The organism is Methyloglobulus sp., assembly GCF_040079455.1.
Taxonomy (GTDB): Bacteria; Pseudomonadota; Gammaproteobacteria; order Methylococcales; family Methylomonadaceae; genus Methyloglobulus.
This window is the reverse complement of sequence record NZ_JBEBKJ010000007.1, coordinates 1-57,671: the sequence shown is the minus strand read 5'-3', so window position 1 is coordinate 57,671 and position 57,671 is coordinate 1. Positions and strand designations below refer to the sequence as shown.

54 protein-coding genes (1 of these 54 running past the window's edge) are annotated in these 57,671 nt (G+C 44.9%); 37 read left to right on the top strand and 17 right to left on the bottom strand.

Going from position 1 to position 57,671, the window contains the following annotated elements:
* The 3 genes from lptE to ABL924_RS03140 all read left to right on the top strand — a co-directional run.
* A protein-coding gene (lptE, locus tag ABL924_RS03150; protein WP_349025614.1) for an LPS assembly lipoprotein LptE crosses the window boundary here: on the top strand, positions 1-460 show its 3' portion. 38 nt of this gene lie to the left of the window's left edge; only the last 460 of its 498 coding nucleotides appear in the window; its start codon lies off the left edge, out of view; it ends in the stop codon at positions 458-460.
* Positions 460-1,482 carry a DNA polymerase III subunit delta gene (holA, locus tag ABL924_RS03145; RefSeq protein ID WP_349025613.1) on the top strand — a complete coding sequence of 341 codons (1,023 nt, stop codon included), beginning with the start codon at positions 460-462 and terminating at the stop codon, positions 1,480-1,482. The genes lptE and holA overlap by 1 nt, the downstream gene beginning before the upstream one ends.
* A gap of 95 nt (positions 1,483-1,577) precedes the next feature.
* A complete protein-coding gene (locus tag ABL924_RS03140; RefSeq protein ID WP_349025612.1) occupies positions 1,578-1,904 on the top strand; it encodes a hypothetical protein in 327 nt (108 codons plus the stop codon).
* 65 nt (positions 1,905-1,969) lie between these two features.
* Here the strand turns inward: ABL924_RS03140 and hemH are convergent, their stop codons facing one another.
* Positions 1,970-2,980 (bottom strand): ferrochelatase, encoded by a 1,011-nt coding sequence (hemH, locus tag ABL924_RS03135; RefSeq protein WP_349025611.1) that lies wholly within the window; start codon positions 2,978-2,980, stop codon positions 1,970-1,972.
* A gap of 404 nt (positions 2,981-3,384) precedes the next feature.
* Here hemH and tgt point away from each other — a divergent pair, with 404 nt between their 5' ends.
* The 22 genes from tgt to ABL924_RS03025 all read left to right on the top strand — a co-directional run bounded on the left by tgt (position 3,385) and on the right by ABL924_RS03025 (position 26,016).
* Entirely contained in the window at positions 3,385-4,500 is a 1,116-nt protein-coding gene (gene tgt / locus ABL924_RS03130) for a tRNA guanosine(34) transglycosylase Tgt (RefSeq protein ID WP_349025610.1), read from the top strand.
* Between the two features lie 42 nt (positions 4,501-4,542).
* Positions 4,543-4,887 carry a preprotein translocase subunit YajC gene (yajC, locus tag ABL924_RS03125; protein WP_349025609.1) on the top strand — a complete coding sequence of 115 codons (345 nt, stop codon included), beginning with the start codon at positions 4,543-4,545 and terminating at the stop codon, positions 4,885-4,887.
* Positions 4,888-4,962: 75 nt separating this feature from the next.
* Entirely contained in the window at positions 4,963-6,804 is a 1,842-nt protein-coding gene (gene secD, locus ABL924_RS03120) for a protein translocase subunit SecD (RefSeq protein ID WP_349025608.1), read from the top strand.
* Positions 6,805-6,843: 39 nt separating this feature from the next.
* Positions 6,844-7,770 (top strand): protein translocase subunit SecF, encoded by a 927-nt coding sequence (secF, locus tag ABL924_RS03115; RefSeq protein WP_349025607.1) that lies wholly within the window; start codon positions 6,844-6,846, stop codon positions 7,768-7,770.
* 75 nt (positions 7,771-7,845) lie between these two features.
* Positions 7,846-8,277 (top strand): nucleoside-diphosphate kinase, encoded by a 432-nt coding sequence (gene ndk / locus ABL924_RS03110; protein WP_349025606.1) that lies wholly within the window; start codon positions 7,846-7,848, stop codon positions 8,275-8,277.
* Entirely contained in the window at positions 8,252-9,364 is a 1,113-nt protein-coding gene (rlmN, locus tag ABL924_RS03105; protein ID WP_349025605.1) for a 23S rRNA (adenine(2503)-C(2))-methyltransferase RlmN, read from the top strand. The genes ndk and rlmN overlap by 26 nt, the downstream gene beginning before the upstream one ends.
* Positions 9,365-9,377: 13 nt before the next feature.
* Entirely contained in the window at positions 9,378-10,112 is a 735-nt protein-coding gene (pilW, locus tag ABL924_RS03100; protein WP_349025604.1) for a type IV pilus biogenesis/stability protein PilW, read from the top strand.
* A gap of 16 nt (positions 10,113-10,128) precedes the next feature.
* Positions 10,129-11,412 (top strand): histidine--tRNA ligase, encoded by a 1,284-nt coding sequence (hisS, locus tag ABL924_RS03095; RefSeq protein ID WP_349025630.1) that lies wholly within the window; start codon positions 10,129-10,131, stop codon positions 11,410-11,412.
* A gap of 128 nt (positions 11,413-11,540) precedes the next feature.
* Positions 11,541-12,188, top strand: coding sequence for a tetratricopeptide repeat protein (locus tag ABL924_RS03090; RefSeq protein ID WP_349025603.1), 648 nt, complete (start codon positions 11,541-11,543; stop codon positions 12,186-12,188).
* Positions 12,188-13,408 carry an outer membrane protein assembly factor BamB gene (gene bamB / locus ABL924_RS03085; protein WP_349025602.1) on the top strand — a complete coding sequence of 407 codons (1,221 nt, stop codon included), beginning with the start codon at positions 12,188-12,190 and terminating at the stop codon, positions 13,406-13,408. Before ABL924_RS03090 ends, bamB begins: the two co-directional genes overlap by 1 nt.
* Before the next feature lies 1 nt (position 13,409).
* On the top strand, positions 13,410-14,801 hold the full coding sequence (gene der, locus ABL924_RS03080) for a ribosome biogenesis GTPase Der (RefSeq protein ID WP_349025601.1): 1,392 nt from the start codon (positions 13,410-13,412) through the stop codon (positions 14,799-14,801).
* 41 nt (positions 14,802-14,842) lie between these two features.
* Complete coding sequence (gene tpx / locus ABL924_RS03075; RefSeq protein WP_349025600.1) at positions 14,843-15,337, top strand: thiol peroxidase; 495 nt, start codon at positions 14,843-14,845, stop codon at positions 15,335-15,337.
* Between the two features lie 296 nt (positions 15,338-15,633).
* Positions 15,634-16,863: a nucleoside recognition domain-containing protein gene (locus tag ABL924_RS03070; protein ID WP_349025629.1), complete on the top strand. Its 1,230-nt coding sequence runs from the start codon at positions 15,634-15,636 to the stop codon at positions 16,861-16,863.
* 2 nt (positions 16,864-16,865) lie between these two features.
* A complete protein-coding gene (gene mtaB, locus ABL924_RS03065; RefSeq protein ID WP_349025599.1) occupies positions 16,866-18,155 on the top strand; it encodes a tRNA (N(6)-L-threonylcarbamoyladenosine(37)-C(2))-methylthiotransferase MtaB in 1,290 nt (429 codons plus the stop codon).
* Between the two features lie 228 nt (positions 18,156-18,383).
* Positions 18,384-19,007, top strand: a complete 624-nt coding sequence (locus tag ABL924_RS03060; protein ID WP_349025598.1) for a glutathione S-transferase — start codon at positions 18,384-18,386, stop codon at positions 19,005-19,007.
* A 98-nt stretch (positions 19,008-19,105) separates the two neighbouring features.
* Positions 19,106-20,413: a cobyrinate a,c-diamide synthase gene (locus ABL924_RS03055; RefSeq protein ID WP_349025597.1), complete on the top strand. Its 1,308-nt coding sequence runs from the start codon at positions 19,106-19,108 to the stop codon at positions 20,411-20,413.
* A 24-nt stretch (positions 20,414-20,437) separates the two neighbouring features.
* A complete protein-coding gene (locus ABL924_RS03050; RefSeq protein ID WP_349025596.1) occupies positions 20,438-21,457 on the top strand; it encodes an aminotransferase class I/II-fold pyridoxal phosphate-dependent enzyme in 1,020 nt (339 codons plus the stop codon).
* Complete coding sequence (locus ABL924_RS03045) at positions 21,454-22,854, top strand: cobyric acid synthase (protein WP_349025595.1); 1,401 nt, start codon at positions 21,454-21,456, stop codon at positions 22,852-22,854. Before ABL924_RS03050 ends, ABL924_RS03045 begins: the two co-directional genes overlap by 4 nt.
* A complete protein-coding gene (gene cbiB / locus ABL924_RS03040) occupies positions 22,854-23,750 on the top strand; it encodes an adenosylcobinamide-phosphate synthase CbiB (RefSeq protein WP_349025594.1) in 897 nt (298 codons plus the stop codon). The genes ABL924_RS03045 and cbiB overlap by 1 nt, the downstream gene beginning before the upstream one ends.
* A gap of 48 nt (positions 23,751-23,798) precedes the next feature.
* Positions 23,799-24,731 (top strand): homoserine kinase, encoded by a 933-nt coding sequence (locus tag ABL924_RS03035; protein ID WP_349025593.1) that lies wholly within the window; start codon positions 23,799-23,801, stop codon positions 24,729-24,731.
* Between the two features lie 135 nt (positions 24,732-24,866).
* Positions 24,867-25,802, top strand: coding sequence for an AAA family ATPase (locus ABL924_RS03030; RefSeq protein ID WP_349025592.1), 936 nt, complete (start codon positions 24,867-24,869; stop codon positions 25,800-25,802).
* A gap of 49 nt (positions 25,803-25,851) precedes the next feature.
* On the top strand, positions 25,852-26,016 hold the full coding sequence (locus ABL924_RS03025; protein WP_349025591.1) for a hypothetical protein: 165 nt from the start codon (positions 25,852-25,854) through the stop codon (positions 26,014-26,016).
* Positions 26,017-26,483: 467 nt separating this feature from the next.
* On the opposite strand, the gene ABL924_RS03020 is transcribed toward ABL924_RS03025, so the two are convergent.
* Together ABL924_RS03020 and ABL924_RS03015 are read right to left on the bottom strand one after the other, a co-directional pair.
* Entirely contained in the window at positions 26,484-26,969 is a 486-nt protein-coding gene (locus ABL924_RS03020; RefSeq protein WP_349025590.1) for a hypothetical protein, read from the bottom strand.
* Between the two features lie 121 nt (positions 26,970-27,090).
* Positions 27,091-28,224: a hypothetical protein gene (locus tag ABL924_RS03015; protein ID WP_349025589.1), complete on the bottom strand. Its 1,134-nt coding sequence runs from the start codon at positions 28,222-28,224 to the stop codon at positions 27,091-27,093.
* A gap of 770 nt (positions 28,225-28,994) precedes the next feature.
* On the opposite strand from ABL924_RS03015, the gene ABL924_RS03010 reads away from it, so the two are divergent.
* Positions 28,995-29,519, top strand: coding sequence for a septal ring lytic transglycosylase RlpA family protein (locus tag ABL924_RS03010; protein ID WP_349025588.1), 525 nt, complete (start codon positions 28,995-28,997; stop codon positions 29,517-29,519).
* Positions 29,520-29,926: 407 nt separating this feature from the next.
* Here the strand turns inward: ABL924_RS03010 and guaA are convergent, their stop codons facing one another.
* On the bottom strand, positions 29,927-31,513 hold the full coding sequence (gene guaA, locus ABL924_RS03005; protein ID WP_349025587.1) for a glutamine-hydrolyzing GMP synthase: 1,587 nt from the start codon (positions 31,511-31,513) through the stop codon (positions 29,927-29,929).
* 558 nt (positions 31,514-32,071) lie between these two features.
* On the opposite strand from guaA, the gene ABL924_RS03000 reads away from it, so the two are divergent.
* The 4 genes from ABL924_RS03000 to ABL924_RS02985 are packed head-to-tail and all read left to right on the top strand — an operon-like array spanning position 32,072 to position 37,140.
* Positions 32,072-32,743 (top strand): CerR family C-terminal domain-containing protein, encoded by a 672-nt coding sequence (locus ABL924_RS03000; RefSeq protein ID WP_349025586.1) that lies wholly within the window; start codon positions 32,072-32,074, stop codon positions 32,741-32,743.
* Complete coding sequence (locus ABL924_RS02995; protein ID WP_349025585.1) at positions 32,730-32,936, top strand: hypothetical protein; 207 nt, start codon at positions 32,730-32,732, stop codon at positions 32,934-32,936. Before ABL924_RS03000 ends, ABL924_RS02995 begins: the two co-directional genes overlap by 14 nt.
* Positions 32,933-34,045 carry an efflux RND transporter periplasmic adaptor subunit gene (locus ABL924_RS02990; RefSeq protein WP_349025584.1) on the top strand — a complete coding sequence of 371 codons (1,113 nt, stop codon included), beginning with the start codon at positions 32,933-32,935 and terminating at the stop codon, positions 34,043-34,045. Before ABL924_RS02995 ends, ABL924_RS02990 begins: the two co-directional genes overlap by 4 nt.
* Positions 34,042-37,140 carry an efflux RND transporter permease subunit gene (locus tag ABL924_RS02985; protein ID WP_349025583.1) on the top strand — a complete coding sequence of 1,033 codons (3,099 nt, stop codon included), beginning with the start codon at positions 34,042-34,044 and terminating at the stop codon, positions 37,138-37,140. Before ABL924_RS02990 ends, ABL924_RS02985 begins: the two co-directional genes overlap by 4 nt.
* 52 nt (positions 37,141-37,192) lie before the next feature.
* Here the strand turns inward: ABL924_RS02985 and lpxB are convergent, their stop codons facing one another.
* Positions 37,193-38,389, bottom strand: coding sequence for a lipid-A-disaccharide synthase (gene lpxB, locus ABL924_RS02980; RefSeq protein WP_349025582.1), 1,197 nt, complete (start codon positions 38,387-38,389; stop codon positions 37,193-37,195).
* Between the two features lie 319 nt (positions 38,390-38,708).
* Here lpxB and ABL924_RS02975 point away from each other — a divergent pair, with 319 nt between their 5' ends.
* A complete protein-coding gene (locus ABL924_RS02975) occupies positions 38,709-39,494 on the top strand; it encodes an SUMF1/EgtB/PvdO family nonheme iron enzyme (RefSeq protein ID WP_349025581.1) in 786 nt (261 codons plus the stop codon).
* Between the two features lie 425 nt (positions 39,495-39,919).
* Here ABL924_RS02975 and ABL924_RS02970 read toward each other — a convergent pair whose 3' ends face one another.
* The 6 genes from ABL924_RS02970 to ABL924_RS02945 all read right to left on the bottom strand — a co-directional run bounded on the left by ABL924_RS02970 (position 39,920) and on the right by ABL924_RS02945 (position 47,216).
* Entirely contained in the window at positions 39,920-41,143 is a 1,224-nt protein-coding gene (locus tag ABL924_RS02970) for an aspartate kinase (RefSeq protein ID WP_349025580.1), read from the bottom strand.
* 119 nt (positions 41,144-41,262) lie between these two features.
* On the bottom strand, positions 41,263-41,580 hold the full coding sequence (locus ABL924_RS02965) for a hypothetical protein (protein ID WP_349025579.1): 318 nt from the start codon (positions 41,578-41,580) through the stop codon (positions 41,263-41,265).
* 84 nt (positions 41,581-41,664) lie between these two features.
* On the bottom strand, positions 41,665-44,607 hold the full coding sequence (gene alaS, locus ABL924_RS02960; protein ID WP_349025578.1) for an alanine--tRNA ligase: 2,943 nt from the start codon (positions 44,605-44,607) through the stop codon (positions 41,665-41,667).
* 33 nt (positions 44,608-44,640) lie between these two features.
* The gene (locus ABL924_RS02955) at positions 44,641-45,132 is read right to left on the bottom strand and encodes a regulatory protein RecX (RefSeq protein WP_349025577.1); all 492 of its coding nucleotides are present in this window, start codon (positions 45,130-45,132) and stop codon (positions 44,641-44,643) included.
* Positions 45,122-46,153: a recombinase RecA gene (gene recA, locus ABL924_RS02950; protein WP_349025576.1), complete on the bottom strand. Its 1,032-nt coding sequence runs from the start codon at positions 46,151-46,153 to the stop codon at positions 45,122-45,124. Before recA ends, ABL924_RS02955 begins: the two co-directional genes overlap by 11 nt.
* An 850-nt stretch (positions 46,154-47,003) precedes the next feature.
* On the bottom strand, positions 47,004-47,216 hold the full coding sequence (locus ABL924_RS02945; protein WP_349025575.1) for a hypothetical protein: 213 nt from the start codon (positions 47,214-47,216) through the stop codon (positions 47,004-47,006).
* Positions 47,217-47,338: 122 nt separating this feature from the next.
* On the opposite strand from ABL924_RS02945, the gene ABL924_RS02940 reads away from it, so the two are divergent.
* On the top strand, positions 47,339-47,722 hold the full coding sequence (locus ABL924_RS02940; RefSeq protein WP_349025574.1) for a hypothetical protein: 384 nt from the start codon (positions 47,339-47,341) through the stop codon (positions 47,720-47,722).
* Positions 47,723-48,038: 316 nt separating this feature from the next.
* On the opposite strand, the gene ABL924_RS02935 is transcribed toward ABL924_RS02940, so the two are convergent.
* The 3 genes from ABL924_RS02935 to ABL924_RS02925 form a co-directional block, all read right to left on the bottom strand.
* Positions 48,039-48,242: a hypothetical protein gene (locus ABL924_RS02935; RefSeq protein WP_349025573.1), complete on the bottom strand. Its 204-nt coding sequence runs from the start codon at positions 48,240-48,242 to the stop codon at positions 48,039-48,041.
* A 15-nt stretch (positions 48,243-48,257) separates the two neighbouring features.
* The gene (locus tag ABL924_RS02930; RefSeq protein WP_349025572.1) at positions 48,258-48,416 is read right to left on the bottom strand and encodes a hypothetical protein; all 159 of its coding nucleotides are present in this window, start codon (positions 48,414-48,416) and stop codon (positions 48,258-48,260) included.
* A 341-nt stretch (positions 48,417-48,757) separates the two neighbouring features.
* Complete coding sequence (locus tag ABL924_RS02925; protein ID WP_349025571.1) at positions 48,758-49,528, bottom strand: hypothetical protein; 771 nt, start codon at positions 49,526-49,528, stop codon at positions 48,758-48,760.
* A gap of 315 nt (positions 49,529-49,843) precedes the next feature.
* Here ABL924_RS02925 and ABL924_RS02920 point away from each other — a divergent pair, with 315 nt between their 5' ends.
* Positions 49,844-50,047, top strand: coding sequence for a hypothetical protein (locus ABL924_RS02920; RefSeq protein ID WP_349025570.1), 204 nt, complete (start codon positions 49,844-49,846; stop codon positions 50,045-50,047).
* Here ABL924_RS02920 and ABL924_RS02915 read toward each other — a convergent pair.
* Both ABL924_RS02915 and ABL924_RS02910 read right to left on the bottom strand, forming a co-directional pair.
* Positions 50,037-50,783 carry a VIT family protein gene (locus ABL924_RS02915; RefSeq protein ID WP_349025569.1) on the bottom strand — a complete coding sequence of 249 codons (747 nt, stop codon included), beginning with the start codon at positions 50,781-50,783 and terminating at the stop codon, positions 50,037-50,039. The two genes, ABL924_RS02920 and ABL924_RS02915, sit on opposite strands and share 11 nt — an antisense overlap.
* A 41-nt stretch (positions 50,784-50,824) precedes the next feature.
* Positions 50,825-51,508: a cytochrome b/b6 domain-containing protein gene (locus tag ABL924_RS02910; protein ID WP_349025568.1), complete on the bottom strand. Its 684-nt coding sequence runs from the start codon at positions 51,506-51,508 to the stop codon at positions 50,825-50,827.
* Between the two features lie 102 nt (positions 51,509-51,610).
* Here ABL924_RS02910 and ABL924_RS02905 point away from each other — a divergent pair, with 102 nt between their 5' ends.
* The 3 genes from ABL924_RS02905 (at position 51,611) to tadA (ending at position 54,395) form a co-directional block, all read left to right on the top strand.
* Positions 51,611-52,144, top strand: a complete 534-nt coding sequence (locus ABL924_RS02905) for a helix-turn-helix transcriptional regulator (protein WP_349025567.1) — start codon at positions 51,611-51,613, stop codon at positions 52,142-52,144.
* Positions 52,145-52,738: 594 nt separating this feature from the next.
* The gene (locus tag ABL924_RS02900) at positions 52,739-53,101 is read left to right on the top strand and encodes a glycine zipper domain-containing protein (RefSeq protein WP_349025566.1); all 363 of its coding nucleotides are present in this window, start codon (positions 52,739-52,741) and stop codon (positions 53,099-53,101) included.
* 835 nt (positions 53,102-53,936) lie between these two features.
* Positions 53,937-54,395 (top strand): tRNA adenosine(34) deaminase TadA, encoded by a 459-nt coding sequence (gene tadA, locus ABL924_RS02895; protein ID WP_349025565.1) that lies wholly within the window; start codon positions 53,937-53,939, stop codon positions 54,393-54,395.
* 140 nt (positions 54,396-54,535) lie between these two features.
* On the opposite strand, the gene ABL924_RS02890 is transcribed toward tadA, so the two are convergent.
* Positions 54,536-56,545, bottom strand: a complete 2,010-nt coding sequence (locus ABL924_RS02890) for a hypothetical protein (protein ID WP_349025564.1) — start codon at positions 56,543-56,545, stop codon at positions 54,536-54,538.
* A 475-nt stretch (positions 56,546-57,020) separates the two neighbouring features.
* Between ABL924_RS02890 and ABL924_RS02885 the strand changes: the two genes are divergently transcribed.
* Positions 57,021-57,533, top strand: a complete 513-nt coding sequence (locus ABL924_RS02885) for a hypothetical protein (RefSeq protein ID WP_349025563.1) — start codon at positions 57,021-57,023, stop codon at positions 57,531-57,533.
* Positions 57,534-57,671: the final 138 nt, after the last annotated feature.

The window sequence follows — 57,671 nt, the reverse complement described above, 5'->3', positions numbered from 1 at the left end:
GCTAACAACGGCTTGTGGTTATCATTTGCGCGGCGCGTACGATTTACCCAAAGAAATGAAAACCATTTTTTTGCAAGGTGGTTCGCCCGCACTTAGAGACCAATTAAATAGCGTGTTGAAATCATCTTCAGGACAACTTGTCGACTCGCCCGAGAAGGCCGATATTGTGCTGAGAATATTTAATGATGGCATTGAGCGCCGAGTGCTATCTTTGAGCGAGAGAGGGCGGTCGAATGAGATTGAACTGGCAGGGCATCTGGAGTTTGAACTGCTTAATGCTAAAAATGGTGTAGTAGTGCCGCGAGAGCCAGTTGAGTTCAGGCGGGAATATTTTAATGATCAACAGGACGTCATTGCCAAAGATAATGAAGAAACTGTCATCAGAAATGAGATGTATCAACAGGTTGTCAGGACGATTATTAACCGTGGCCGTGCGGTAGTACAGACGAAAGGTAAATAGTGCAGATTAAACCGCAACAGTTATCGTTGTCATTGCAGAAAGCCCTAGCTCCGGTCTATTTTATAACTGGTGACGAACCGCAACAATTGGGCGAACTGGCGGATGCCATCAGGAAATCGGCAAAAGAGCGAGATTTTACTGTCAGAGAAATATTTTTCGTCGATAAGCTGTTCGACTGGAAGCAACTAAATGTAGCTGCGGACACCTTTTCTATCTTCGCCGACAAAAAAATTATCGACCTGAGATTACCGGCTGGAACGCCGGGCGCAGAAGGTGCAAAAGCATTGGCAGCTTATTGTCAACACCTTCCCGAAGATACCTTATTACTTATTACCGCTGGGAAAATCACTAAGGACGTACAAAAAACTTCCTGGTTTCAAGCATTAGATAAGGTGGCTTGTGTTATTCAAGTTTGGCCGTTGGCTGGACAAGACCTTCTGCGCTGGATACAAGACAGATTGCAACAACGCGGAATAACGACTGAGCCTGGTGCAGTGAAAATACTTGCTGACCGAGTTGAAGGTAATTTATTGGCGGCTGCTCAGGAAATAGAAAAATTGTATGTACTGTATGGATCAGGCAAGCTAAGTACCTTGCAAATTATTGACGTAGTGGCGGACAGTTCCCGCTACGACGTATTTAAGCTGGTTGAGTCAGCCCTTTCTGCACAGCCTGATAAGGTACTTAAAATAGTGTTATCCCTGAACGCGGAAGGAATTGCATCCGCCATCGTGCTATGGGCGCTCATGCGGGAAGTCAGAATTCTGATTAGCTATAAAGCCGCGCAGAATCAGGGTGAAAAAGAGCTTATCCTGAAAAAAAATGGTATTTGGGGTGAACGTAAGCAACTTATTGATTCTGCTGTAAAACGGCTGATGCATGCCGAATTAAATAAGGTATTAGTGTTGGGTGCAAAAGCAGATCGTCAGATTAAAGGCCAGCAGCAAGGTGATGCTTGGGAAGCTTTGCTGGAGGCTAGTTTGGGCTTGGCTTCCATTTCTCTGCTGGCAAAGACGGGTTAGCTTATAATCATACGAATTTTATTTGCCTGTGGATTTCAGTACGAATCACACCAAAGATCATGATTTTATAACAATAATAATATGAGGAGAGAGCAATGAACCTTGACAGTAAATTTTCAGCACTACAACTTGCCATAATCAACGACCAAGGCATTCTTTATGCGTGTGCTTGCCCTGTTCATGTCAGTCTGCAAATTAACAATTTGCGTAAATTATTCGATTATCAAAAAGAATGTATGAGCGTGGATATTTCGCCCGAAGACAGTGTGCAAATGCAAGTACACCGACGAATAGCTGAAGTGACTAAACAAGCCCATCAGCTCATGGAGCAATGTTTGGAGGAAGTTTTAGATTTGGAAGGCTGGAATAAAACCAAACTGGAAATGCCTGCTGGACTTCGTAAGCGCATAGAAGAAAATTGATGTTTTGGGGTGGGGAGGTGGAATAGTCGTAGCGCATTAGGCGGGTCTTGACTCGCCCTATTTTGTTACCGCGCCAACTTTTTAATGGTCTCCACCCAATCATCCCCACTATTCAAGCTTTCTACCAACTGTATTTTTTCGCCCCCGTGTTTATGGAAAATTTCTTGGTATTCAATGCCAATTTCATACAGGGTTTCTAAGCAATCTGCGGTAAACGCGGGCGAAAAAACCAGTATTTTTTTAGCACCTTTAACCCCCAGTTCTTCGATCACTTTGTCGGTGAATGGCATTAACCATTTATTATTCAAACGACTTTGAAAACTCAATGTGAATTTATCTTGCGGTATCGCCAGTTTTTCTACAATAGCTTTCGTTGTTTGATAACAAGCAGCTTTGTAACAGTAATAATTGCTTTCGGTTAAAGTCTCTTCGCAATCATGATGTTTACATAAAACGCCATCTGTATAAACCTTATCTACCTGCCTCTCTGGTAAGCCGTGGTAGCTAAAAATAATATGATCGTATTGTGCCAAATCGTATTTTTTAGCGCGATTAACGATGCAATTGATAAAATCGTCGTTATCAAAATATTGAGAAATGATTTTAATTTCGGGAATAACCCACCATTGGCTCACAATCTCCATAAAACGCTGTAAAGCACTGCCAGTGCTACTCGACGCGTATTGCGGGAATAATGGGAAGACAATAATCTTATGATAGCCCTGCTGGTGCATTCGTTCCAAAACAACGTCCATACTGGGGTTTTTGTAACGCATGGCCATCTCCACCGTGATTTCGTCACCTACGGCTATTTGCAATTTTTTTTGCAACGCCAAGGTATTCATCAGCAACGGTGATCCTGATTCTTTATCCCAAATAGCTTTGTAGAGCTTTGAGGAATTACCGGATCGAAATGGCACAATAATGCAGTTGACCAATATTTTTCTGGCCAACCAAGGAATGTCGATAACTCTTGGATCATTGAGAAATTCGCTTAGATACCGCCCCACATGCCAACGGCTTGGGCTATCTGGGGTACCTAAATTTAAAAGTAGTATGGCGGTTTTTGATTTCATTGATGGTCCGTTCAACACTAAATTACAAAGCGGTTTTCTTGGAATTATACTAGAACAAGCGGGTTGGGGCGGGTAATGTGTATTATTTAATGGGAATCTCTAAAAATCCCCTCTCCCTCTGGGAGAGGGCTAGGGTGAGGGTTGTAAATACTTGATTTTAAACCCCTCATCCCAACCTTCTCCCGAAGGGAGAAGGAGCTTATTGAATTTTTAGAGATTCCCTAATGTCTTGGATAGCTGGAATAACGGCGTTGAGTACAACCCAATTGAGTCGGAAGAGCGAATATCGGAAAGCATGCAAACAAATTTGTCGTCCGTGACCAATTGGATTTGACCGACATCTTGATTATGTTCGCTATAATCGTACCAAATCCATAGCATTTGTTTACAATCTGTTAATTTATATGGAATTCAAACTCACCCATCAGGACGGCCATGCCCGCCGAGGCCAACTAACCTTAGCCCACGGCACAATAGAAACCCCCGTTTTTATGCCTGTCGGCACTTACGGTGCGGTAAAGTCGCTCACGCCAGACGATCTTTTAAGCCTGAACGCTCAGATTATTCTAGGAAATACTTTTCACCTCATGCTCCGCCCAGGTACGGAGGTAATCAAAGCGCATAAGAATTTGCACGGCTTTATGAACTGGCAAAAACCCATCCTCACCGATTCCGGCGGTTTCCAAGTGTTCAGCCTGGGTGCGTTAAGAAAAATCACTGAACAAGGCGTGACGTTCAAATCGCCCATCAATGGCAGCAAGATTTTTATGGGGCCGGAAGAATCTATGCAAGTTCAACGGGATTTAGGGTCTGATATTGTGATGATATTTGATGAATGCACGCCGTATCCGGCAACCGTAGACGAGGCAGCAACATCAATGCGTTTGTCCTTACGTTGGGCGCAACGTAGCAAAATCGCACATGGTGATAACTCGAATGCCTTATTCGGTATTGTGCAAGGTGGAATGTACGAGCATCTTCGTGCAGAATCTATCGCAGGGTTAGTTGATATAGGTTTTGATGGTTACGCCATTGGCGGCTTGTCAGTGGGTGAGCCGAAAGAAGAAATGATGCAAACCCTTGATGCCATTCATCAAAAAATGCCCGTCAATAAGCCCCGTTATTTGATGGGCGTGGGTACGCCAGAGGATTTGGTCGAAGCGGTCAGGCGCGGCATTGATATGTTCGATTGCGTGATGCCCACGCGCAATGCCCGTAATGGTCATCTGTTTACCACGTTTGGGGTCGTCAAGATAAGGAATAGCCAGTACGAATTCGATACCAACCCCATCGACGAAAGTTGTGCCTGCTACACTTGCCGAAATTATTCCAGGGCCTATCTACGGCATCTCGACAAATGTAAGGAAATGCTGGGATCCAGGCTAAATACACTGCATAACCTCCATTACTATCTTAATCTCATGGAAGAACTGCGTGATGCCATCGCAAAAAAAGAGCTGGATATTTTTGTCAAGCGGTTTTACCAACAACGAGGAAAAGTTGTTCCAGTTGTGGCATAATGGGAAATTATCTAACTATACGAATAAAAACTGAGGATAACAATGAGCTTCTTTATCTCTGACGCATTAGCAGCAGCGCCTGCCATACAATCACCTGGCATGGAAGGCTTGTTGTTTCCTGCTGGTATTTTGGTGTTTTTTTATTTTCTGTTCCTGCGCCCACAAGCTCAGCGTTCAAAAGAAAAAAAGCAAATGCTCGCTGCAATGGGCAAAGGCGTTGAAGTAGTCACAACGGGCGGTATTTTAGGAAAAGTTATTGATTTGGATGATAATTTCGTTAAGCTGGAAGTCGGCGATAATATCTTTATCCAGGTGCAACGCCAAAGCATAGAAACCATGATGCCGAAAGGGACTTATAAAGCTGTCACTAAAAAGGCCAGTACCTAATCGGTAGCATTACACCGCTGGGATTACTTAAGAAAAAACGTAAATCCCCGCGCAGATCAATTGATGGAATAACACATGCAAAATCATTACTCTCTTTGGAAAAACCTTTTAATACTGGGTATTTTCCTCATCAGCCTGATTTATTCGTTACCCAACCTGTTTGGTGAAGACCCCTCTGTTCAAGTGTCATCTACCAATGCCTTAACTCAGGAGCAAGCCAGCAAGATCGAGTCCACTATCAAAACGAGTGGCGTAACTTCAAAAGCCTTTGAATTTAAAGACGGCAGGATTCTGGCGCGTTTTAAAAATACCGACGATCAGTTAAAAATCGCTGACTTACTTCGGGATCAAATGGATGATGATGCGACGGTGGCTTTAAATCTTGCGCCTACGACTCCTGCGTGGTTACAGAATATAGGCGCAGATGCTATGTATTTGGGTTTGGATTTACGCGGTGGCGTACATTTCTTGCTCGAAGTCGATATGGATGCGGCGGTAAAACAAGCCGAAGAGCGTTACACAGAAGATTTACGCATAGCCCTGCGTGATAAAAAAATTCGATACTTGTCGGTGTCTAAGGAAGGGGGCTTTATTAAGCTCAAGATGAAATCAACAGATGATAAGGTCGCTGTCTTCGATATGTTAAGTAAAGATTTCAAGGGCTTGAAAGTCACTGAACCGGCTGAACAAGATCAGCTCTGGCTGCAAATGTCAGAAGTGGATGCAAAAGAAGTGAAAAAATTCGCCGTCGCCCAGAATATGACCACCTTACGCAATCGCGTCAATGAATTGGGCGTTGCTGAACCCGTCATCCAGCAACAAGGCGACAACCGGATTGTGGTGCAATTGCCAGGCGTTCAAGATACCACCCGCGCCAAAGAAATTTTGGGTACGACAGCCACCTTAGAATACCGTCTGGTGGATGTCGAACATGACGTACAGCAAGCCGTTTCAGGCCATGTGCCAGTTGGCAGCAAGTTATACTACGACAAAAACAAAAGCCCCGTGCTGCTGGATAAACGCGTGATTGTTACTGGCGACCAGATTGTCGATGCGTCTTCCGGTATGGATCAAGACGGTCGTGCTGCCGTATTTATTTCTTTGAATGGTGTTGGCGCAGCGAAAATGGGTAAGCTGACCCAGGCTAATATCGGCAAACCGATGGCAGTCGTATTTATCGAAAATAAGGTCGAGACCAAAGTTGAAAATGGTCAAAAAGTACGCCACAAAGAAAAAGTCGAAAAAATCATCAGTGTGGCGACTATCCAGAGCGCGTTTAGCAAACGCTTTCAGACTACGGGTTTAGATAGTCCACAAGAAGCGCGTAACCTGTCATTGTTGCTACGCGCTGGTGCGTTGGCAGCACCGATAGACATTGTTGAAGAACGCACGGTAGGCCCTAGTTTGGGGCAAGACAACATCAATAAAGGTGTTTTATCGTTTGTGGTAGGCTTTGTGCTGGTCGTTTTACTGATGGCGGGTTATTACAAAGTCTTCGGCATGATTGCCGATGTTGCGTTGGCCTTTAACGTGGTTATTGTTGTGGCTATATTGTCGATGCTACAGGCGACGCTCACCTTACCTGGTATTGCGGGGATTATATTAACCGTCGGTATGTCCGTTGATGCTAACGTATTGATATTTGAGCGGATACGTGAAGAACTAAGGAATGGCGTGTCACCACAAAGTGCAATCTATATGGGCTATGACAGAGCGTGGGGGACAATCTTGGACTCGCATGTTACCAACTTGGTAGTCGCCGTGGTGTTATTTGCCTTTGGTACGGGTTCGGTCAAAGGTTTTGCAGTGACACTTATTATCGGGATTTTGTCCTCCATGTTCACAGCCATTGCCGGCACACGGATGGTCATCAACTGGGTTTATGGCAACCGCAGGGTTGAGAAATTATCCATCTAAATTAAGTATTTAGCATAATTCCGAAGCGACTAAACAATTATGAAAAAAACACACATAAATTTTATTGGTAACCGAAAAATTGCGATGACCTTTTCCGGCATTCTGATGGTGATAGCGATTGTATCGCTGGCCGCTAAAGGCTTGCAGATGGGTATTGATTTCACGGGTGGGACATTAATAGAAGTCGGTTATGAACAAACTGCTGACTTGACGACACTACGCAAAACCTTGGATGAATCGGGTTTTAAAAATGCAACTGTGCAGAATTTCGGCACCTCCAAAGATGTCCTTATTCGCCTGAAACTTGAAGAAGGCGTTAACAGCGCGGATTTGAGTACAAAAGTACTGGAAGCCATCAACAAAAACGCGGCTACGCCAGCAAAACTACGTCGTGTTGAGTTTGTAGGGCCGCAAGTCGGTGACGACCTTGCAGAGGATGGTTTTTTGGCCTTGCTATACTCGACGTTAGCCATTTTGATTTATATTTCTTTACGTTTTGAATGGAAATTTTCTGTCGGTGCGATTATTGCGACCTTCCATGATGTGATTGTGACCTTGGGCGTATTCTCAGTATTCGCTTTGGAGTTCGATCTGACAGTATTGGCGGCTATTCTTGCCCTTATTGGTTATTCTCTAAACGATACCATTGTCGTTTATGACCGGATTCGGGAGAACTTTAGGAATATGCGTAAGACTTCTACTGAAGAAATGATGAACATTGCGGTGAATGACACACTAAGTCGTACTATCATGATTTCGATGACCGTATTTCTGGTACTTGTTTCCCTGTTTTTCTTAGGGGGAGAAGTCATCCATAATTTTTCTATTGCTCTGTTGTTTGGCGTGGTTTTCGGTACTTACTCATCCATTTTTATCGCCAGTCCTGCTGCTTTGATGCTGGGTGTCGGTCCTGATGACCTGATTGTGCCTGTTAAAGAAGGCGCAGAGCTGGATAGAATGCCTTAATTCAAAGGCTATTCGGATAGTCGGATCGGCTATAATAAAACTATTTTAATTGTTCAATTGGAGTTTCAAAAACACATGGCGATAGAACGCACATTCTCGATAATCAAACCTGATGCAGTAGCAAAAAATGTCATCGGTGAAATTTACAGCCGTTTTGAAAAAAACGACCTGAAAATTGTCGCTGCAAAAATGTTGCACCTGACCCAGGCACAAGCCGAAGGTTTTTACGCAGAACACAAAGAGCGCGGATTTTTTAACGACCTGGTGGCGTTCATGATTTCAGGGCCGGTCATTATGCAGGTTTTGGAAGGTGAAAATGCCGTCCTAAAACATCGTGACATCATGGGTGCAACCAATCCTAAAGAAGCAGCGGCTGGCACCATACGCGCTGATTTCGCCAACAGCATCGACGAAAATGCAGTGCATGGCTCTGATGCAGTTGCAACAGCCCAAAGAGAAATTGCTTACTTTTTCTCAGATAATGAACTCTGCGCTCGCACCCGTTAAACAAAAATCCTTGAATTTGCTGGATCTTGACAGAGTAGGCTTAGCGGCCTTCTTTGTCGGATTAGGCGAAAAGCCATTTCGCGCAACACAGTTATTGAAATGGGTTTATCAAGAGGAGGTCGTTGACTTCGATTTGATGACCAATTTTAGCAAACCGCTACGTTGTTATCTTAGCGAAAACTGTCATATAACAACACCTGAAATCGTGTTGGAAAAAATTGCCAGCGACGGTACACGTAAGTGGGTAGTGCAAACTGGGTGTGGCAATAAGATTGAAACGGTGTTTATACCCGAAGAAAATCGTGGCACCTTATGTGTATCGTCACAAGTCGGTTGTGCGCTTGCCTGTACGTTTTGTTCGACCGCCCAACAAGGTTTTAACCGCAACTTGACCACGGCGGAAATTATCGGTCAGGTTATGGTTGCCCAACAGCGCTTAGGTAAAGAAAAAAAGATTACCAATGTCGTCATGATGGGCATGGGCGAGCCGCTGCTTAATTTTGATAATGTTGTTGCCGCCATGAATTTAATGATGGATGATTTCGCTTACGGTATTTCCAAACGGCGGGTAACAATCAGCACATCGGGAGTAGTGCCTGCCATGTATCGCTTGACGGAGGCGTGCGATGTTAGCCTGGCAGTCTCCTTACATGCAGTCACTGACGAGTTGCGGGATGTGTTAGTTCCTATTAACAAAAAATATCCGCTAAAAGAATTATTAGAAGCTTGTCGGGATAATGCCAAACTTGCACCCAGGCGTACGGTTACGTTTGAATATGTGATGCTCAATGGTGTTAATGACTCAATCGAAGACGCACACGGCCTGATTGAATTGCTTAAAACCGTGCCATCAAAACTGAATTTGATCCCGTTTAATCCGTTTCCTAATTCCAATTACACCTGTTCCAGCAATAACGCGATTCATCGGTTTAAGACTTTGCTGAACGATGCTGGAATTGTAACCACCGTGAGAAAAACTCGTGGTGAAGATATTGATGCCGCCTGTGGACAATTAGTCGGCCAAGTCGCCGATAAAAGCCGTAGACATCTTAAACTAAACCCTGTGAGTGTCGAACATGCTGCTTAAATTAAGTAATAAGATGACACGCTGTGCTGTTGTACTGCTGTCGGCAATAAGTCTATCAGCCTGTTCCTGGTTTTCAGACAGTCCTGCTGAAAAACCTACGGACATTTATCTGCAGCTAGGTGTTCGGTATATGGATCTTAACAAGCTGGAATTGGCGAAGGAAAATTTATTAAAGGCGTTGGACAAAGAACCCAATAATGCGCGAGCGCACAGTGCTTTGGCGTTCCTGTATGAAAAAATCAATCATTTTGACGAGGCTAAACAGCATTATGAAACTGCCTTGGGCTTGTCGTCCGATGATATTGGCATACAAAATAATTATGGCAAATTTCTGTGCGACCGTAGGCAGTTCGATAGAGGATTGGCTTTGCTGGCACAGGCATCATCCAATCTACTGAATGACCGACAGTGGATGGCGTTGACAAATTCTGCACGTTGTCATTTAGGTATGGGGCAACGTCCGCAAGCGGTCGCGTTACTTAAACAGGCTTTAGACATGAACGGTCAATATTCAGCAGCCTTGCTCGAAATGCAAAAAATCAGCTATCAGATGGGCGAATACAAGGCGGCAGAAGATTACTTACAGCGTTATTTGGGTGAAACCAACCATACCGCTGAAACCTTGTGGATCGGCATACAAACCGAACAGGCATTAGGTAACTTGTCACTTGCCAATGAATACCGGAACCTGTTGCTGGATAAGTTCCCAAACTCCAATGAAGCCAAACAAGTGGCTGGCATTCGATAACTACCCAACTCTATTGATGGCAGCTAATATTCAAGCAATTCGTGGGATGCACGACGTACTTCCCGATCAAACACCGCTTTGGCAGTATGCCGAACGCGTTATTAGGGAAGTACTGTCCAGTTATGGTTATAGTGAAATCCGTTTGCCCATCGTAGAGAAAACCGAATTATTTAAACGCTCTATCGGCGAAGTCACCGATATTGTCGAAAAGGAAATGTACACCTTTGATGACCGTAATGGGGATTCCCTAACACTTAGACCTGAAGGCACTGCTGGGTGTTTACGGGCCTGCTTGGAGCACGGCTTGCTACATCACCAAACCCACCGATTATGGTATTACGGCCCCATGTATCGGCACGAAAGACCACAGAAAGGTCGTTATCGGCAATTTATCCAATTAGGTGTAGAAACTTACGGCATGTCCGGACCTGATATTGACGCGGAATTGATCTTGCTGATGCACCGTTTGTGGCAAAAGTTGGGCATACGCGATAAGGTCAGCTTGCAACTGAATTCATTGGGTACAATCGCAGAGCGGTTGGCTTATCGGGAAGTGTTGGTGGCTTATTTTCAGCAACATCGAGAAGGCTTGGATGAGGACAGTCTCCGTAGGTTAAACACAAACCCACTGCGTATTTTAGACAGTAAAAATCCTGAGCTGAAAGACATTATTGCTAATGCGCCTGAATTGATGGCTTACCTAGGTGCTGAAAGTTTGGCGCATTTCAAAGCAATCACCACAACTTTGGAGGATTTAGGTGTGGCTTATCAGACCAATACTCGATTAGTGCGTGGCCTGGATTATTACAGCCTTACGGTTTTTGAATGGGTGACTAACGAGCTGGGTTCGCAAGGCACTGTTTGTGCTGGCGGACGTTATGATGGGCTTATTGAACAATTGGGTGGTAAACCTAATCATGCCGTGGGTTTTGCAATGGGCATGGAGCGTTTATTGGCCTTGCTGGAATTGCGTGATGATCTTCCCATAACAAAGCCAGTTGATGCTTATATGATACGAGTAGGGGACAAAGCAGAACGCGAAGGTATACGTTTTGCGGAAACTATCAGGACTGAAATCCCCGCACTTAAGCTACAAACCGCTGTTGATAACGGCAGTTTTAAAAGTCAGTTCAAAAAAGCGGACAAATCTGGGGCAGAATTCGCCATTATTCTCGGTGATGACGAAGTTGAACGTGGCGAAGTCAGCATCAAATGCTTAAGAAACGAGCTTGAACAGCAAACCATGCCGCAAAATCAAGCGATCCATTTTTTGCAACAGCAACTCCAGAACTCTCAGTGAGAGAAATGTGGGCGTAACTGCCTCGTAAATATGAAAAATAGTGTCAAGTTTTTATCTGGCTGGATAACATCCAGATAAAAATGAATGATAGAATCCATACAATTCAATAAATTAAACAGAGGGCAACAGTGGCAATTTACGATACAGAAGAAGAGCAACTTGAAGCCGTAAAAGGCTGGTGGAAAGAAAATGGTACATCGACAGTTGTGGGCGTAGCCTTGGGAGTTGCCGTTATTGTTGGCTGGAATTTCTGGCAAGAACATAAGAAAGACCAAGCAAGTCAAGCTTCTGCAATCTATGACCAGTTGTTAAAAGCGGCTGAGACCGACCAGAAAGATTCAGTAGATAAACTCGGCAAACGTTTACAAGAGCAATTTGTAAACAGTAATTATGCCGCTTACGGCGGTTTGTTCCAGGCTAAAGTCAAAGTTCAGCAAGGTGATATTGCGGGAGCAAAAGAAATACTGAAAAAAATTGCCGCTGGGAAGGACAAGGAATTAAGCCATATAGCCAAGATTAGATTAGTCAAATTGATGCTGGCAACTGGCGAGTACGAACAAGGCTTGCAGGTGATTAATGATGTCGATCAAGCGGCGGCGGCAAAATTTTCCGATAACTACGATGAGTTAGTCGGCGATTTGTATGTGGCATTGGATCGTTTGGACGAAGCCCGCAGTTCTTACCAAAAAGCCTTAAAGAACGGTTATCAGTCGCCTTTGTTGCAACTTAAAATTGACGACTTGACAGCTCCAGAAAAAATCGAAACTAAAAAATAATGCGTTTTAAAATCCCCTTAACTATTCTGCCCATACTCGCCGTATTGATTCTTTCCGGCTGTTCCGCAATGGATTGGGCTAGTGAATCCCTGTCAGGTGTCAAAGATTATTTCACTGGTGGTGCCGATAATTCTGAACCTCCGAGTCCGTTAGTCGAATATAACCCAGAAATTCAGGCGCAAGTCGTTTGGAAAGAAAACGTAGGTGTAGGTACGGATGAGCAAACCTTAAAACTGGTTCCGGCAATCGGCAATGGTAAGATTTATGCCGCCGATAGAGATGGCCTGGTACAGGCTAGGGACTTGACCACGGGCAATTTGGCTTGGGAAGTTGAAATTGAAGACCAAAACGAGGATGCGGTTCATTTTTCTGGTGGTGCTGGCTTAGGGGCTACTGCTGTTATTTTGGGCAGTAACAATGGCGAGGTTATCGCACTTAGTGCCGAAAATGGTTCTGTGCTCTGGAAAACGCCGGTTTCAAGCGAGGTAATGTCAGTTCCCGTAGTTGCCAGTGGCATCGCGATTATCCGAACAACCGATGGTTCGGTTATTGCCCTGAATGAAAAAACGGGGCAAAAAGTCTGGAGTTACGAACATAACGTGCCAGCCTTAACGGTCCGTGGTACGGGTACCCCGCTAATCATTGAAGACACCCTTATAGAAGGTTACGATAATGGCAAATTAATGGCATTGCGTTTGGAAGACGGCAAATATGTTTGGGAATCCAGCGTCACTATCCCAAAAGGTCGATCAGAGGTTGAGCGTTTGGTCGATATTGATGTTGACCCCATAGAATCACGGGGCGTTATTTATACCGCCAGTTATAACGGCGGTTCTGCTGCTGTTTCGATCTTGGATGGCGATGTATTATGGCGCAATGAAGCTGTTTCCTCGCATACCGGCCTAAGTCAGGATGAGCAGTACTTATATATTTCCAATTCAGACGGACATGTGCTGCAACTGGATAAGCGGACTGGCTCGTCGTTGTGGGAGCAAAAAGATTTGCACGGACGCAGGTTGACCTCCCCCGTCGCTTACCAAGGCAATGTTGTTGTTGGCGATGTTGAAGGCTATGTGCATTGGTTAAGCAGTACCGATGGTCGCCAGCTTGCCCGTGTGCAAGTAGCGGGTGATGCCATTGATGCCAAGCCAGTTGTGGTCGGTGATACGGTTTATATTTATGCCAAAGACGGTACCTTAGCCGCCCTAAAAGCTCAGTAGTATGTTACCAGTCATAGCCTTAGTAGGCCGCCCCAATGTGGGAAAATCCACCTTATTCAACTACTTAACCCGTACCAGAGAAGCGCTAGTCGCCGATTTTCCTGGACTGACGCGGGACAGACAATATGGCCGCTTAAAACACGGCAACAGGCCTTGTCTGATCGTCGATACTGGTGGTATTGCGGATGATGCCGCAGGTATTGAAAGCCTCGCACGTAAGCAAGTGCAAATCGCACTGGAAGAAGCCGACATCGTATTTTTTATGGTCGATGCGCGGGAAGGCTTAAGCGCATCCGATAAAGTCATCGCCGAGACTTTGCGGAAACTCGCCAAGCCCGTAATTTTAGTGACCAATAAGATTGATGGTCTCGATGCCAGCATAGTCATGGCTGATTTTTATTCCTTAGCGTTGGGTGAGCCGATTGCTTGTTCGGCAACACACGGACGGGGTATCCCTGAATTGTTGGAAAGGGCAAATGAGCTATTGCCGCCCGATGTTGAAGCCGTTGATGAAAATCAAGGTGGCATAGGCATAGCGGTGGTTGGCAGGCCTAACGTGGGCAAATCAACCTTAGTCAATCGCTTATTAGGTGAAGAACGGGTTATCGTATTTGATGAGCCTGGCACAACCCGTGACAGTATTTATATTCCTTTTGAACGAAACGGTAAAAAATTTACTTTGGTGGATACCGCAGGTATGCGCCGACGTGCCAGGGTTTCAGAAACCATCGAAAAATTCAGCGTTATAAAATCGTTACAAGCGATTGAAAAGTCGCATGTGGTCATTTTTTTGATTGATGCCAGCGAAGGTATTACCGACCAAGACGCGCATCTGCTGGGTTTGGTGCTAGAAGCTGGCAGGGCGCTGATTATTGGATTGAACAAATGGGACGGGTTAAGTCCCAGCCAAAAAACGACGATACAACGGCAGCTTGACATAAAACTTTCCTTCCTCGAATTTGCTGAAAAACACCCGATCTCGGCATTGCATGGTAGCGGTGTCGGCAAATTATTCGATGTCGTCCATACCTTGTATGAATCAGCGATGGTCAATATGGGGACACCGCTATTGACCCGAATCCTCAAAGAAGCCACCGATGCGCACCAGCCACCCTTAGTTGGCACTCGCCGCATTAAATTAAAGTACGCCCATCAAGGCGGACGCAATCCACCTGTGGTAATCATCCACGGCATTCAGACCGACGCATTGCCACTTTCTTATAAGCGCTATCTAACCAATTATTACCGGACTAAGTTGCACTTATCCGGTACGCCGATACGTCTGGAGTTTAAGTCACCAATCAATCCATTTCACGGACAAAAAAATAAACTCAGTGATAAGCAAGTAGAAAAACGCAAACGCTTAGTTAGGCGAATGAAAACCAAGCAATAGCCTAATTGGCTAAACAGTCTTTAATCTAAGAGGGATACAACATGGCTACTATCAAATTTCAAGGCAATCCGCTTCATACATCAGGTGAGTTACCCGCAGTCGGTAGCAAAGCACCGGACTTCATTCTGGTTAATGGCAAACTGGCAGACGTTACGCTGGCAACCTTTACCGGAAAGAAAAAAGTGTTGAATATCGTCCCTAGCCTGGATACACCGACTTGTGCAATGTCCACCCGCAAATTCAATCAAAAAGCGAGCAAGCTGGGTAACACCGTCGTACTGGTCGTATCTGCCGATTTGCCCTTCGCCCAATGCCGTTTTTGTGAAACCGAAGGCTTAACCGACGTTATTCCCTTGTCCACCTTCCGTTCCAGCTTTTCGGACGATTACGGTGTCACCCTAACCGATACTATTCTCGCGGGATTAACTGCTCGCGCTATAGTTATTATTGGCGAAGACGATAAGGTACTGTACACGCAATTGGTGGAAGAATTAGCCAACGAGCCAGATTACGATAGTGCCTTAGCTGCTTTATGATTTTTTCGCTAATTATTAAGGCAAGACAAAGAGATTGTCACATTCTGATAATGTGAACTCCATCACAGAAACGGTTTCCCCTGGCGTTCCAATTCTCAGAACGTGAGCTGCTTCACATAAATAGATCCCTGATTATGTAAGAATTTACCTGGGGATTTTTATAGGTCCCCGATTTGTTAGTAAGCTTAACTCAAAAGCCGACCCAATGGATGGGAAGGCTTTTTTTGTACAAATCAATACAATCAAAAGCGTTAGGCACTAAAATAGGCAGACAGTTTGCCAATCAATCGTCTACCGTGCTAAATATCATCTGGATTTGCTTTTTCCTCGCCGCTTTTTGCACCGCATTAATCAAACTCCTCGTTTTTGGTGACCAGCAGGTTTTCGGTTTGCTTATGGAAGCTCTATTCAGCCAATCCAAAGCCGCATTTGAAATTTCCTTAGGATTAACGGGTGTTTTGTCCTTGTGGCTAGGCATTATGCAAATCGGGGAGCGCAGTGGCTTTATCCAGCTACTAACACAATTTCTCACGCCTTTGTTCAGTAAATTGATGCCCGATGTGCCAAAAGGTCATCCTGCATTAGGTGCTATCGTCATGAATATTTCCGCCAATATGCTCGGTTTAGATAATGCTGCCACGCCTTTGGGCATTAAAGCGATGAAGGAATTGCAGGCCTTAAATCCAAGCACGGATACCGCCAGCGATGCGCAAATCCTGTTTCTGGTGATTAATACGGCAGGCGTGACCTTATTTCCGGTGACGATTTTGACTTACCGCGCCCAGTTGGGCGCAGCCAACCCTTCCGATGTTTTCATCCCGATCTTGATTGCCACTTATATGTCCACCCTGACAGGTTTGCTGGCCGTGGCTTGGGTGCAAAAAATCAATTTGCTGGATAAGGTCATCATGGCTTATCTGGCTGGTTTTTCGCTTATTGTCGGCGGCTTGCTCGCTTATTTTACCCATTTACCGCAGCAAGAAATGCTGGCGCAATCGGCATTGATGAGCAATGTCATCCTGTTTTCTTTAGTTGTAACTTTTATTTGCGGCGCTATCTACAAAAAAGTGAATGCCTACGATGCCTTTATTGACGGCGCAAAAGAAGGCTTCCAGACCGCCATTACGATTATCCCTTACCTTGTTGCCATGTTGGTGGCTATCGGTGTGTTCCGCGCAAGCGGTGCGCTGGATTTATTGGCGGATGGTGCGCGTGCCATCGTGCATTTCTTCAAGATGGATGATAGATTTGTGGATGCGTTGCCCACTGCACTGATGAAACCCTTTAGCGGCAGCGGCGCTAGGGTGATGATGATAGATACCATGAAAATCCATGGTGCGGATTCGTTTGCCGGACGATTATCGTCGATAGTACAAGGCAGTACCGAAACCACATTTTACGTGTTGGCGATTTACTTTGGTTCGGTTGGTATCAAGCATATTCGCCATGCTGCCACTTGTGGGATAATAGCTGATCTTGGCGGCATTATCGCTGCTATTTTTGTTGCTTATTGGTTCTTTGGTTAATTGTGAAGGTACATTTGAAAACGTTGGGTTGCCGTCTTAACGAGGCAGAACTTGAAACCTGGGCGCAGGCTTTCCAAAAATCCGGTCATCAAATCACGAGGCAAGCCGAAAGTGCCAACCTGATCGTTATTAACTCCTGTGCAGTCACCCAGGATGCCGCCCGTAAGTCCAGGCATCTAATCCGTAAAGTCCACCGAGAAAATCCCGCTGCCAAATTGGTCGTAAGTGGTTGCTATGCCACTTTAAACAAAGAAGAAGCCGAGCAATTGCTGGGCGTTGATCTGGTGGTGAGCAATAAGGATAAAGACCAGTTGGTCGAACTTACCCTGACCGAATTGAACCTGGACACCATGCCCAGCATGTCTACGGAGCCAGGAGCTATCTCGCTATTCACCCGTGGGCGGCAACGTGCCTTCGTCAAGGTGCAGGATGGTTGCCGTTACCGTTGCACTTTTTGCATTGTCACCGTGGCGCGTGGGGAAGAAAAAAGTCGGACTGTGCAGGAAGTGGTAGCTGAAATCAATGCCTTATATCAGCAAAACATCAACGAAATTATCCTGACTGGCGTGCATCTTGGGGGATATGGCAGCGAGTTAGGGCTTAATCTAGTCGATTTAATCAAAGCGATACTTGAACAAACCGACGTGCCGCGTATCAGGCTGGGTTCTCTTGAACCTTGGGAACTGAATGAAGAATTTTATCAGCTCTTTGACAACCCCAGGATCATGCCACACCTGCATTTGCCCTTGCAAAGTGGCTCTGATGCTGTCCTGAGGCGGATGGCGCGGCGATGCAAAACCGAAGAGTTTGCCGATATGGTTGCCCGATTAAGACGAATCAATCCGTTGTTTAATATCACCACCGACATTATCGTCGGCTTTCCAGGCGAGACCGAAGAAGAATGGCAAGAGAGCTTGGAGTTTATCCAGCAGGTCGGTTTTGGTCAGCTACATATTTTCACTTATTCGCCACGGGAAGGAACAAAAGCCGCAGCTTTACCCAATCCAGTACCAGAGTCTATAAAAAAACAACGTAGCCAACAATTGCACAAACTTGGCGATGAGATGCGGTTAAGGTTTTATGAAGTCAATCTAGGTAAGCAATTTCGGGTGTTGTGGGAAGGCTATTCCGAATCGGTTGGCACAGACAGGCAGCGAGTATTTGGTTATACCCCCAACTACCTTAAGGTCGCTTCTGTAATCAGCAAAGATAAGTCCCTGGAAAATAAAACTACGTTAGCGATATTAAAAACAGTTAACGATGCTTATGTTTTAGTTGAAGAAGCCGAATAAAAACTTTTTGCTTCATGGGCTTTAGGAAGCTTAGTTATTGCTAATTGTCGTCATTCCGGCATGGACGACCACCAGGGATGGTGGAAGTGCGGCAGACAAGTAGGAACTTGCGCCGCTTGCCGGTATTCAGATCTCAAGGATGTGAAAACACCCAAATGAAAATAATTTTGCGTATATATCATCGCCAACCCATAGTTTCATTATTGAATTCTGGATTCAGGCAATAAAATGCCATCAGAACCTAGTCCCTTGCCCATCTTATACAGCTTCCGCCGCTGCCCTTATGCGATCAGGGCAAGATTAGCGATAACTTACGCGGAAATTCCCGTCGAAATCAGGGAAGTGCAATTAAAACAAAAGCCTGAGCAGATGTTAGCCATATCGCCAAAAGGCACAGTGCCGGTATTGCAATTGCCGGATGGCAAGGTTATCGACGAAAGTCTCGATATTATGCGCTGGGCTTTGGCGCAATATGACCCTGAACACTGGCTGCATACTGTTGAAGATGCCGAAAGGCTAATCCAGTGGAACGATGGCGAATTTAAATATTACCTGGATCGCTATAAATACGCTGACCGCTACCCCGAATTCCCTGAAAGTTACTATCGAAGCCAAGCAGAATTATTTGTTGCGGAGTTAGAAGCTAAATTAAGCCAAAGCCTTTATTTAGCTGGCAATCATTTTTCACTTTTAGATGCGGCACTATTACCTTTTATCAGGCAGTTTGCTGCGGTGGATGGCTTATGGTTTCTCTCCTCAGATTATCGGCATCTTAATAATTGGTTGAATGGCTTATTGGCATCGGATTTGTTTGTTTCGGTTATGGCGAAATATACGGTTTGGAAAGGATAGATGGTTTTACTCTTACGAATTAAGATACCGTTTTGAGCACACTTACTTGCTATAATCGCAATCGACCATAACACAATGGCAATAAAATCTGCGTAACCATGAAATCTCCTGATTTACCATCACGCCGTTGTCCTGCATTATTGATTACCGCCCCTGGTTCTAATCATGGAAAAACCACGATTACCGCAGCCCTTGCCCACTACCATGTAAATCAAGATCGCAAGGTCAGGATATTCAAAGCCGGCTCCGATTTTCTCGATCCGATGATTCTTGAACACGCCAGCGGCCAACCGGTGTATCAATTGGATTTGTGGTTGGCTGGCAAAACCGAATGCCAACGCTTGTTGTACGAGACCGCGTTAGACGCGGATTTAATCCTGATTGAAGGTGTGATGGGCTTGTTTGATGGCGACCCGTGCAGTGCCGATATGGCCGAACAATTCTCGGTGCCGATAGTTGCGGTGATTGATGCAACAGGAACAGCGCAAACACTGGGAGCTATGGCTTATGGGCTGACCAACTTTCGAAAAAACTTACGTTTCGCTGGGGTTTTAGCCAATAACGTTGCCAGTAGCCGCCATGCGGAAATGATTGTGCAAGGCATACCACCGACACTGCGTTATTTAGGCGGCATAGCACGCGATAAGCAGTTTGTGTTACCGGAGCGCCATTTAGGACTGGTACAAGCCGAAGAAATTAGCGATCTCGAAACACGTATATCGGCAGTGGCTGCAGCCATTGCTTTGACCGAGTTGGTGGCCTTACCAAAAGCCGTCGAATTTATTAAACCGGAATCAAACACAGCCCCCGCATTGCTTTCAGGTGTCCGTATTGGTATTGCGAGTGACCGCGCATTTTCATTTATTTACCCTGCCAATGTGGATGTACTGAGAGAAATGGGTGCTACGCTGGTTTTCTTTTCGCCACTAGCTGATGCTGAGTTACCCGATGTTGATAGTCTTTATTTACCTGGGGGTTATCCTGAACTGCATTTAGCAACGTTACAAAACAATTCATCCATGAAGGCTGCGCTGCAACACCATTTTCAGCAAGGAAAACCGATTTATGCTGAATGCGGCGGTCTATTGTATTTACTGGAATCGATCACCAATAAAGCGGGGGAACGTGGCGCAATGCCTGGCATAATACCTGGACACGCCGTTATGCAAAACCGTCTGCAAGGCTTGGGCTATCAATCCGCACCCATGCCAGGTGGGATGTTACGCAGCCATACCTTTCACCATTCTATTATTGAAACATCCCTTAAACCTATTGCTCAGGGAGTGCGTTTATATAACACCTCTCCTGGTGAAAATATTTACCAGCTAAAAAGCTTAACCGCCAGCTATCTTCATTGTTACTTTGCATCTAATCCAGTCGCCGCCGCGCAGTTGTTTCTCAATTAAAATATAACTCCTTCAAATCCCACAATGAACCACGGCGGAAATATTTATCGGTTTGCTCAATATCTTGGCTGTCTGCCGGAACAGGTAGTGGATTTTTCTGCCAACATCAATCCCGAGCAAGCGGTGGATTTGGATTGTTTGCAGAAAGTTCAGTTTGAGCCTTATGCCGACCCTGATTACGGCTTGTTGAAACAGGCGCTTAAAGTCCGCTATCCGCAACCAGTGGACGTTGATATTGAGGTATTTAACGGTGCCAGTGCCGCTATTTTTGCCTTATTGCGGTGGTTACAACCCAGAGATCTGGTTTTATACACGCCTTTGTATGGCGAATATGCCCAGATTGCTGGACACTTGGGCTGTACGTTGCATAACATCAATCGTTTCGATTCTCTAGCTATGGCTGTTCCCAAGAACAGCACTGTGATATTTGTTAACCCATCTACGCCGGATGGTCAGCTTTATGATATGCGGGCATTATTAACACAGTGGCAGGCGGCAGACTGTACGATTATTGTTGATGAGTCATTTTTAGATTTTTGCGTGGCGGATTCGGTTGTCAGGCATAGTACGCAGTACGATAATCTGTATGTGATCAAATCGTTAAGCAAATTTTACGGTTGCGCGGGAATACGTATCGGCTTTATTCTAGCGGCAGCGCAAGCCATCAAGGCGCTGAAACGCTTTGAACCGGCATGGAAACTATCCAGCTTTGATATGGCATATATGCAGCAAGCTTTAGCAAATGCGGCATTTATTGAACAAACACGGCAGCAGACAGCGCATCGACGCGATTTGCTCGGTCAAGCATTACAAGCTTCCAACTTGTTTGTGCGTATTTATCCAGGGCAGGCCAATTTTTTACTGGCGAAGCTGGCTAATGACGGTAATGGTTATCAGTTACAAGAGCGGTTGGCTGCTTCGCGATTATTGATTCGAGTTTGCGATAGTTTTGTCGGGCTGGATAAAAGCCATGTCCGCTTTGCTGTAAAAGATGAAAACGCAATAGCGCAACTGGCAAGCTGTTTAAGCGATATTCCCTTGTGAAGCCATTAGCTGTATTGGGTACCAGTTCGGATGCCGGCAAAACCACTCTGGTGATGGCCTTGTGCCGTATTTTGGCAGACTGGGGCATGAAAGTCGCACCGTTTAAAGCGCAAAACGTTTCCAACAATTCCGCCGTCACCCAAGAAGGCCGGGAAATATCCAGGGCGCAATGCTTGCAGGCGGAAGCAGCCCGTGTTGAACCGAGTTACCTGTTTAATCCAGTGCTGCTCAAATCGCATGGCAACGGTTCCGTGCAGGTCATTGTTAACGGGCTGGTTTATAAAAAGCAATCCATTGTCGATTATTATGCTGAAATAGATCATTTAAAAGAGCAGGTTAAACAGGCCTTTTCTTTGCTACAGCAACGCTATGATTTAGTCATTGCAGAAGGCGCAGGTTCACCCGTCGAATTAAATCTGCTGCATAAAGATCTTGCCAATACCTTTGTCGCCCTTACCTTTAATACCAAAAATATCCTGGTGGCGGATATTGAACGCGGCGGCGTATTTGCATCGATTTACGGCACGCTGGAACTCATGGATCCGGTCATGCGCGGCAATTTGATTGGCGTGGTCATCAATAAGTTTCGCGGTGACCGGCACTTTTTTGACGAAGGTGAAAAAATTATCACGGAACGCTTCGGCGTGCCGGTTTTAGGCGTGTTGCCATTTATGCCGCTGAATATCGACATGGAAGATTCCCAGTCATTGCGTAATTATCAGCAACGCTTGGGTGAGATTAAAATCCGCATTGCAGTTATCGTTTATCCTGGACTCAGTAATTATAACGATCTGGATGCGCTGATGGCTGATGCGGAGCTGTATGTTGAGCTGATTCACGCGTACCGACCATTGGCAGGCTTCGATATGGTGCTGTTGCCGGGTAGCAAAACGGTCATCCGCGATTTGCAATGGCTGAAAGCGCAAGGCTTATCCAAGGAAATTCAGCAGTTTAAAAAAGCTATTTTCGGGATTTGCGGCGGCTATCAAATGCTATGTAATCACTTACATGACCCTGATGCGGTGGAATATGAAACCGCTTGTGTGGAAACAGGGTTGGGCTTTATTGACGATAATGTGGTCTATCAAAATCCTAAGATACTTACACGCGGACAGTACCCACTGTTTTCATATCCGGCGATTAGGGGTTACGAAATCCATTGCGGACGCATGGCTAAATATCCTCTGTATTTTCAGGAAGGTTGTATAGCAGGTACACATATTCATGGTGTTTTTGATGATGATACCTTTCGCGGAGATTATTTCAAAGGCATCAATCCTGATTATCAGAGTTATGCTTATGGTGCTTATCGTGAACAGGAAATACAGGGTTTTGCCGATAGCGTCGCAGAAAATTTGGATATAAATACAATTTTAAAAGCCTTGCAGGCAGACTAATGTTTTTTGAATTGGCGATGTTAGCTTATCTGATCGATATGATATTCGGAGAATTGCCCTGTAAACATCCGGTGGTGTGGATGGGCGATTTTATCAACGTCTTTGAGCGGCGATTTTACAGCAACCGGATTTTACCCGGAGCATTATTGGTAATCAGCCTGTTATTATTGACCCTGTTAATTAGCATCACACTGGTTTATCTGTGCGGATTTTTACCCGTATATCTGTCTTTTTCGATATTAGCGATATTGGCTTCAACGGGGTTGGCGATGAATATGCTCCATGCCTCTGTCGCGGCGATTTTAACCTCTGAACAACCCAGGCAAGCCTTAAGTTTTCTGGTTAGCCGTGATACGGAGGCAATGACCGAAACTGAAGTATATAAAGCAGCCCTAGAAACCTGGGCGGAAAACCTCAGCGATGGCGTAATCGCACCCTTGTTTTATCTGCTGTTGTTCGGCTTGCCAGGGATTGCTGCGTACAAAGTCATTAATACGCTCGATTCCATGATTGCCTACAAAACCGAGCGTTATTTCTATTTTGGTAAAACAGCGGCTATTCTGGACGACATTGCCAATTTCATTCCGGCACGACTGACGGCAATGCTGATAGTCTTGCTGGCAGCAGATAAGCAACGTGCCTGGCAATATGCTTTACGTGACGGCAACAAACTAGAAAGCCCCAATGCCGGCTTCCCTATTGCCGCACTGGCGGGCGGGTTAGGTGTCGGTTTAGCCGGAGATGCTTATTATCACGGGCAATTAAAACATAAACCCACATTAGGATCGCGGCTTAATCCAGTCAATCACAATACACTGGATCAGGCATTGAAAATGAAAACAGGAATAAATTTTCTTGTTCTGACCGTATTGACGATTGGCATCTGGCTCTCATAAAACTGCTTTATCTGCAATAATGCCGCAATACCCAAACCCAGGTAATCAATGTCCGTCTACTCCGCCGTAACGCATACTCAACTTGATCAGTTTTTCAGTAATTATCCGTTAGGGGAGGTACTTAGTTATGAAGGCATACAAGATGGAATTGATAATACCAACTACTTTGTAACGACCACGGAAGGTGAATTTGTCTTAACGCTATTTGAGTCGCTCAGTGCGGACAAGTTGCCGCATTTTGTCAATTTATTGCTGTATCTTGGCAAAAACAATCTACCTTGCCCCAGCCCCAGGCTTGACAAGCAATCCAGACCCTTGGGCTTGCTTAACAACAAACAGGCTGCGATATTCAACCGGTTTCCAGGAAGTGCTGTTTCAACACCGTCCATTAAGCATTGTCATGAAATTGGCTTGCATTTGGGTAGGCTACATCGTCATACACAAAACTATGCTTTTCCAATCAACAGCAATCATGATTTACGCTGGTGTAAAAGCGTGTTTAACAAAATAGAGAGGCATTTAACTGTTGTAGATCGGGCGTTAATTACTGACGAGCTGCGTTTTCAGGCTAGTAATCAAGCAGTCGATCTACCCAAAGGCGTAATCCACGGCGATTTGTTCAAGGATAATGTTTTGTTTATTGATGATAAACTCAGCGGATTGCTGGATTTTTACAGTGCGGGTACTGGCATATTAGTACTCGATTTAGCCATAACGGCTAATGACTGGTGTCATGATGACGGGGTTTGTAATCCCGAAAAGCTGGCCGCCCTGTTGTCCACCTATGAAAGGGTGAGACCTCTGGAATCATCAGAAAAACAAAATTGGCCGATCCAGCTAAGAGCCGCCGCGTTGCGTTTCTGGCTATCTCGTCTGGAACATCAGCTCTATCCCCGTGCTGGCGCAATAACCCAGCAAAAAGACCCGCTGGTTTTTCGGCAACTGCTCTGGCAATATCGACAGCAACAGAAGCCTCTTTGAGGCAGCTTTAGGCAACTAGCTTCTATTACAAAGCAGCTCCATTTATTTCGATTTTATATGGGAAGAAGGTTTATACTTCCCCCGTATTGCCACTCTAACCTATCCAGTTATTAGCTGGTTTGCCGAATTAGAATTATGTACAAGATTTTTTTTGGCCTTACAAAAAAACCATTTTCGCTGAGCCCTGACCCCAGCTTTCTGTACTTAAGCCCCAATCACAAGAAAGCTCTGACCACTTTGAGATATGGTCTAGTAAGTCAGGCCGGCATCACCGTCATCACCGGAGAAATTGGATCAGGTAAAACAACCTTGGTGATGACGATATTAGAAAAGATAGAAAAACAGTGCGCTGTTGGTTTGATTGTCAATACCCACAGTGAGTTTGGCGATCTCTTAACCTGGGTGCTGGCTGCATTCAATATTCCGCATGAAACCAAAAATAAGGCAGAACGCTACCAAATTTTTATTAAATTTTTGGCTGAAGAACACAAAAAACAACGGCGTGTGATCTTGATCGTTGATGAAGCACAAAACATGGATATAGGAACATTGGAGGAGTTAAGGCTGCTATCCAACGTCAATATAGCCGAACATATAAAATTGCAGATGATACTGGTGGGGCAACCCGAGCTAACCGATAAGCTAAACAAACCGGAACTGGTTCAATTTGTCCAACGTGTATCCATTGATTACCATTTGGAGCCGCTCAGTTTTGATGAAACCCAAAAATATATTGCCTACCGCTTACAAGTGGCAGGTGGCGATCCGGCTATCTTCAATGAAGCTGCGACGGCTGCTGTTTATTACTATACCGAAGGTGTGCCACGGCTAATCAACAATGTATGCGATCTAGCGATGGCTTTTGCTTTTGCTTCCGAGACCAAAAGAATTGGCTGGAAAACCATCGTTGAAGTGGTGAACGAAAGAAAAACGGGGGGTATCAGACGATTTAAGGAAGCCCTCTCAACTGAATCCAGCCTGATGGATCGCGCTACAGAAGCCGAAAGACTTCGCAGAGCCATTCTGGATAAAACTAAAATTGATATTTCAAAGTTCTTTGATTATCTTTAACTCGATAAAAATCAATCGACTCTGGCACCGGCACCATTGACTCGACGGCTTGATAGAAGCTGAAAACGCCGACAAAGAATTTTTCGGCAGGGCGCGCGTTAAGGCCGTGTTCTTGCAAAATGCCGAGGAGACACCGCAACCATCATTGAATCACTCTTTGCAGAATTACGGCAATTTAGTCAGAGAACCGCTTTTGATGATGATATTACGCTGATGGTTTTTGAATGCGGTTGAAGCGTGCCGTTTCGGAAAATTGATTAGTTAACTTGTCTGTAGATTTTTTGTTAAAGTGCAAAGATTGCGGCAACACCGAAATGTTAGGGACAGGTTATACCAATACTAATAAATTCTCATTGCTACCTTCTCCAAAGGGACAAGGTAGGGGTTGTTCTCAATTAAGATGTTTTTTAATAAAAATCAATGTGTTATAAAATAATTGATATTTTGAAAATTCTTTAAGTTCAATAGGTTATGGTTAATTGAGTACAGCCCCTAGGATGAGGGAGACTCATATAACAAAATGTTGGGGTTCGTACCTCACCGCCAACCTACAAAATACCCAACATACGGGATGTAAGCACAGCCCCGTCATATCTGACAATACGAGGAATCCGTAATATTCTTGTGCGAATATCAAAACTCGGCATTTGCAAAAATAACCCCATTGATTGCACAGGGTAGCTATTTTTGATTGTTTTTATTGCTATGTTGAAAAGCAGCAGGGGCAATGGTTAAAACATATAAAATGACTGAGAAAATTGAATAAGTCATTAACGCTTCGGTAAATGGCATATGTAAGGGGGTAAAGCCTACAAGCATTGAGATAAGCGCCTGAAATAAAACTATACCCACTATCCAGAATTTTTTATAGGCCAAATAGAACGATGTATTTTCAAAACATTTTGTGAGGTACAAAGGTATGGTTGCGGATATACCTACTAAAAGTGCATACCAAACAACAGAAAAAATTATTCTCGTTGTTGGAGATAAAGGAGGGTATGACTCCCCACTAAGTTCACTTGCAAACCATCCTTCTATCGGAAAACCCAGAAAAAAAATTGAATCTGTAACCGATGAGCAAGCTGATAAAAGGATGCAACAGAGTAAAAAAACTATTTTTACTCTGAAATGTTTCTTGCTGGAGTTGTTAAATGTAATTTGAGACATATCAATCCTCAGATTCGTGTCGCACAACATATCGGAATTATTTTCCATGGCCGAAAAAACATAAAATAACGGCGTTCTTTGCCCAAACAAAAGAGCGCCGTTAGGTTTTAATCACTAAGCCTTAGTTGATCACCGGTTGAAACTTCGTGGGTTGCAGCCTAGTCCAAACTTTTCTTGTAAATACCCCAGGGGTAGTCGTTTTCTGTAAAGTTGCCTTAAGAACCTGGTTGACATGCCCTGATGGCGAAATAAATTTTATTTCAGGTATGGATAATATGCCACTGGCGCTAAGTGTTGTCGATATTTTGGATGGTGTAGTCGTCACTTTCAGGCTAGCGGCTTGCTGGAACCTGCCATCGGGCAATAGATTAAATGAACCGGTGAGAATAGCGCCGTCGTATCTTACAATGCGTGGAATCCTCAATATTCTGGTACGGCTATCAAAACTCGGCATTTGCCCGTAATAAACCCTGACCGCCAATTTATCTAAAGGGCTTAGATCAATCCTTCCAAAATACCTATTCCTGCAATAGTTCATCATTGAAAACGGATCGTAGTCGGTAAACAATGTATTGCCAAGTGTGTCGAACGTGCCGGACACGCCCGGAATGGTTTGCTTTACTGGAATATCATTTATATGACAACCGCCATGTAGTATTACTGAAGGGTCATCCGACCTATTTTGTTCGTGTGCCAAACCCAAGATATGGCCAAATTCGTGGATAGCCGATGATTGAATACAGGTCTCAAGAGTTGCCTTGTTGTCCTGTTGACATCTTGCCAGAATAGTTTTCTTTGGAGAAAACAGAGGGTCGCTAGTAGCGCTAACGAGAGTTTTCATCGTAAAATTCAACAGCATGACACCAACTCTTGCATTTCCTTGTGTGCCAAGTGCAGCCCTAGGCGAGTTTTTATTGTCTGCAACGGCAATCCTAATGCCACTAGATGCAGAGGGTAAGCACTGCCCCCAACCGATAAATTTCGCCAATGAATCTTTTTGCCACGTAACGGTAATGGCATCTTTAACAAGTTTCCTGTTTACCGCAGTAGATTGGCTAAATTTCTCCCAGCAAACGGGGATGTCGTAAGCTGGAACATGTTTTAATAAGGTTGAGCCATTGTACGGCCAAAGGACGGTATCCAAAAAGAACGCCTTCGCCGTCGGCGTTGCAACAATAGGCGGGTTAACCGCCGCCTGAGCGGAAGCCGTTAGTAACATAATGAGCAGGGTACAGATTTTATACCTTATTGTCATGACGGTATCCTCTAAGTTAAGTTGATTTTTCTGTATGAAACAAATCTCTAGATTTAATTGGGCTAATGCAGCCAATGCTATGAAGCAAATGAAGCGCCGTGTTTGTGTAATTATGCAAACACAGCCTAACTTGTACGCAAAGTCTTTCATGCTGTCAATATTTTTCTAACGATCAAAATACAGAGCCGCTCTCTGCTTAGCCTGTTTGCTTAGTCCAACAATCGTAAGTAATATCAATCCCAAAAAGTTGTTATATAAATCCCCTCATCCCGACCTTCTCCCTCAAGGGAGAAGGGGTAGATACTTGTGTAGATACTTATGCCCTTTGGAGAAGGGATCAATGAGAACTTATTGGGATTGGTATAAGAGCGGTAGCGAAGCCCACCAAAAATGGCAGTACGGTCTTATGGATATTGATGGGATGAATTGAAGGCCGTCAAACTGATAAACTTTGGATTAGCCGCACAGGAAATTCTTACATTGTAGATTGTAGGGTTTGCGTGTCTCGGCAACCGCTCCATCCATTATTGATTTATTTCAATGTTCCACGACCCCAATGCAAAGCCACTAAATCCATAACGTGTAATGTCTTAATCACTATTTAATACTAAGAGCGTACTATGCTGCTGCCTACTGTAACTTATTGACTGTTTGCCTACGAAGCATCTAAAAAAATAATCCACCCTTATTTATATGACATCCCTATTACTTACTAAAAAAAAGATTGTTGAAAATCAAGCGATGATGGCCGCATTTATACGTAGGCCAATATGAATAAATACTTTCCTTTCACCAGAAATTGCTCAAAAATCGGATTTGTCTGTGCAGTATTATTGGCGATTAGCCTACTAAGCGGCTGTGCTTCTGAGCCACTGCAATTAAGTCCCGCCCGTGCAAAAACCTATCATAGCTCACGTCATTTAAGTCACCATCATAGACGGGCTAGCAAGCGCTCTTATCGGATTAAAGGCAAGACCTACCACCCTATGATTTCCGCTGAAGGTTATAGCGAAACCGGTATAGCGTCCTGGTATGGTTCGGAGTCAGGCTCGAAAACTGCGATGGGTACACACTTTTCGCCTGGGGGCATTTCTGCAGCGCATAAAACGTTGCCGCTTCCCAGTAAAGTTCGGGTGACTAATCTACACAATGGCAGATCAATAGTTGTGGTGGTGAATGACAGGGGGCCATTTAAAAAGAATAGGATAATTGATCTATCGCAGGGTGCCGCAAGAAAAATTGGTATGAATGGGCTGGCTAAAGTCAAAGTCGATTATTTAGGTCGTGCCGATTAACGGAGTGATGGGGAGTTTAGGTGTTTTGTTACTGGCTAAAAAACAAGGATTAATCGTAACAGTCGAACCATTACTTAAACGTTTGCGTTACTCAGATATTTTCTTTAGTGATCACTAAACCGAGCGTACTTGCGTTCGCTCTTTAGCCACATTCGCAATTGCCAATATTCACCACGTTTATAGATTACTGTATCATCAAAGATTTGCTCTTCATCATCGTTAAAGTTTTGCCATTTTTAATGGCATAGTCGGGCTTAGGGTAACTACGTTTTTACGTGAATACAGGATCGCGTAACTTTACGTGCAACTATAATTTAAAAAAACAACAAAAACAATGGGTTATAAATTTTGTGAACCTTTTGTGAAACTTTTTATATGATTATAATCAATAACTTAAGATTATTATTTTACTCCCATTCAATTGTAGCAGGAGGTTTTCCAGAGATATCATAGGTGACGCGAGAGATCCCTGCAACTTCGTTGATGATGCGGCGGGAAACCAGGTCTAGGAATTCGTAAGGCAGATGCGCCCAGCGCGCAGTCATGAAGTCTATGGTTTCTACGGCGCGAAGTGCAATGACGTAGTCATAACGGCGACCATCACCCATGACACCTACCGACTTTACGGGTAAAAACACGGCAAACGCCTGACTGACTTTGTTATAAAGGTCGTGCTGATACAGTTCTTCAATAAAGATGGCATCCGCCTGACGCAACAAATCGGCATAGGGTTTTTTGACTTCGCCCAGAATTCTTACGCCCAAACCAGGCCCGGGGAAAGGGTGACGAAACACCATATCCGAGGGTAAGCCTAACTCCAGGCCAATTTTTCTCACCTCGTCTTTGAATAACTCACGCAACGGTTCGACAAGTTTTAACTTCATGTTTTCCGGTAAGCCACCCACGTTATGGTGGGATTTGATAAGGTGTGCTTTGCCGCTTTTGGAACCTGCCGATTCAATCACATCGGGATAAATCGTGCCTTGCGCCAGCCACTTTGCATCGCTTATCTTTCCGGCTTCCTCATCGAATATTTCAACGAACAGGTTGCCAATGATCTTACGTTTTTGTTCAGGATCAGCAACGCCATTCAGGGCATCAAGATAACGTTGCTCAGCATTTACTCGGATAACCTTAACGCCCATGTGTTCGGCAAAGGTTGCCATAACTTGGTCGCCTTCATGTAGGCGCAGAAATCCGGTATCCACAAACACGCAAGTCAACTGATCGGCAATCGCTTTATGCAGTAAGGCTGCAACGACGGAGGAATCAACGCCGCCCGATAGGCCCAGAATGACGTGGTCGTTGCCCACCTTGGCGCGTACCGCTTGGATGCTATCGTCAATAATGCTGCTGGCTGTCCATAAGGCTTCGCAACCACAGATTTCAAGGACAAAGCGAGACAGGATGCGCGTACCTTGTTTGGTGTGGGTGACTTCAGGATGAAATTGCAAGGCATAGAGGTTTTTTTCTTCATTGGCAATACCTGCAATGGGCGCGCCATCGGAGCTTGCAATCAGTTTGAATCCTTCTGGTAGCTCAACAACCCGGTCACCGTGGCTCATCCAGACATCCAGCAAGCCAAAACCTTCGGGCGATAGATGGTCTTCTATGCCTAATAATAATTTAGAATGTCCCCTCGCCCTGATTTGAGCGTAGCCGAATTCCTTGTGGCTGGAGGTTTCGACTTTGCCGCCCAGTTGCTCGGTCATGGTCTGCATACCATAGCAAATACCTAAAACTGGTACACCCAGTTCAAACACACAAGTAGGCGCTCTGGGTGTATCGGTGCTGGTCACGGTTTCAGGGCCACCAGACAGGATAATACCGTTAGGTAAAAACTGTTTAACCTCTTCATCCGTGCATTCGCACGAGTAGATTTCGCAGTAAACGCCGATTTCACGAATACGCCGTGCGATTAACTGGGTATATTGAGAGCCGAAATCTAGGATGAGGATTTTGTGGCTGTGGATATTGTTAGATGATTGTTTCACGGTAAGTTTAATTTAATGTTTGCGAAAAGCTAAACGCCCTCTCTTGCTGGAGAGGGAGAATCACATTGATTATTTTGAGTTTTCGTAAAAATGTTTGGTTTTACTATCAAGGCCAGTGTTTTTGTACATAAACCAATCGAGTTATTCCTTGTGGAGTCGTTCCGTGTGTGTATGAAAACATATACCCACCCCAGGATTCAACAACCTTATTTCGTTGGCAACATCTTACGGGTTACGTTTTCAATCAAAATCAATTGACTCTGACCCACTCTACTGCCCCACAGTTTAATAAGAACATGACTTAAATCTCTTTAATTTCAATAAGCCGTTGAGTTTTTTAAGGGAAATAGACATCAATTCTCACACTGAAAATCTTCACTCTGCTAACGCTATATTTCCAATATTTTCAACAAAGGTCTCCCGTTAACCTGCCATCATTGCCACAACGTTCACTTTCTCCTGATATTTAGAATTTGACAATCAATCGTTTGATTTATATTATACGAATAAATCAATCGTTTGATTATTAAATTTCCCAATTTAAGTAAGCGAGAAAGCATGGTTCAACCCAATAGTAACGAAGCAAAAAATAATACTGCACGCAGCAAATTGGTTATTGCGGCGTTGCATCTCTTTGCTGAAAAGGGGTTTGAAGGGGCTTCTACCAGAGAAATCTGCGAGCTGGCGGGGGCGAATATTTCAGCCATCCGCTATTACTTTGGTGACAAAGCCGGGCTTTACCGGGCGGCATTTACTGAACCAATGGGCGATGCCCCGTGCAACTCCAATATAGAAACTTACGCTAGCTTACCCTTGCCTGAAGCACTTACATTGTTTTTCAGGGAATTTCTTGATCCGTTAAAACGCGGCGAGGAATTGAGATTAGTCATGAAGCTGCATTTTCGGGAAATGATTGAACCTACCGGTGTTTGGCAGCAAGAGATTGATGCTGAAATCAAGCCTCAACATGAAGCCATGGTCTCTTTGCTAAAACAGCATTTAGGACTCAAGCGCGTTGATATTGACGTGCACAGGTTGGCATTCGCGATTATCGGCATGGCAGTGCATTACTATGTCGGACACGACGTGGTTGCCGCTATTTCCCCGCAGCTTTTAAGCACACCTAAAGGGATTGATACCTTGGCTGATCGTCTGGCGGGATATGCTGTTGCTATGATTGAAGGCGAAGCTAAACGCCGATTGTCGGAGTTAGACGATGAAGACAATTAATGTCTGGTTAAACCTGATCGCTTTACCTTCGTTATTGTCAGCTTGCGGCTTTAAAGCCATCCGGTTAACTACCGTTGGCCCCGATTACCATAGCCCAATTCCATCAACGCCTAGTCGCTGGTACGCAAAACAGTCTACTACGAATGATAGCCTAACCACTTACCGAAGCAATTTATCACAAGGATATTCATGAACAAAGGAAAGCCAGTCGCACTATGGATCACATTAGTCTTGATCATTGGTGGTGGTATAGCCATTGTAGCCAGCAAGCAAACGCCAGTACCAATTGCCGCTACCGTTACTCGACCTGCGCTTAGCGTATCTTCCATTCAGCCTAGCATACGCGATATGCCTTTAACATTGAACGCGAATGGTTCTGTGGCAGCATGGCAGGAAGCAATCATTGGTGCTGAGGTAAGTGATCTGCGTTTAAATGAAGTCCGCGCCGAAGTCGGTGAAGCAGTCCGCAAAGGACAAGTATTGGCTGTTTTCGCTAACGAAAGCGTATTAGCCGATGTAGCTCAAAGCAAAGCGGTTTTAGCCGAAGCCGAAGCTAATTTAACCGATGCCCACCTGAATGCTGATCGCGCACGGCAAGCTGGACCTTCTGGCGCTTTAAGTAAGCAACAAATAACTCAATATCTGACTACAGAAAAAACGGCTAAAGCAAAAGTAGAATATGCTAAAGCGCAATTGGACAGCCAGCTTTTGCGGCTACGGCACACACGTGTTATTGCCAGTGATGACGGGGTAATCTCCTCGCGGACTGCAACGTTAGGTGCTGTGGCTACGCCCGGTCAGGAATTATTTCGATTTATACGGCAAAATCGCCTGGAATGGCAAGCGGAAGTGACTGCGGCTGAAATGGCACAATTAAAGCCCGGTATTGCGGTTTCAGTTGTCATACCCAATGTTGCAACTGTTGAGGGTAAAGTACGGTTTTTGGCATCGACGTTGGATACCCAAAACCGTAACGGCCTCGTCTATGTCGACTTACCCAATGCTGCTGCCCAAGGCTTACGCTCAGGCATGTTTGCCCAAGGTGAATTTCAGCTAGGCAGTCAATCAGCACTGACCATCCCACAGGAAGCCTTATCTTTGCGCGAAGGCTTTAGTTATGTTTTTCGATTGGGTAAGCAAAGCAAGGATCAAGCTCAGGTGACTCAGGTCAAAGTACAACTGGGTCGGCGGTCGGGAGATAGTTATGAGATTCTCTCAGGGCTTAAACCTGAAGACAAATTAGTCGCCAGCGGTGCTTCTTTTCTGGCTGATGGCGATAGCGTACGGCTGGTGCAGCGATGAATGTTTCAGCTTGGTGTATCCGTAATCCCATTCCGGCGTTGATGCTTTTTGTGCTGCTTACTTTTGGCGGTATTTTTAGTTTTAAGGCCATGAAGATCCAGAATTTTCCTGACTTAGATCTGCCTACTGTAACCGTTTCCGTTAGTCTGCCAGGCGCATCGCCCTCACAGATGGAAACGGATGTAGCCAGAAAAATAGAAAATTCACTAGCCACCTTGCAAGGCTTAAAACATATCGTCACTACCGTACAAGACGGAAGTGCCGCCGTCGTCGCCCAGTTTAATTTGGAAAAACCTGTACAGGAAGCCGTGGATGATGTCCGTTCCGCAGTGTCCAAAGTACGCGCTGATTTGCCAGCCGATGTGCGAGACCCCGTGGTAACCAAGCTGGATCTTGCCAGTTCGCCGATACTGGCTTACACGGTTGCGTCTTCTCAACGCGACGAAGAAGCACTGTCTTGGTTCGTTGAGGACACGCTTGCTAAACGGCTGCTGTCCGTTCGCGGTGTCGGCGAGGTAAAACGCGTGGGCGGGGTCAACCGAGAAATAAGCATTGCCCTAGACCCTGCGAAACTCCAAGCATTAGGCGCGACAGCCGCTGATATTTCCCGCCAGTTACGCCAAGTGCAGCAGGAAAGTTCAGGTGGGCGTGCTGATTTAGGCGACGGTGAGCAACCTGTGCGTACCTTGGCTAATGTGACCTCAGTGGAAGAACTGCGGCCACTGGAATTGTCGCTTGCCGATGGTCGGCGTATCCGACTCGATCAAGTGGCCACCATTAGCGACACTGTTGCTGAACCACGCTCATTGGCTTTGCTAAATGGCAAGCCGGTGGTGGGTTTTGAAATTACGCGTAGCCGAGGTGCGAGCGAAGTCGAAGTCGGCGCGGGCGTAAAAAAAGTATTGGCTGATATCCAGCTAAACAATCCTGATATCGAATTCACCGAAGCGTTCAATTTCGTAGTTCCAGTTGAAGAAGAGTTTCAGGGCTCAATGGCCTTACTTTATGAAGGAGCTTTACTCGCAGTCTTGGTGGTCTGGCTGTTTCTGCGCGATTGGCGAGCCACCTTTGTTTCTGCCGTGGCCTTGCCGTTGTCAGTTATACCGGCATTTTTGGGTATGCACTACTTTGGGTTTTCGCTCAATGTCGTCACCTTACTGGCATTGTCTTTAGTCATCGGCATCCTGGTTGATGATGCGATTGTCGAGGTGGAAAACATTGTACGACATCAGCAGATGGGCAAAAAACCCTATCAAGCGGCTATGGAAGCATCAGACGAAATTGGGCTGGCGGTCGTCGCCACCACGTTTTCCCTGGTTGCGGTATTTTTGCCGACAGCGTTTATGAGCGGCATAGCCGGACGTTTTTTCAAGCAATTCGGTTGGACGGCATCACTGGCAATTCTTGCATCACTGGTGGTCGCACGAATGCTTACCCCCATGATGTCGGCTTACATCTTACGGCATACGGAACAACATGCACCGCCAGATGGGCGCATTATGCGTAACTACTTAACTTTGGCGGCTTGGTGTCTTAAACATCGCGTTATCACTATTGCCGGTGCAATAGCATTTTTCGTGGGATCGTTATTCCTGATTCCCTTATTGCCCAAAGGTTTCATACCGCCGGATGACAATCCACAAACACAGGTTTTTGTGGAATTGTCACCGGGAGCTACGTTGGCACAAACCCGTGCTTCCGCAGAAGCCGCACGTAAGCTTGTGGCAAGTGTACCCTTTGTGAAAAGCGTTTATACCACGATTGGTAGCGGCTCCGTCGGCACTGACGCACTGGTTGCAACCCAATCTGGCAATGAAGTACGCAAAGCAAGCTTAACCGTGTTATTGGCTAATCGCCAAGATCGGCCCATGCGTAAGCAAATTATTGAGCAGAATATCCGTGAAGCATTACAGGTATTACCTGGAGTGCGTACCAAAGTCGGTTTCGGCGGTTCTGGGGAAAAGTATATCTTAGTTCTTAGTGGCGACGAGCCGCAAACTTTATATGCTGCTGCTCGTGCTGTTGAAAAAGATTTACGCACGATAAAAGGGCTGGGCAACATCGCCTCCAGTGCCGCTTTAGTGAGACCGGAAATAGCAGTCATCCCTAATTTCGCCCGTGCTGCCGATTTAGGCGTTACCTCCGCCGCCATTGCCGAAACTTTACGTATCGCCACCGTGGGCGATTACGATATATCTTTACCTAAATTCAACCTCGCGCAACGCCAAGTACCTATCATGGTGAAACTCACTGACAATGGTCGCAAGGATCTGTCCGTGCTGGAACGACTAGCCGTGCCTTCGAGTAAAGTGGGTATTGGCCCAGTAATGGTAAGTCAAGTCGCCAGCCTGGGATTGTCCAGCGGCCCTGCGGTCATTGACCGATATGACCGTTCCCGTAACATTAATTTCGAAATCGAGTTATCAAGCCAGCCGTTGGGCGATGTCACCAATGCAGTACAAAACCTGCCCAGTATTAAATCGCTGCCTGCTGGCGTGAAGCAAATTAGCATGGGCGATGCTGAAATGATGACTGAACTTTTCAACAGTTTCGGTTTGGCTATGCTGATTGGGGTATTGTGTATATTTATCGTGCTAGTCTTGTTATTTAAAGACTTTCTGCAACCGATCACTATTCTAGTGGCTTTGCCGCTATCGTTCGGTGGCGGTTTCGTTGCGCTTTTGCTGGCGCAAAAAAGTTTCTCCATGCCATCATTGATCGGACTCATTATGCTTATGGGCATAGCCACTAAAAACTCCATACTGCTGGTCGAATACGCCATCGTTGCCAGACGGGATCACGGCATGAACCGAATCGATGCCTTGCTGGATGCCTGCCACAAACGCGCCCGTCCTATCGTCATGACCACCATAGCTATGGGTGCGGGTATGTTGCCAATTGCTATTGGGTTAGGTTCAGCGGATACCTCCTTCCGCAGCCCGATGGCGGTTGCTGTCATCGGTGGCCTAGTAACTTCCACACTGCTTAGCCTGCTGGTTATTCCCGTGGCTTACACCTATTTGGATGATCTTAAGAGCGTGTTTACGGGTTTATGGCTGCGCTTTGCCTCGGCTAAAAAGCCTGAAATAAGTTAAAAACTAAGCGACTCTCCTGATTAGCAAGATTCTTCAGTCAGAAAATCGAGTTTTAAAAATCCAGTAACTCATTAAAATCTACGGATTCAGAATGGCTTGATTTGTCTACGCCAAGCATTTCCAGAGCCAACAAAGCCATCTTTTTTGAGCCTCCACCTTCGCCAAGCTGATGTTTTACCTGAAGCAGGTCTTGACAAATTTTCTCAGCATAAGACTTATCTTCCAATATCTTGCTTATTTCTGCGGCCAAATTTTCAACGTTTGCCTCATCTTGGATTAGTTCTTTAACGGCTAATTTGCCCAGCATAATATTCGGCAAACCAATAAATGGTGTTTTTACCAGCCAACGACCCAGCCAGTAGGTAAAAGGGGACAGTTTATAAGCAATGACCATAGGTACGCCCAATAGCGCAATTTCAAGGCTTGCAGTGCCGGATGCGGTCATAATGGCATCGCAACATTGGATGACATCGTAGGGCTTATGTTTGATGACGGTAATCATTAACCGCGCCGACCTTAAATGTTGTTCCAGCAGGGTATCGGGGATTGAATCCGCTTGCGGCAATAAGAAGTGGATGCCAGGAAAGCTGTCTTGAAGTTGATGGGCTGCCGCTAACATAACCGGTAACATGCGTTCTATTTCATTAGCGCGACTGCCGGGTAAAATCCCAACCACGGGGTTTGTTTTGTTCAAACTAAACAGCTTGAAATCATCCGCCTTAGTTCGTAAAGGCCGGACTTTATCCACAGAAGGATGCCCAACATAACGTACCGGCACACCCTCAGCTTCGTAATAGGGAACTTCAAATGGGAAGATTACCGCCATCATATCGATGACTGAGCCGTATTTTTTTACCCGACCCGCACGCCAAGCCCAAACCTGCGGACTGACATAAAACAAGACTTTAATCCCGTTTTGCTTGGCAAAACGCGCCAATTTGAAATTAAATTCCTTATAATCCACGCATACTAGCAAATCAGGTCGTTCTGCCAGTAAAAGCTTTTGCATGGATTTTAATGTTCGGAGGATTTCTGCAAAATGTTTGATGACCTCAACTACACCGATCACCGCGATAGCAGATGAATCATAGCGAATATCAATACCTGCCTGCGCCATTTTTGTGCCGCCCATACCGATACCTTCAATATCAGGCTGATGCTTTTTTAGCTCCACAAACATGCTGGCGGCATGTTGGTCGCCTGATGATTCGCCGGCACTGAAAAAGATTTTAAACGGCTTATGTATCATGTTGATTTTTAGGTTATTTAGCAAAATCGTGGTCTTGGTTCGGTTAATCAGCCGAGACTTCTCTAATAAATTAATCGGGGTTATTGGTTAATCTCAAGAAACTTATATGTAACTTATTGTCAAACAGGTGTTTTTTCACAAACTATCAGACTTTAGCATAGTGAATACCAACAACCACTTAAGCTTTCCATTTTACAATACTCAATTATACAAAAAGTAGACAATCTTATTAGAAAAGGTGGAGAATTAAGCGCATACAAAGACAGATAATATCGTCTATACATCATCACCCTATCAATCACCGATAAGGATAAGTGTTATGAAAACTGAACATACCCCTTTAAGCCCTGTCTTCATCGTCTTTTTCATGATTCTTTTGTACACACAATCCGCAAGCGCATTGGACAGTAAGAATTTCGCAGGAATTAAGTTTATCTTCATCCAATCCGGTTGTTTTCAAATGGGTAATGACAAGCCGGCAACCGACCGAACCGTGGGCGAAAAACCTAGCCATCGGGTGTGCGTAGAAAAGCCATTTTACATGGGCGAAACTGAGGTGACGCAAAAACAATGGCAAGATGTTATGGGCAATAACCCCAGCAAAAGCAAAGTCGAAGATAAACCGGTAGACAGGGTAAGCTGGAATGACACCCAGGAATTCATCCAAAAACTGAACGCCAAAGACAACGGTAAATATTTCCGCTTGCCAACCGAAGCCGAATGGGAATATGCCGCAAGAGCTGGTAGCGATGATGATTATTGCTATGGCGACAATCCAAAGTCACTGGCAGATTATGCTTGGTTTGGTAATCTAGGCTACAAGGGCACTCCTCACGAAGTCGCACAAAAAAAGCCTAACGAATGGGGGCTGTATGACATGCACGGCAATGTCTGGGAATGGGTGCAAGACTGGTACGATGGCACTTATTACAGCAACAGCCCAGCAAACAATCCACAGGGGCCGGACACAGGCAAATACCGTGTCAATCGCGGTGGTAGTTATATTGGCAAAGCCACTAACCTGCGTTCCGCCGTGCGTTTTAGCGCGTTACCGGTAACCCGTACCCACGATTTAGGTTTTCGTTTGGTTAGGCAACTTGATTAAGCGTTGTTGCCTCATACCAATCCCAATAAGTTGTTATTTGAATTCCCTCATCCTAACCTTCTCCCACTGGAGAAGGGATAATATGTGAACTTATTGGGATTGGTATTAGATAAAACTATGCTCTAATCACTATAAGAAAATTTGTTGAGTATCAGAGGCTGCCATGAGTGTGAAACCATTGGCTGAGATGTACTTATGTTAGTATCTGGGTTTTGAATGAAGTTGTTGAGGTCGGCGAGAAGCACTTAGTTTGACTGTAGCGACTATATCATGTACACATGACCGACACACACCGCTTCGCTTTGGTAGTTTTGCTTATTCTCAATAGCTTTCGTTACTTTATCGACCAAGTCCTTCGAATATCGATTTGTGTCCATAAAGCAATTTACTCCGCATTAACTTAGCCAAAAAACTGAAAACCTACTTTAAGAATTACCCTGGTCTAGCTTGAACACTGCATGTAAGGTTCTAACTGCAAGCTCTAAATATTTTTCTTCTACAACTACCGAGATTTTGATTTCGGACGTTGAGATCATCTTGATGTTGATGCCTTCGTCGGCCAATGCCTTAAACATGGTGTTGGCAATGCCAGCGTGGGAACGCATACCGACACCGACAATGGAAACTTTAACAAGGCTGTCGTCGCCCGTCACTTTTTTAGCGCCCAGTTCCGCGCAGGTAAGTTCCAGCGCGGCTTTGGCGCGTTGATAATCATTGCGGTGGACGGTAAAAGTAAAGTCGGTAGTCGCATCATCGGCAATATTCTGGATAATCATATCCACTTCAATATTGGCATCGGCGATGGGGCTGAGAATTTTTGAGGCAATCCCAGGCCGGTCAGGAACACCGCTGATGGTCAATTTTGCTTCGTCCCTGTTAAACGCAATTCCTGAAATTAATGCACTTTCCACTTCTGATTCCTCGTAAGTAATAAGCGTCCCCGCGCCTTCCGTAAACGAAGACAACACTCGTAAGGGGACATTGTATTTTCCGGCGAATTCTACCGACCGTATCTGTAAGACTTTTGACCCCAGGCTGGCCATTTCCAGCATTTCTTCAAAGGTAATTTTATCCAACCGGCGGGCTTTGGGTTCTACGCGCGGGTCGGTTGTATACACGCCGTCTACATCGGTATAAATATGACATTCATCGGCTTTTAATGCAGCCGCTAAAGCTACAGCCGTAGTGTCGGAACCGCCACGTCCCAAGGTTGTGATATTGCCTTCTTCATCGACACCCTGAAATCCTGCGACCACGACAACGTTGCCCTGATTTAGATGAGACCGCATACGCTGGTCGTCTATACTAAGTATCCGCGCCTTGGTATGGCTGCTGTCGGTCAGGATTTTCACCTGCCCACCCGTATAAGAACACGCCGCGCAGCCGATATTATGTAAAGCCATGCTTAACAAAGCGACGGTGACTTGTTCGCCAGTGGATACCAAGACATCCAGTTCTCGTTCAGTCGGTTGCTGCTGCATTTCTTTTGCCAGACCAATCAGGCGATTGGTTTCACCGCTCATGGCGGAGACGACGACGACAATCTGGTTACCTGCATCTTGGGCAGCTTTGACTTTTTCTGCAACGGCTTTTATGCGTTCGGTTGAACCGACCGATGTACCGCCGAATTTATAGACGTAAAGTGACATCTTTGTGTTTATTTCCTTTACTTAATAAAGTATTGAATAATCGCTTTAAACCAAAAACTGATGAATAAACGAGTTATATAAAAAAATGTGTAGATTTACCAACATGTCTTGGTATCGGTTTAGGTATCTTTTGCACAGTTGCTATTAATAGTATCCCCAGGAAAAAATAGTCCTACTTGCCTCAATTTATGCCAAAAGCTCAGAATCCATCGAAAATGGTCATTATTCTTTGGTAGCTCCTTGTTTAAGAAATCAAGCAAATCTATCGCTAATTCCTGCCATTCCATTTCAGTAGATTGATCGGTTAAGTTAACAGTAATCCCAAGTTCGTCAAAATAGGCTGCATAATGGTCTTCAATGTTTCTGACAAGGGGACGATTCGCAATTGAGCTAACGCCCATAAGAACCCTGCTAATGATAACTTCATCGTGATCCATAAAACCTAAAATTCTGTTATCTATTAAGTCAAAATTAAGTGTTGAAATTCGACTAGTTATGTAACTTCCCAGCAAGAAATCACATTAATCTATTAACCGCTGTTGCACCCAAGCCGGAACTTGAGCTAATGCTGCTGCCAAACCAGATGGGTCATTACCACCCGCCATCGCCATATCAGGGCGACCCCCGCCTTTGCCGCCCACTTGGGTAGCAACAAAATTGACCAGATCCCCCGCTTTTATCTTGTTCATTTGGTCTTTTGAAACACCTGCCACAAGGCTAACTTTATCGCCTTCAACGACAGCCAAAACAATAGCAGCACTGCCCAGTTTGTTTTTTAACTGATCGACCATATCACGTAGGGATTTAGGATCAACCTGATTCAACTTAACGGCCAAAACTTTTATTCCTGCGACCTCTATCGCTTGTGCGCTTAGATCGTTACCTGCTGAACTAGCCACTTGGGCTTGCAGTTTTTCCAATTGTTTTTCGAGAGCTCTGGTTTTATCGAGCAATTGCTCTACTTTCTCTGCGGTCTTTTCGGGTGCACTTTTCAACAATCCGGCAATGATGTGAAGTGTCTTATCTCGACTGGCTATCCATTCCATAGCACCATTGCCTGTTACTGCTTCAATGCGTCTAACTCCAGCAGCAACGCCGGTTTCACTAATGATTTTAAAGCAGCCGATGTCGCCAGCACGTTCGACGTGAGTGCCACCGCACAATTCAGTTGAAAATTCCCCGATTTTTAAAACCCTGACTTCATCACCGTATTTTTCGCCGAATAAAGCCATCGCTCCAGCTTTTACGGCATCGTCTTTCGCCATGACGGTTGCGGAAACAGGATTATTCAGCCGGATTTGTTCATTAACCATGCGCTCAAGCACATTGATTTGATCGTCGGTAATGGGTTCAAAGTGGGAAAAATCAAAGCGTAGACGTTCGGTATTCACTAGCGAACCTTTTTGTGCAACATGCTCGCCCAGGACTTTCCTGAGTGCGGCGTGTAGCAAATGAGTTGCTGAATGATTGAGTTCGGTTGCTTTTCTGTTAGTCGCATTGACTTGAGCAACACAGGACTGGCCTTTGGCGAAACTGCCTGAAATTAATTTGCCCTTATGTAAAAACAGGTTGCCGCCTTGTTTTTGGGTATCGCTTACCTCAAAAATAGCACCATCCGCCACAATTCGTCCGCTATCTCCAATTTGACCACCGGATTCGGCATAAAATGGGGTTTTGTCCAATACCACCAAGCCTTCCTCGCCTGAGCTAAGACTGTCAGCTTCCTTGCCTTCTTTGTACAACGCGATAATTTGAACCTGATCGTCCAAATGCCCATAACCCGTAAATTCAGTTTGGCCTTCCAGCTTGATTTCTTGGCTATAATCCGCACCAAAGCTACTGGCTGAACGAGATTGTTTGCGTTGCCTTTCCATAGCTAAGTTAAATGCGTCAAAATCAACGGTTACGTTACGTTCACGACAGACATCGGCTGTAAGATCAACTGGGAATCCATAAGTATCGTAGAGCTTGAAAGCAATTTCGCCGTTTAGAATTCCTTCGCTTTTTTGAGCAAACTCTTCTTCTGAAAGAATTATACGGATTAAGTTTTGTGGTTGCTGGGGAAGTGCCGAATAAATATTCAAATATGATTGCTCTGTACTATGTTTATTCAATTGGTTAGGAGTTACAAGAAATAGAACCTTAGATTGCTCTGTATCTCTTGTAAATAAATGTCTAAACATTTCAGCCATATCTGTTCCTTGGAACAGAAAAATATCTACTCTTTCGCTAACGCCATTTCTCTCCCCTATCCAATGATGGAAATTGGGATGAGAGACAGGAAATGGCTTTAAATTTCCAACTGCAATTGTGTTAGTCAGATTTGTTATTTGTATTTCAAACAAAGCACGATTAAGAAGATTCATTCCATTGTCTAATGTTTCATTAAAATTTTCTTCTTCTTTTTTGAGAACACGTTCAATCTGAGCTTGGGCAGATTTCAATTCAGGATAAGCACCGCCCATTTCCTCTGCCAAAGGCGCAACCAGCTTATAAAAAAAGACATCCTGAATACCTAACCGATAGCCATGCCTAATCGCCCGGCGAATGATACGGCGCAGAACATATCCTCGGCCTTCATTGGATGGCATCACGCCATCGGCAACCAGAAACGCACAGGAACGGATATGGTCGGCAATCACCCGTAACGAACTTTGATCTAGATTTGTAGTTCCAGCCAAATCAGCAGCGGCTTTTAGCAATTTCTGGAACAGGTCGATTTCATAGTTGCTATGCACCCCTTGCAAAACGGCGGCAATTCGCTCCAGTCCCATGCCTGTATCGACGGACGGTTTTGGCAGCGGTGTTAATGTGCCGTCAATAGAACGGTCGTACTGCATGAAAACGAGATTCCAGATTTCGATGTATCTATCGCCGTCTTCATCAGGCGTTCCTGGTGGGCCACCGAAAATGTGTTCGCCGTGGTCGTAGAAAATTTCCGTGCAAGGGCCGCAAGGGCCGGTATCGCCCATCGACCAGAAATTATCTTTGGCCCCAATTTTTGAAAGCCGTATAGGGTCAACGCCAATATCATCCAGCCAGATTTTTTCGGCTTCCGCGTCTTCTTCAAAAACCGTTACCCACAATTTTTCAGCAGGAATTCCTAATTCTTTTGTCAAAAAATCCCAAGCGAAATGGATGGCTTCCGTCTTGAAATAATCACCGAAACTGAAATTACCCAGCATTTCAAAAAAAGTATGATGCCTTGCCGTGTAACCGACATTTTCCAGATCGTTATGTTTGCCACCTGCGCGTACGCAGCGTTGGCTGGTCGCAGCCCTTACGTAATCGCGTTGCTCACGACCAAGAAACAGATCCTTAAACTGCACCATACCGGCATTGGTAAATAGCAATGTTGGATCGTTACTTGGAACCAGCGAGCTGGAAGGCTGAACTGAATGTCCACGCTGGTGAAAAAACGCCAGAAAAGCCGAGCGCAATTCCGCGCTAGTCATTTTTTTCATATCGGTTAGGTAAAACTTAATAAGATTTTGAGGTTACATAAATAGAGTCGTTATCATCGCGCTAGAAAAGCCGCGCTGTAGTAAGAATCGGATGCGTTTAGCCTTTTCATTGCTGTCCATTGTGAGCGATTCAGGATATTTTTTATTGTAGACTTGTTGCATAAGATTCAACCAATTATCGCTTGTTGCCTGTAGCACTTTATCAACGGTATGGGCTTCAATGCCTTGCTGTTTAAGCTCATAAGCAATGCGTACGGGACCAAAACCCTTATGACTACGCATTCTGGCATAGCTTTCTGCATATCGAGAATCATCTTGCCAGCTTTGCTGGGCCAAATCGTCGATAACTGCGGAAACTTGGCTGGATTCATAGCCTTTAACAGCCATTTTGTGCTGTATTTCTTTACGGCTATGATCCCTTCGGGTCAACAAACGCAAACAGTCTTTCTTAATTTGTTTGCTTACCTGATGGGCTTCCTCAACAACACTTCCACTCGGATTGTACGGGTCAATCTTATTCTTCATCAATAATGAGAGGCTCAATTACGTTAACAGGGCGACTAAAAGCCTCTGCTCGTATTTTGGCTTCAATTTCCTTGGCCTTTTCTGGATGCTCTTTCAAATAGACTTTAACATTGTCCTTGCCTTGACCAATTTTCTCGCTGCCGTAGCTGTACCAAGAACCGGCTTTTTGGATAAATCCGTAATTAACACCGAGATCGACCAACTCACCTAAAAATGAAATACCTTCACCATATAAAATCTCGAATTCGGCTTGGCGGAATGGTGGTGCAACCTTATTTTTGACGACTTTAACGCGGGTTTCGTTACCGATGACTTCATCGCCCTTTTTTACCGAACCGATGCGCCGAATATCCAGCCGCACCGAAGCATAAAACTTAAGTGCATTACCGCCTGTTGTGGTTTCTGGGCTACCAAACATAACCCCGATTTTCATGCGGATTTGATTGATAAAGATGACTAAGGTATTGGAACGCTTAATGTTTCCGGTTAGTTTCCGTAACGCTTGGGACATCAGCCGTGCTTGCAAACCCATGTGGGAATCGCCCATATCGCCTTCAATTTCAGCTTTAGGTGTTAATGCAGCAACCGAATCCACCACAACTATATCAACCGCACCAGAACGCACCAGCATATCGGTAATTTCCAGCGCTTGCTCGCCCGTATCCGGCTGTGAAACTAATAAGTCATCGATATTTACCCCAATTTTCTCGGCGTAACCAGGATCAAGCGCGTGTTCAGCATCTACGAAAGCCGCCGTGCCGCCCAGCTTTTGCATTTCCGCAATCACTTGCAGCGTCAGCGTGGTTTTACCGGAAGATTCTGGCCCATATATTTCAACAACCCGTCCACGCGGAAGGCCACCGCAACCGAGCGCAATATCCAATCCTAGAGAACCTGTAGAAACGACATCAATATCACGAGATGAAGCCACATCGCCCATCCGCATGACAGAACCTTTGCCAAACTGCTTTTCTATCTGCATCAGCGCAGCGCCGAGCGCCTTCTTTTTGTTCTCATCCATCGTTAATATCCTTTGCGTCGGTAAAGAAACATCATCTTAGGAATCTCTAAAAATTCAAAAAACTCCTTCGCCCTCCAGGGATGGAGGAAGTGCGGCAGCGAGTATGGAACTCGCGCCCTCTCCCTCTGGGAGTAGGTTGGGATGAGGGATTTAAAATCAAGCTATTGTACAACCCTCACCCTAACCTACTCCCAGAGGGAGAGGGTATTTTTAGAGATACCCTTATAATCAAGCTGGGCATTATCACATAGGGTGGTATCAGGTACAAGATTGCGGACTTAAGAAAGAGCCGGAAACAGTCAGAACAATCAACCGATTAACATACCTGCTTGAGTATTCCTCGCAAGCATTTCTAAAACCAAAAAGTTGATTAGTTGTACAGTGAATCATTACATACAAAGCGGTTAGAGAGTTTGAGCGTCTAATCCGGCAACTAATAATCTATAGCAGAGGCATAAGCGACATAAAGCAAGCGATGTAAATCTGGTTGCGCCTTACAAAACATTTAGGTGACGGCTAGAAAACAGAATTCTGGGTAAATGATGATTTGATTCAAAAAAAGCACTAGCGGGGAGTCGCTATTTTTGCGAAAGCTTGTTTTGAGGACGTCCTGTCCAAACAAGCGGCAAAAACTTAACGCGACCGCCAATGCCTGCGGCTGCCCCAGCCGTCCTGCCACCCTCGTCCCATACCCGACAAGGGGTATGGGACATCGTTGCGCAATGACTCGACGCGATGTCGTAAAGCTGTGCATTTTCACGCCGCAAACAGCGCTTCGTGAAAACACACAGCACTATCGCTTCTGGGGACTAAAAATCTTCACTCCGCTAACGCTACGTTTCCAGGATTTTCAGCGTACGCCATCCTCCTGTTCGATCTCACGCACCGTCTTTTTGACGTGCCGCCATAATAGTTTTGAATCATAGTCATCCCAGCTTAAAAAACGCGTCACTTGGTCATGGCTGATTGCCCCGTCCAGCAAGCTGGACAACCCCGTCGCCGTCGTTTGACCAAATGAACTCAACAAGTAATCGCTAACTATTTCTAATAGTTCTGTATTCATCCTTATAGTTTACTTTAACTATAGGACGCGTAACATCAGATATTTAAAATGGATTCATGATAGGTTCATCTATCTTTTGATAGGCTGTAACTTCTTAAACACCATTAACCGAGGAATAGCCAATGAAAAACAAAACGTTATTATTACTTACATTAGCACTTTCATCCAGCATCTTGCATGCTGAATTAAACCCACTTGCAGGTGCGGGATCAGAGATGCTGAAAGATTCTGCTACCGGAGCGGCAAAAGACATGGCGAAAGAATCTGTTACCAATTCCGCAAAAGATATGATGAAAGAAGCCGCTGCCCCAGTAGCACCTAAAGATAACCCTCAGGGTGTCGAAACAGCAAACCCCGCAGGGGAGAAAACGCAAGCCACAGACAAGAGTGCAACAAGCGCGGATACACTGAAAAACCAACCTACTAATACACCTGCGTCTACAGAAGAACCTGTGAAAGCTGTCGAACACAAAGCTCACAAAAAGTCTTCAAAAAAGCGCCACTAGAAATATTAGGAATTCCTTTGCGGCGCTGCCAGTAAGGTTCTGGCAGTGCCGCTCATAGAACGTATTAGATTTTAAAACACCATTAATGGCCGAGGTTGTCGTTAATCGTTAAGATAAGCCGCTTTTTTGGCTCTTGCGTCATCTATTAACAACAAATCAGCAGAAAGGTGTTTGTAAAGACGTATAGAAGCTAGTTCTCCTTTGCCTATTGATTCGGCCTTTTAATGTTTGAACCGTTCGTGCTGAGCTTGTCGAAGCACACAAGCCTTTCGACAGGCTCGAGGCGAACGGAAGTTAAAACTTCACAAGGCCGAATCTATAGTCCAGTGGACTTTTCAATATTAATCGATGCTGAAGCACTGCTGACCTTTCCTGTCAAATAGGCTTTCAGCGTTTGGGATTCTGCTTTGTTGGCTATGCAAACCTCATCATAAACATCCTGCGCTACCTTAACTTCTCCAAATAACGTATCGAGTAATTGCAAACAATCGCAAATCGACGAGTGCAGAGCTGTCTGCAATTACAATCATTATTATTACCGCTGTTGATAACGTAAAACATCAAACTCTATTGATTCTGCCGATGTGTTAATCGTGCCAATACGATGCTGTTTACACGCTTGGAAGAAATCGTATATATCTATTTCAGCAAATTCGTAGGCCGCACCACGCGATAATTGCCCCGATTGAAACATTAGTAATGCGGGGAGTCGCTATTTTTGCGAAAGCTTGTTTTGAGGACATCCTGTCCAAACAAGCGGCAAAAACTTAACGCGACCGCCAATGCCTGCGGCTGCCCCAGCCGTCCTGCTACCCTCGTCCCATACCCGACAAGGGGTATGGGACATCGTTGCGCAATGACTCGACGCGATGTCGTAAAGCTGTGCATTTTCACGCCGCAAACAGCGCTTCGTGAAAACACACAGCACTATCGCTTCTGGGGACTAAAAATCTTCACTCCGCTAACGCTACGTTTCCAGGATTTTCAGCGGTTGTCATCGACAAAGACACTGTTACCATGTTCCTGGGGTTTTTTCTACAAAGGCAAGGCGATGAGATTGCCGAAGCCGCCTTTGGGCAGGGTGTCTTGGTTGGGAAACAGTCGGTCATAAGATTCAAAACCTAATTCTGGGTGTTTGTCCATCGCTTGGGTCAATAGGTAAGAACCCAGTTTTCTGGCTTCGGCGGCAAAAACAGCGTGGCTAAAAAACAGCCAGACATGCGCCCCTTTGACTGACCGGGATTTTTCGATGCTGTAAGGGACATGGTTGTCTTTACAGGCAGCAGCAAATGCACTGACATCGTGTTTCCAACTGGCTTTGTCAAAATTTACCGCCAAAAACCAGCAGCGTTCATCTTGCATCAAAGGGTAAATGCCGATTACGAAATCTGCCAACGAATTCCCCGTGCCATCCTTACCTGCCAGATGGTTACTTATTACTTGGTCGCTAACGGGTATGAACGAACGGTTTAGGCAGTCGCCACATTTGATGCGTGGCTTTTCGCAGACGATGGGCTTCCATTCATTGAAGCAGGCCGGGGCGTAACCTGATTTTCCCGTTTTGCTGTTTTCCCAGCGTTTGGGATAGATGTCATCACGCCCTTTAAACAGGCTGCGAAATAACTTGACCTTATCCTGACTGGATGAGTTTTGGGTAACAGTTGCCCAGGTTATGTGTAGTGACGGGATTTGTTGTGTCTGCTGTTGTTTTAACTGGGTTAACGCTTGAACCAATGCCTCGCGTTCTGCATCTAGGTTTTGGATTTTTTGTTCTAATGCCGTGATCTGATGTTCAAGGTTGCTCATAAAATGCTGACAGATACCGACTAAATAATCGTTTACTATGGTATCACTACAGATTCATTTTATGAAACAATAGCATAGATGAAGGAATCAATCTGTATGCTGATAAGAGATGTTGTCAAAAATTGAATGTCGACTTATGAGGTTTGGGGTAGGTAGGTATCTACCATGATAGTGCCGCTATTTTTGCGAAAGATTTTTCCGGGCTCCTGCTCGAAAAATCAGCAAAAACTACGCGGCAGCCAATGCCTGCGGCTGCCCCAGCCGTCCTGCTACACGCGTTTTATGCCCAACAAGGGGCATAAAACTGGTTGCGCAATGACTCGACGCGATGTCGGAATGCTTTGCAATTCCACTCCGCAAACCGCGCTGCGTGGAATCGCCCAGCCCTATCGCTTCTGGGGACTAAAAATCTTCACTCCGCTCACGCTACGTTTCCACGATTTTCAGCGATCGAAAATATATATGACTCATGGCTTGCATGAAGGACAAATCAAGAAAGGAAATAAGGTTACCCGCTAGTTGTTCCGAATAGGAAGCCGACACTGGCAGTAATAACCATAGATAGCGTACCCCAGAAGGTAACGCGGGCAATCGCCTTCAAAACAGAGGCACCACCCGTCAAGGCAGATAGCCCACCCAACAGCATCAACGACAACAATGAAATAGAGCCAACAGTGGCGATAAGAGGCATTGTATCTAACCTTGTGTTATCGATTATTATTTGATTGATATGCGCCAAGGGTAAATGGGGGAAAATCATAACCATCAACAGCGGTAATGACGCTCCCAAAGAAAATGTCAGGGCTGAAACGATAGCTGCCTGAAGAGGTCGGGCTGTGGTAATTTCGGTTAAGCCTAATTCATCCCGCGCATGGGCTCCAAGAGCATCATGTGCCATAAGTTGCTGGGCTACCTGCTGGGCAAGTTCAGGTTCAAGGCCTCTGTCGATATAGATTGCTTTTAATTCATTCACTTCATGATGATGATTTTCCGCCAGTTCTTTACGTTCCCGGTTGAGGTCGGCTTGTTCTGTGTCAACTTGGGAACTGACTGAGACATATTCGCCCGCCGCCATAGACATGGCTCCAGCAACTAAACCAGCCACCCCTGTGACAATAATTGTAGGTAGGTCAGCATGGGCAGCTGCGACACCAATGACTAAGCTCGACGTTGAGACGATACCGTCGTTGGCACCTAATACGGCGGCACGTAACCAGCCGATACGGTGGGCGCGATGAAATTCAGAGTGTCTCAATTTAGCTCCATTTTTTTAGGATTTTCATTATAGTTCATAAGTTATTGATAAGTGTCATCGACATCTTTTTCACCCGTCAACATGGCTTTTACCAGCTTTTCTTTATCGATGATGCTAGAAGCGATGACACCACCAACGTGTAAAAATACCAGTAATAGTGTCAAATTAGCGAATAGCTCATGCAATTCTTCCCAAAATTCTTCGGCCTGTTTATTGACCTTCTGGTCGATATTTAAGGCTTTAGATTCTTCATCTTCGTCGTCATCTTCCGCTTTAGCTTCTGCAATTAAGCTAATCGACCGCATTTGCAACTGTGCTTGCTGTGCCGTTATCGCAAATGGGCCTTTATTTTCTTCAACTGCGTATAACTTCATGCCGGTCAATGTAGTACCAACTAAACTGACCAAAAGTGCAATTACCATCGCTCCACCCGCCGGGTTGTGGCCGATATAATGCTGAGGGTTACGTGCAATCAGATTTTTTAGATAGCCAATAATCTTAGCCGGGGAATAGATAAAACCACGGAAGCGCACATAATTTCCACCCACAAAGCCCCACAGTATTCGTGTAAGTAAATATATCCCCACGATATAGCCTGCCCATGCATGCAAGTTCATGAAATCGTCTTCTGTGAAATAGGCCGTAAAAAAAGAAATTACTAAAGTCCAATGCCCAATACGGATTAATGGACTCCATACGTGTACAGTTTTTTTAATAGTTGTCATATTATTTCTCATGGTCAGTTATAGGATACCGCTTTAGCGAAACCTATATTGCGTTAAACTGGTTTTTTTGGCATCCGTCATCCGACGTATAGGCAATTATTTATGGTATTTTTTAACGATAACAAACGGTTTAGCCAATGGGCCATTGCTCTCAGTTTGTTTGTTTTTGTCTTGATTACAATCGATATTACAGGTGACTATTGGGATGGCGTGCATTGGACGCATCTGCTTACAGAAGTGCTTATTCTGATACTTTCCCTATCGGGAGTTGTCTATTTTGGCTGGCTTTATTATCAATTTGCCCAAGCCAAAATTAATATTCTGACGCAGAATTTAGCATTGGCAAATCAACAAGCCCAACAGTGGCGTGAGGCCAACCGTGAGCTTATCGCGGGATTGGCCGTTCAAATTCAAAAACAGTTTGATGTCTGGCAACTAACCCCGGCTGAAGCGGAAGTCGGCCTACTCATATTAAAAGGCCTCAGCCATGGCGAAATTGCCCATTTGCGTAATGCAAGCGAACGAACCATACGCGACCAGGCCCGTGCGGTTTACCGGAAATCTGGAGTGACAGGACGCACTGAGCTATCCGCATTTTTCCTGGAGGATTTGCTACTGCCCCGTCAGCAGTACTAAAACCAACAGTTGTTTTAAAAAAATGGCAATTAAAATTGTTGGAGTAATTTAAGCCGATGGTGCGTAGAGGAATGAAAGTATCTGGCATTTAAATCCATGGTTCTTTCATTCAATCTTTAAAGCTTGGAAACCATCTATTCCCCATTCCATAAGTGTATGCATACCAATGTATGACCAATCTCTCACAGGAGTATGGTGCTTGTCATTTAAGCGGTAGTAAACACCAATTCGAACCAAGAGTTTTTGTCGGCTAATATCTAAATTTTTAACTTATCTCGAACAAAACATTTCAAGTTGACCAAATCGTAATATCTTTCCTGGCATCCCATCCTACCCCAGCAATATTTATCCCCAGAGATGGAGATTTTGGATATTGATTGACAAAAAAATATTGAATATAAACCAGTTTTCTTATGCAATCGGCTCAATATAATCCCATCTAAAATAGCTCCAATATTTGATTGCAATTGAGTTTGGTATATACCAACGAAGTTGGAGTTGCCCTGTTCAGTTCTGATTAAGGTTTCATTTAATACACTGGTTACGACAAACAAAAAATGTGTTTTAAACAACAAAAAAATGAGGCTTACAAAAATGAATAAGAAAATCATATTAACAACAATAATTAGCGTCTTGTTAACAGCTTGTGCCAGTCAACAACCGTACGGTTATAACAATGACTACAACAACTATGGATACAATAGCGGTAGAGGTAGAGGTAGCAGCCGTGTGAACAAAGCACTCATCGGTGGCGGCGTTGGTGCTGTGGCCGGTGCAGCCCTTGGCACGGCCTTTGGCGGCAATGATTTGGCGAACGCAGGTTTAGGCGCGTTAGCAGGCGGCGCGGTGGGCGCGGCGGTTGGAGCTTATGTCGATCATCAACAAAACAGAAAAATGCAACGTCAACAAAATGGGTGGCAACAAGCCCCTTACTACAACGACGACTATGGCCAGTAACCTTGACTAAATCGTCAATCGCAGCAGTCCCATGACGATTATGTTACTGCCGATAGCAAAGCGGGGAGTCGCTATTTTTGCGAAAGCTTGTTTTGAGGACATCCTGTCCAAACAAGCGGCAAAAACTTAACGCGACCGCCAATGCCTGCGGCTGCCCCAGCCGTCCTGCTACCCTCGTCCCATACCCGACAAGGGGTATGGGACATCGTTGCGCAATGACTCGACGCGATGTCGTAAAGCTGTGCATTTTCACGCCGCAAACAGCGCTTCGTGAAAACACACAGCACTATCGCTTCTGGGGACTAAAAATCTTCACTCCGCTAACGCTACGTTTCCAGGATTTTCAGCGATTGCAGATCTTTTGTCTGCCTGAAACCACATAAATTGAACACTATCGGGTTTTTTGTTCATATCAAAACCGCTGGCTTGATGTAGCTACACTTTTACAATATCTAAAAAGTTGAAGTGTGATCCCCATCAGTCGAGAAATACCCAGTATCTTTACAGCCGAATTTTGAGCTTCAAAACAATTGGTAGCAAGCGATGATCATCCCAAATTTTGCAATAAATTGATCAACACGCTCGATCTACGTCGTACGCCCGTAATCAGAGATTGGCGGCGGCTGGTGGGTAATAAATTTTGCTCGATGGAAATTTGTTACAGTCCTGTTATAAAAATAGTGCACAATAAGTAATCAGGGTATCTGTTAACCAGTTGAAGCTTAATTATAATGCTCTGATTTTTTAAACTTTAAAATTTTTTAGTGCTTACACATTTTTATTTTTTATTAAAAATAATATGTTTTTATATAGTTTCATCTATAGTAACTATTAAATGGGAATAACCGAACAAGACGAAGCCTGGATGCGTCATGCCATAAGACTGGCGCAACGGGCCGAATCTCTTGGTGAAGTCCCCATCGGTGCGGTGTTGGTCAAAGACAACCAATGCCTTGCAGAAGGCTGGAACTCCCCCATAGCCAGCTTTGATGCGACTGCCCACGCAGAAATCACCACTTTGCGAGAAGCGGGCAAACGCATAGCTAATTACCGTCTCGTCAATACCACCCTGTACGTAACCCTGGAACCCTGTGTCATGTGCATGGGCGCAATTGCCCATGCGCGAATAAAGCGCTTAGTATTCGGTGCTTACGATCCTAAACGAGGTGCAGTTTGTAATGCCTTAAGTCTTGCCGATGCCGATTTCTTAAACCATAAAATCACTTGGGAGGGCGGCATCCTGGCGGATGAATGCGCTAGTCTTTTAAAAGATTTTTTCCAAGCTAGGCGTTAGCGGTTTTGTAGCATTAGAAATAATGTTAGATTGGCTGTAATTCCGTACGCCAAAATTTGATTAGCAAGCACAAACTCCAGCCTGTAAGAAAATCAATGGAGTCAGATACTCCATTGATTTAACAGGCTTCTATCATCGGGTTATTGTGGTGGCTTACATCCATCGCCATTGCTGGGTATTATTTCTCCCTCATCGGTTAAGTACTTGAGTAAAGCAGCTTTAGCATTATTGTCTTTCCAAAAAAGATCAAAGGTAACCAATGCATTTGGCATGGAGTAACGCTTACGATCCACGCCGCCTGTATTACCGCAAACACGTTGGCTTAATTCAAAATTCATGTCCCTAAACTCACTAAATTTATTGAAGACTTGGGCAGAGTTGGCATCCATGGCAATATGGCATGAACGACAATAAGGTTTAACGACTTTATTATACAGCGATTCATGTCCAGCCCATCCAGATGGGGTGAAATTGCCGTTGAAATTGGATGTAGGTGTTGGATACCAGCCGTTGATAGCCTCCACTATGGCGGGGGCGGGGTTAGTTTTCAACACCAATTTATTGAGGGCGCGCAACGCCGGTTCTTGTGCTGCACGGGTAAGTCCAGATTGTCCGGAAAAAACGAAACTTTCCAAATCAAGGGGTATAAATTGGGCTTTCAAATTGGGCGAAGTCGTGCCATTTTCCGCAAAACGGGTGAAGCTGGGATAAGCAGGTGTGGACGTACGATTATCATCAGCGGCACCATGGCAGACTATACATGAACCCGGCAGGTATTTTTCACCACGCCCATCCAAGTTGACGGATTGCAATAATTGGCCAGAAGGCGCGAAAGTTAAGAACTTGGTGAACGGTCGATTGCCATTCACGCCTGGTGTGGGGGAATATTCCACGGCACCACAGAACTGAAGATTCTTGTTGTTGATTGCGTTGCTGAGGTTAACATTGCTGTTGAGGTTGTCATTACGAGGGTAACTGCATACATAAAAAGCGGTTCCCTGGGCATTGCTGATGCCATGCGCGTCACGCTCGCGGTTTAGGTCGGCTTTATTGGCGTAGATGGCACGTATACCGCCGTTATTCAGCCCCCATTTCAGTTTCCAGTTTGCAAAATTAACCGTAGGGTTGATTAAATTCCCTTGTGCATCACAACCAGTTACCGCTTTAATGGCCTCATAATAGCGGCAAGACCCCATCTTAGTGTCAGCACCTAGGGAATCCCTTGGCAGGTATACTTCCCGCTCCTTAGTGGAAAAAAACGTCAAGAAGTGATCCGCCAATGGCACTTTGTCGGAAGGGTTGCTAACCGCCGCGACCGGAGCTGGCGTAGGAACTGTGCCGCCATCGGTGGTTACCGTTAAGCCAGCTTCGCGGTAGCCGCCCTTGCCATCAGAGACAAGCACATAAGCAAAGTTAAGCCCAGTTGAATTTGGCAATTTCCAATTTGCCATGTTGCCGTTAGTGGAGACGATTGCTCCTGCATTACTTCCCCAGGTATAAACCAAACGGTCGTTATTAGGGTCGGTGGCGTTCGCTACCAAGGTTACGACACTGTTTTTTGCCGCTCCAATTATTGGTGCAGCATTCAATTTAGCTTGGAAGCTAGCAATCGCAGGCGGCTTGTTTGGTAATTGTATATCCGGCTCCGCCCCCGTAACGGGATTAGGCAAAGTGATAGGAATTCGATACGTAAAGCCATCGCAATTCACAAACAGCGTTTGGGCTCCGGTGCGGGTCAAGTCTAAAAAGTAAGCGCCAAAATTTGTGACGAGTGGCGGATCAAGTTCCAGGTCGTCTACCGTATAACTGGCGCGGATATTTTTCCCGAAAAAATTGTTCCGGTAGTAGCATAACGACCGTTTGGCATCGGCAAAGGTTATTCGCGGTTCGCTGGATGCTAAACTGGGCAATAAGTTAACCGCACTGATTGCTTCTTGTAGATTTGAGACAAAGTGGAAGTTAGCCAAGGTATCGATTTGATCCTTTTGCTTAGCCGACAATACCGATGAATTTAATGACACTGGTACTCTATTATTAACCGCAGCCATTGCTTGGTTAGTAATGATAAATGCCAGCAAAATTAAGAACCCTAAACTGGTTTTTGTATCGCGCTGTAAAAACTTACATATGGTTTGATGAGATAAAGACATGGTCGCCTCCTTTGGTTTTATGGTAGCAAAGGCAAATTGCCAAGCTGTTGAATACCGACTATTTGGGTATCCTGTGGTGATTTAAACATGCTTTAAAACGAACTGTCTGTGTACTAATTCACTATAAGCCTGTGGATTAATTCATAGCAAGCAACCTGAATGTAGCGTAGTTGCCGACAGTGGGCAAAAAAAGCCTGCCAGCCCTCGACTATTGGTGGACTACGCCGGACGGGGCATGTTGCCCCGTTCGCAGGGTTTCAGCAGGTTCAAAAACGCCACCGTCAGCAAAACGTGAGTGACGGGGTACATACCCCGTCACGCGTTGCACCCGGCTACAGCTATTTTTTTGGCAGTTGGTATAGAATACAACCGACGAAATTTACACCTGTTGCAAATTGAATAAATAACCTTAATTAAGAAACAGCACTTTTCAACAAAGTGCTGCTTCCTTTTACACTGGACATGGAGAATTGCTGTGTCTGAAAGCAATCAGCTTTTTAAAAAAAACCTATTTTACTTAGCTAAAACATACCTAATATTGATTATAATTTATTTATACTCCTGGGGTTGTATGGGTATGAGCTTTTTGACCTTTCCCATTGAAGGTTGCGCTTCCGATCATGGCCCTTATCAGCAGTTGCCCGAATACCTTAAAATTGCCCTAACAGTACTATTATATATTTTGACAATTGGGATTTTTGCAACACATTTTTTTTACCAAGCTAAATGGTTTTACGATGATAAATTTTATTTTTTCTATAGAAAATTCTGGAAATTTGGCAGCATTACCCTTTCGTTCACATGGCTTATTTTGCTTGGCTTTTTAAACACCAGCAATTATGAAGGTAAACAAGGCATTTTTTTTGAATACTTTATTTATCAATTAATTAACGACTTTATCTTTATAGCCATTCATGCTGCCGTTTTCTGGCATTTGGCTGTGGCACCGGCAAACAACCAGCACGTAGGGCGTACTAGCGTAGCGTAGTACGCCGCATGGGATTCCAATACAGAAAGATACAGCGAACGCATGACGGGGTATGTTACCTGTCTCTTGATCACATTTTGCTTTAGAAATAGACTATACCCTATTAATAACCATAGGTTTTGTAGTAAGCATGATTCC

Coding starts and splice junctions, on each gene's coding strand:
- yajC (WP_349025609.1), top strand. CDS start 4,543: ATGAGCTTCTTTATCTCTGACGCATTAGCAGCAGCGCCTGCCATACAA.
- ABL924_RS02990 (WP_349025584.1), top strand. CDS start 32,933: ATGAACAAAGGAAAGCCAGTCGCACTATGGATCACATTAGTCTTGATC.
- der (WP_349025601.1), top strand. CDS start 13,410: ATGTTACCAGTCATAGCCTTAGTAGGCCGCCCCAATGTGGGAAAATCC.
- tadA (WP_349025565.1), top strand. CDS start 53,937: ATGGGAATAACCGAACAAGACGAAGCCTGGATGCGTCATGCCATAAGA.
- rlmN (WP_349025605.1), top strand. CDS start 8,252: ATGAACTCTGCGCTCGCACCCGTTAAACAAAAATCCTTGAATTTGCTG.
- bamB (WP_349025602.1), top strand. CDS start 12,188: ATGCGTTTTAAAATCCCCTTAACTATTCTGCCCATACTCGCCGTATTG.
- ABL924_RS02955 (WP_349025577.1), bottom strand. CDS start 45,132: ATGAAGAATAAGATTGACCCGTACAATCCGAGTGGAAGTGTTGTTGAG.
- ABL924_RS03015 (WP_349025589.1), bottom strand. CDS start 28,224: ATGACAATAAGGTATAAAATCTGTACCCTGCTCATTATGTTACTAACG.
- cbiB (WP_349025594.1), top strand. CDS start 22,854: ATGTTTTTTGAATTGGCGATGTTAGCTTATCTGATCGATATGATATTC.
- ABL924_RS03050 (WP_349025596.1), top strand. CDS start 20,438: ATGAACCACGGCGGAAATATTTATCGGTTTGCTCAATATCTTGGCTGT.
- hisS (WP_349025630.1), top strand. CDS start 10,129: ATGGCAGCTAATATTCAAGCAATTCGTGGGATGCACGACGTACTTCCC.
- ABL924_RS02970 (WP_349025580.1), bottom strand. CDS start 41,143: ATGTCACTTTACGTCTATAAATTCGGCGGTACATCGGTCGGTTCAACC.
- ABL924_RS02925 (WP_349025571.1), bottom strand. CDS start 49,528: ATGAGCAACCTTGAACATCAGATCACGGCATTAGAACAAAAAATCCAA.
- recA (WP_349025576.1), bottom strand. CDS start 46,153: ATGGATGAGAACAAAAAGAAGGCGCTCGGCGCTGCGCTGATGCAGATA.
- ABL924_RS02890 (WP_349025564.1), bottom strand. CDS start 56,545: ATGTCTTTATCTCATCAAACCATATGTAAGTTTTTACAGCGCGATACA.
- ABL924_RS02905 (WP_349025567.1), top strand. CDS start 51,611: ATGGTATTTTTTAACGATAACAAACGGTTTAGCCAATGGGCCATTGCT.
- ABL924_RS03010 (WP_349025588.1), top strand. CDS start 28,995: ATGAATAAATACTTTCCTTTCACCAGAAATTGCTCAAAAATCGGATTT.
- ABL924_RS03030 (WP_349025592.1), top strand. CDS start 24,867: ATGTACAAGATTTTTTTTGGCCTTACAAAAAAACCATTTTCGCTGAGC.
- hemH (WP_349025611.1), bottom strand. CDS start 2,980: ATGAAATCAAAAACCGCCATACTACTTTTAAATTTAGGTACCCCAGAT.
- ABL924_RS02930 (WP_349025572.1), bottom strand. CDS start 48,416: ATGTTTCAATCGGGGCAATTATCGCGTGGTGCGGCCTACGAATTTGCT.
- tgt (WP_349025610.1), top strand. CDS start 3,385: ATGGAATTCAAACTCACCCATCAGGACGGCCATGCCCGCCGAGGCCAA.
- ABL924_RS02995 (WP_349025585.1), top strand. CDS start 32,730: ATGAAGACAATTAATGTCTGGTTAAACCTGATCGCTTTACCTTCGTTA.
- ABL924_RS03055 (WP_349025597.1), top strand. CDS start 19,106: ATGAAATCTCCTGATTTACCATCACGCCGTTGTCCTGCATTATTGATT.
- ABL924_RS02945 (WP_349025575.1), bottom strand. CDS start 47,216: ATGAATACAGAACTATTAGAAATAGTTAGCGATTACTTGTTGAGTTCA.
- ABL924_RS03060 (WP_349025598.1), top strand. CDS start 18,384: ATGCCATCAGAACCTAGTCCCTTGCCCATCTTATACAGCTTCCGCCGC.
- ABL924_RS02940 (WP_349025574.1), top strand. CDS start 47,339: ATGAAAAACAAAACGTTATTATTACTTACATTAGCACTTTCATCCAGC.
- tpx (WP_349025600.1), top strand. CDS start 14,843: ATGGCTACTATCAAATTTCAAGGCAATCCGCTTCATACATCAGGTGAG.
- ABL924_RS03140 (WP_349025612.1), top strand. CDS start 1,578: ATGAACCTTGACAGTAAATTTTCAGCACTACAACTTGCCATAATCAAC.
- pilW (WP_349025604.1), top strand. CDS start 9,378: ATGACACGCTGTGCTGTTGTACTGCTGTCGGCAATAAGTCTATCAGCC.
- ABL924_RS03035 (WP_349025593.1), top strand. CDS start 23,799: ATGTCCGTCTACTCCGCCGTAACGCATACTCAACTTGATCAGTTTTTC.
- secF (WP_349025607.1), top strand. CDS start 6,844: ATGAAAAAAACACACATAAATTTTATTGGTAACCGAAAAATTGCGATG.
- ABL924_RS02900 (WP_349025566.1), top strand. CDS start 52,739: ATGAATAAGAAAATCATATTAACAACAATAATTAGCGTCTTGTTAACA.
- ABL924_RS02965 (WP_349025579.1), bottom strand. CDS start 41,580: ATGGATCACGATGAAGTTATCATTAGCAGGGTTCTTATGGGCGTTAGC.
- ndk (WP_349025606.1), top strand. CDS start 7,846: ATGGCGATAGAACGCACATTCTCGATAATCAAACCTGATGCAGTAGCA.
- ABL924_RS02910 (WP_349025568.1), bottom strand. CDS start 51,508: ATGACAACTATTAAAAAAACTGTACACGTATGGAGTCCATTAATCCGT.
- alaS (WP_349025578.1), bottom strand. CDS start 44,607: ATGAAAAAAATGACTAGCGCGGAATTGCGCTCGGCTTTTCTGGCGTTT.
- ABL924_RS03020 (WP_349025590.1), bottom strand. CDS start 26,969: ATGTCTCAAATTACATTTAACAACTCCAGCAAGAAACATTTCAGAGTA.
- lpxB (WP_349025582.1), bottom strand. CDS start 38,389: ATGATACATAAGCCGTTTAAAATCTTTTTCAGTGCCGGCGAATCATCA.
- secD (WP_349025608.1), top strand. CDS start 4,963: ATGCAAAATCATTACTCTCTTTGGAAAAACCTTTTAATACTGGGTATT.
- ABL924_RS02985 (WP_349025583.1), top strand. CDS start 34,042: ATGAATGTTTCAGCTTGGTGTATCCGTAATCCCATTCCGGCGTTGATG.
- ABL924_RS02920 (WP_349025570.1), top strand. CDS start 49,844: ATGACTCGACGCGATGTCGGAATGCTTTGCAATTCCACTCCGCAAACC.
- ABL924_RS02975 (WP_349025581.1), top strand. CDS start 38,709: ATGAAAACTGAACATACCCCTTTAAGCCCTGTCTTCATCGTCTTTTTC.
- ABL924_RS03000 (WP_349025586.1), top strand. CDS start 32,072: ATGGTTCAACCCAATAGTAACGAAGCAAAAAATAATACTGCACGCAGC.